Source organism: Bradyrhizobium sp. LLZ17, from assembly GCF_041200145.1.
Classification (GTDB): Bacteria; Pseudomonadota; Alphaproteobacteria; order Rhizobiales; family Xanthobacteraceae; genus Bradyrhizobium.
In genome coordinates, this window is sequence record NZ_CP165734.1 from 230,686 (window position 1) to 285,416 (window position 54,731).

The 54,731-nt window shown below is 64.0% G+C and carries 53 protein-coding genes and 11 pseudogenes (2 of these 64 only partly in view); 35 read left to right on the forward strand and 29 right to left on the reverse strand.

Going from position 1 to position 54,731, the window contains the following annotated elements:
• On the reverse strand, positions 1–969 hold the 5' portion of the coding sequence (locus AB8Z38_RS01010) for a flagellar basal body P-ring protein FlgI (protein ID WP_369722658.1). It extends 156 nt beyond the left edge of the window; 969 of the gene's 1,125 nt are visible here — the first part of the coding sequence; it begins with the start codon at positions 967–969; its stop codon lies beyond the left edge, outside the window.
• Positions 970–1,238: 269 nt separating this feature from the next.
• On the opposite strand from AB8Z38_RS01010, the gene AB8Z38_RS01015 reads away from it, so the two are divergent.
• On the forward strand, positions 1,239–1,652 hold the full coding sequence (locus AB8Z38_RS01015; RefSeq protein ID WP_369722659.1) for a flagellar assembly protein FliX: 414 nt from the start codon (positions 1,239–1,241) through the stop codon (positions 1,650–1,652).
• Positions 1,653–1,688: 36 nt separating this feature from the next.
• Here the strand turns inward: AB8Z38_RS01015 and AB8Z38_RS01020 are convergent.
• Positions 1,689–2,061: pseudogene (locus AB8Z38_RS01020) on the reverse strand (winged helix-turn-helix transcriptional regulator).
• A 134-nt stretch (positions 2,062–2,195) separates the two neighbouring features.
• Here AB8Z38_RS01020 and AB8Z38_RS01025 point away from each other — a divergent pair.
• From AB8Z38_RS01025 to AB8Z38_RS01035, 3 genes and pseudogenes are all read left to right on the forward strand, one after another.
• Positions 2,196–2,807, forward strand: a complete 612-nt coding sequence (locus tag AB8Z38_RS01025) for an NAD(P)-dependent oxidoreductase (protein ID WP_369722660.1) — start codon at positions 2,196–2,198, stop codon at positions 2,805–2,807.
• A 224-nt stretch (positions 2,808–3,031) separates the two neighbouring features.
• Positions 3,032–3,397, forward strand: a complete 366-nt coding sequence (gene dksA, locus AB8Z38_RS01030) for an RNA polymerase-binding protein DksA (RefSeq protein WP_008554760.1) — start codon at positions 3,032–3,034, stop codon at positions 3,395–3,397.
• A 535-nt stretch (positions 3,398–3,932) separates the two neighbouring features.
• Positions 3,933–4,711, forward strand: a pseudogene (locus AB8Z38_RS01035) (2-keto-4-pentenoate hydratase).
• Between the two features lie 222 nt (positions 4,712–4,933).
• Here the strand turns inward: AB8Z38_RS01035 and flgH are convergent.
• The 4 genes and pseudogenes from flgH to flgF form a co-directional block, all read right to left on the reverse strand.
• Entirely contained in the window at positions 4,934–5,701 is a 768-nt protein-coding gene (flgH, locus tag AB8Z38_RS01040; RefSeq protein WP_369722663.1) for a flagellar basal body L-ring protein FlgH, read from the reverse strand.
• A 3-nt stretch (positions 5,702–5,704) separates the two neighbouring features.
• Entirely contained in the window at positions 5,705–6,829 is a 1,125-nt protein-coding gene (gene flgA, locus AB8Z38_RS01045; protein WP_369722664.1) for a flagellar basal body P-ring formation chaperone FlgA, read from the reverse strand.
• Between the two features lie 7 nt (positions 6,830–6,836).
• Entirely contained in the window at positions 6,837–7,625 is a 789-nt protein-coding gene (gene flgG / locus AB8Z38_RS01050) for a flagellar basal-body rod protein FlgG (protein WP_369722665.1), read from the reverse strand.
• A 16-nt stretch (positions 7,626–7,641) separates the two neighbouring features.
• Positions 7,642–8,402: pseudogene (flgF, locus tag AB8Z38_RS01055) on the reverse strand (flagellar basal-body rod protein FlgF).
• 383 nt (positions 8,403–8,785) lie between these two features.
• Here flgF and fliL point away from each other — a divergent pair.
• The 5 genes and pseudogenes from fliL (at position 8,786) to AB8Z38_RS01080 (ending at position 15,610) form a co-directional block, all read left to right on the forward strand.
• Positions 8,786–9,286, forward strand: coding sequence for a flagellar basal body-associated protein FliL (fliL, locus tag AB8Z38_RS01060; protein ID WP_369722666.1), 501 nt, complete (start codon positions 8,786–8,788; stop codon positions 9,284–9,286).
• A 19-nt stretch (positions 9,287–9,305) separates the two neighbouring features.
• The gene (fliM, locus tag AB8Z38_RS01065) at positions 9,306–10,508 is read left to right on the forward strand and encodes a flagellar motor switch protein FliM (protein WP_369722667.1); all 1,203 of its coding nucleotides are present in this window, start codon (positions 9,306–9,308) and stop codon (positions 10,506–10,508) included.
• Positions 10,505–10,951, forward strand: a complete 447-nt coding sequence (locus AB8Z38_RS01070; protein ID WP_369722668.1) for a DUF6468 domain-containing protein — start codon at positions 10,505–10,507, stop codon at positions 10,949–10,951. Before fliM ends, AB8Z38_RS01070 begins: the two co-directional genes overlap by 4 nt.
• Before the next feature lie 9 nt (positions 10,952–10,960).
• Positions 10,961–11,719 carry a MotE family protein gene (locus AB8Z38_RS01075; RefSeq protein ID WP_369722669.1) on the forward strand — a complete coding sequence of 253 codons (759 nt, stop codon included), beginning with the start codon at positions 10,961–10,963 and terminating at the stop codon, positions 11,717–11,719.
• Positions 11,720–11,822: 103 nt separating this feature from the next.
• Positions 11,823–15,610: pseudogene (locus AB8Z38_RS01080) on the forward strand (tetratricopeptide repeat protein).
• 208 nt (positions 15,611–15,818) lie between these two features.
• Here the strand turns inward: AB8Z38_RS01080 and fliP are convergent.
• On the reverse strand, positions 15,819–16,574 hold the full coding sequence (gene fliP, locus AB8Z38_RS01085) for a flagellar type III secretion system pore protein FliP (RefSeq protein ID WP_369722670.1): 756 nt from the start codon (positions 16,572–16,574) through the stop codon (positions 15,819–15,821).
• The gene (locus AB8Z38_RS01090) at positions 16,571–17,533 is read right to left on the reverse strand and encodes a flagellar biosynthetic protein FliO (protein WP_369722671.1); all 963 of its coding nucleotides are present in this window, start codon (positions 17,531–17,533) and stop codon (positions 16,571–16,573) included. Before AB8Z38_RS01090 ends, fliP begins: the two co-directional genes overlap by 4 nt.
• A 348-nt stretch (positions 17,534–17,881) precedes the next feature.
• On the opposite strand from AB8Z38_RS01090, the gene flgB reads away from it, so the two are divergent.
• From flgB to AB8Z38_RS01135, 9 genes are all read left to right on the forward strand, one after another.
• Entirely contained in the window at positions 17,882–18,286 is a 405-nt protein-coding gene (gene flgB / locus AB8Z38_RS01095; RefSeq protein ID WP_369722672.1) for a flagellar basal body rod protein FlgB, read from the forward strand.
• An 18-nt stretch (positions 18,287–18,304) separates the two neighbouring features.
• A complete protein-coding gene (gene flgC / locus AB8Z38_RS01100) occupies positions 18,305–18,730 on the forward strand; it encodes a flagellar basal body rod protein FlgC (RefSeq protein WP_369722674.1) in 426 nt (141 codons plus the stop codon).
• A gap of 17 nt (positions 18,731–18,747) precedes the next feature.
• Positions 18,748–19,056 carry a flagellar hook-basal body complex protein FliE gene (gene fliE / locus AB8Z38_RS01105; RefSeq protein WP_369722676.1) on the forward strand — a complete coding sequence of 103 codons (309 nt, stop codon included), beginning with the start codon at positions 18,748–18,750 and terminating at the stop codon, positions 19,054–19,056.
• Positions 19,057–19,201: 145 nt separating this feature from the next.
• Entirely contained in the window at positions 19,202–19,465 is a 264-nt protein-coding gene (fliQ, locus tag AB8Z38_RS01110) for a flagellar biosynthesis protein FliQ (RefSeq protein WP_369722677.1), read from the forward strand.
• 17 nt (positions 19,466–19,482) lie between these two features.
• Complete coding sequence (gene fliR, locus AB8Z38_RS01115) at positions 19,483–20,253, forward strand: flagellar biosynthetic protein FliR (protein ID WP_369722678.1); 771 nt, start codon at positions 19,483–19,485, stop codon at positions 20,251–20,253.
• Positions 20,254–20,263: 10 nt separating this feature from the next.
• Positions 20,264–21,343 carry a flagellar biosynthesis protein FlhB gene (flhB, locus tag AB8Z38_RS01120; protein WP_369722679.1) on the forward strand — a complete coding sequence of 360 codons (1,080 nt, stop codon included), beginning with the start codon at positions 20,264–20,266 and terminating at the stop codon, positions 21,341–21,343.
• Between the two features lie 152 nt (positions 21,344–21,495).
• Entirely contained in the window at positions 21,496–24,069 is a 2,574-nt protein-coding gene (gene cckA, locus AB8Z38_RS01125; protein WP_369722680.1) for a cell cycle histidine kinase CckA, read from the forward strand.
• A gap of 354 nt (positions 24,070–24,423) precedes the next feature.
• Positions 24,424–25,416, forward strand: a complete 993-nt coding sequence (locus tag AB8Z38_RS01130; protein ID WP_369722681.1) for a Tim44 domain-containing protein — start codon at positions 24,424–24,426, stop codon at positions 25,414–25,416.
• 234 nt (positions 25,417–25,650) lie between these two features.
• Positions 25,651–26,358 carry a glutathione S-transferase gene (locus AB8Z38_RS01135; protein WP_369722682.1) on the forward strand — a complete coding sequence of 236 codons (708 nt, stop codon included), beginning with the start codon at positions 25,651–25,653 and terminating at the stop codon, positions 26,356–26,358.
• A gap of 113 nt (positions 26,359–26,471) precedes the next feature.
• On the opposite strand, the gene AB8Z38_RS01140 is transcribed toward AB8Z38_RS01135, so the two are convergent.
• Complete coding sequence (locus AB8Z38_RS01140) at positions 26,472–26,645, reverse strand: hypothetical protein (RefSeq protein WP_369722683.1); 174 nt, start codon at positions 26,643–26,645, stop codon at positions 26,472–26,474.
• A gap of 291 nt (positions 26,646–26,936) precedes the next feature.
• Positions 26,937–27,416: a hypothetical protein gene (locus AB8Z38_RS01145; RefSeq protein WP_369722684.1), complete on the reverse strand. Its 480-nt coding sequence runs from the start codon at positions 27,414–27,416 to the stop codon at positions 26,937–26,939.
• Positions 27,417–27,660: 244 nt separating this feature from the next.
• Here AB8Z38_RS01145 and AB8Z38_RS01150 point away from each other — a divergent pair.
• A pseudogene (locus AB8Z38_RS01150) lies at positions 27,661–29,317 on the forward strand (fumarate hydratase).
• Between the two features lie 169 nt (positions 29,318–29,486).
• On the opposite strand, the gene AB8Z38_RS01155 reads toward AB8Z38_RS01150, so the two are convergent.
• The 5 genes from AB8Z38_RS01155 to AB8Z38_RS01175 form a co-directional block, all read right to left on the reverse strand.
• A complete protein-coding gene (locus AB8Z38_RS01155; protein ID WP_369722685.1) occupies positions 29,487–29,783 on the reverse strand; it encodes a hypothetical protein in 297 nt (98 codons plus the stop codon).
• A gap of 105 nt (positions 29,784–29,888) precedes the next feature.
• Positions 29,889–30,443, reverse strand: coding sequence for an inner membrane-spanning protein YciB (locus AB8Z38_RS01160; protein WP_369722687.1), 555 nt, complete (start codon positions 30,441–30,443; stop codon positions 29,889–29,891).
• A gap of 13 nt (positions 30,444–30,456) precedes the next feature.
• Positions 30,457–31,032, reverse strand: coding sequence for a hypothetical protein (locus AB8Z38_RS01165; RefSeq protein ID WP_369722688.1), 576 nt, complete (start codon positions 31,030–31,032; stop codon positions 30,457–30,459).
• A 76-nt stretch (positions 31,033–31,108) separates the two neighbouring features.
• A complete protein-coding gene (locus AB8Z38_RS01170) occupies positions 31,109–31,591 on the reverse strand; it encodes an MAPEG family protein (protein ID WP_369722689.1) in 483 nt (160 codons plus the stop codon).
• Between the two features lie 78 nt (positions 31,592–31,669).
• Positions 31,670–33,067: a carotenoid oxygenase family protein gene (locus AB8Z38_RS01175; RefSeq protein ID WP_369722690.1), complete on the reverse strand. Its 1,398-nt coding sequence runs from the start codon at positions 33,065–33,067 to the stop codon at positions 31,670–31,672.
• A 105-nt stretch (positions 33,068–33,172) separates the two neighbouring features.
• On the opposite strand from AB8Z38_RS01175, the gene AB8Z38_RS01180 reads away from it, so the two are divergent.
• Positions 33,173–33,898 carry a TetR/AcrR family transcriptional regulator gene (locus tag AB8Z38_RS01180; RefSeq protein ID WP_369722691.1) on the forward strand — a complete coding sequence of 242 codons (726 nt, stop codon included), beginning with the start codon at positions 33,173–33,175 and terminating at the stop codon, positions 33,896–33,898.
• Between the two features lie 269 nt (positions 33,899–34,167).
• A pseudogene (locus AB8Z38_RS01185) lies at positions 34,168–34,733 on the forward strand (SET domain-containing protein).
• A 127-nt stretch (positions 34,734–34,860) separates the two neighbouring features.
• On the opposite strand, the gene AB8Z38_RS01190 reads toward AB8Z38_RS01185, so the two are convergent.
• Together AB8Z38_RS01190 and AB8Z38_RS01195 are read right to left on the reverse strand one after the other, a co-directional pair.
• Complete coding sequence (locus tag AB8Z38_RS01190) at positions 34,861–35,259, reverse strand: hypothetical protein (RefSeq protein ID WP_369722692.1); 399 nt, start codon at positions 35,257–35,259, stop codon at positions 34,861–34,863.
• Positions 35,252–35,521, reverse strand: a complete 270-nt coding sequence (locus AB8Z38_RS01195) for a hypothetical protein (RefSeq protein WP_369722693.1) — start codon at positions 35,519–35,521, stop codon at positions 35,252–35,254. Before AB8Z38_RS01195 ends, AB8Z38_RS01190 begins: the two co-directional genes overlap by 8 nt.
• 100 nt (positions 35,522–35,621) lie before the next feature.
• On the opposite strand from AB8Z38_RS01195, the gene AB8Z38_RS01200 reads away from it, so the two are divergent.
• Positions 35,622–36,443, forward strand: a complete 822-nt coding sequence (locus tag AB8Z38_RS01200; protein WP_369722694.1) for a helix-turn-helix domain-containing protein — start codon at positions 35,622–35,624, stop codon at positions 36,441–36,443.
• Between the two features lie 82 nt (positions 36,444–36,525).
• Positions 36,526–37,191 (forward strand): DsbA family oxidoreductase, encoded by a 666-nt coding sequence (locus AB8Z38_RS01205; protein WP_369726715.1) that lies wholly within the window; start codon positions 36,526–36,528, stop codon positions 37,189–37,191.
• Here AB8Z38_RS01205 and AB8Z38_RS01210 read toward each other — a convergent pair.
• Positions 37,169–38,366 (reverse strand): annotated as a pseudogene (locus AB8Z38_RS01210) (GNAT family N-acetyltransferase). The gene AB8Z38_RS01205 and the pseudogene AB8Z38_RS01210 overlap by 23 nt on opposite strands.
• Positions 38,367–38,544: 178 nt before the next feature.
• On the opposite strand from AB8Z38_RS01210, the gene AB8Z38_RS01215 reads away from it, so the two are divergent.
• Together AB8Z38_RS01215 and AB8Z38_RS01220 are read left to right on the forward strand one after the other, a co-directional pair.
• Positions 38,545–38,973: a YeeE/YedE family protein gene (locus tag AB8Z38_RS01215; protein ID WP_369722695.1), complete on the forward strand. Its 429-nt coding sequence runs from the start codon at positions 38,545–38,547 to the stop codon at positions 38,971–38,973.
• Between the two features lie 5 nt (positions 38,974–38,978).
• Positions 38,979–39,447, forward strand: a pseudogene (locus AB8Z38_RS01220) (DUF6691 family protein).
• Between the two features lie 52 nt (positions 39,448–39,499).
• Here the strand turns inward: AB8Z38_RS01220 and AB8Z38_RS01225 are convergent.
• Together AB8Z38_RS01225 and AB8Z38_RS01230 are read right to left on the reverse strand one after the other, a co-directional pair.
• A pseudogene (locus tag AB8Z38_RS01225) lies at positions 39,500–39,830 on the reverse strand (hypothetical protein).
• Between the two features lie 109 nt (positions 39,831–39,939).
• The gene (locus AB8Z38_RS01230; protein WP_369722696.1) at positions 39,940–40,344 is read right to left on the reverse strand and encodes a hypothetical protein; all 405 of its coding nucleotides are present in this window, start codon (positions 40,342–40,344) and stop codon (positions 39,940–39,942) included.
• Between the two features lie 153 nt (positions 40,345–40,497).
• Here AB8Z38_RS01230 and AB8Z38_RS01235 point away from each other — a divergent pair, with 153 nt between their 5' ends.
• Together AB8Z38_RS01235 and AB8Z38_RS01240 are read left to right on the forward strand one after the other, a co-directional pair.
• Entirely contained in the window at positions 40,498–40,728 is a 231-nt protein-coding gene (locus AB8Z38_RS01235; protein ID WP_369722697.1) for a hypothetical protein, read from the forward strand.
• A gap of 19 nt (positions 40,729–40,747) precedes the next feature.
• A complete protein-coding gene (locus AB8Z38_RS01240; protein WP_369722698.1) occupies positions 40,748–42,847 on the forward strand; it encodes a pyrroloquinoline quinone-dependent dehydrogenase in 2,100 nt (699 codons plus the stop codon).
• On the opposite strand, the gene AB8Z38_RS01245 is transcribed toward AB8Z38_RS01240, so the two are convergent.
• Positions 42,831–43,073 carry a PilZ domain-containing protein gene (locus AB8Z38_RS01245; RefSeq protein ID WP_369722700.1) on the reverse strand — a complete coding sequence of 81 codons (243 nt, stop codon included), beginning with the start codon at positions 43,071–43,073 and terminating at the stop codon, positions 42,831–42,833. The genes AB8Z38_RS01240 and AB8Z38_RS01245 overlap by 17 nt on opposite strands.
• A 184-nt stretch (positions 43,074–43,257) precedes the next feature.
• On the opposite strand from AB8Z38_RS01245, the gene AB8Z38_RS01250 reads away from it, so the two are divergent.
• Positions 43,258–43,551 carry an HdeA/HdeB family chaperone gene (locus AB8Z38_RS01250; RefSeq protein ID WP_369722701.1) on the forward strand — a complete coding sequence of 98 codons (294 nt, stop codon included), beginning with the start codon at positions 43,258–43,260 and terminating at the stop codon, positions 43,549–43,551.
• A gap of 107 nt (positions 43,552–43,658) precedes the next feature.
• Here AB8Z38_RS01250 and AB8Z38_RS01255 read toward each other — a convergent pair.
• Positions 43,659–44,124: pseudogene (locus AB8Z38_RS01255) on the reverse strand (PaaI family thioesterase).
• Here AB8Z38_RS01255 and AB8Z38_RS01260 point away from each other — a divergent pair.
• From AB8Z38_RS01260 to AB8Z38_RS01270, 3 genes are all read left to right on the forward strand, one after another.
• Complete coding sequence (locus tag AB8Z38_RS01260; RefSeq protein ID WP_369726809.1) at positions 44,011–44,394, forward strand: hypothetical protein; 384 nt, start codon at positions 44,011–44,013, stop codon at positions 44,392–44,394. The pseudogene AB8Z38_RS01255 and the gene AB8Z38_RS01260 sit on opposite strands and share 114 nt — an antisense overlap.
• 45 nt (positions 44,395–44,439) lie before the next feature.
• Entirely contained in the window at positions 44,440–44,739 is a 300-nt protein-coding gene (locus AB8Z38_RS01265) for a hypothetical protein (protein ID WP_369722702.1), read from the forward strand.
• Positions 44,740–44,839: 100 nt separating this feature from the next.
• On the forward strand, positions 44,840–45,094 hold the full coding sequence (locus AB8Z38_RS01270) for a hypothetical protein (protein WP_369722703.1): 255 nt from the start codon (positions 44,840–44,842) through the stop codon (positions 45,092–45,094).
• A gap of 11 nt (positions 45,095–45,105) precedes the next feature.
• Here AB8Z38_RS01270 and AB8Z38_RS01275 read toward each other — a convergent pair whose 3' ends face one another.
• The 4 genes from AB8Z38_RS01275 to AB8Z38_RS01290 all read right to left on the reverse strand — a co-directional run bounded on the left by AB8Z38_RS01275 (position 45,106) and on the right by AB8Z38_RS01290 (position 47,178).
• Positions 45,106–45,339 carry a hypothetical protein gene (locus tag AB8Z38_RS01275; RefSeq protein ID WP_369722704.1) on the reverse strand — a complete coding sequence of 78 codons (234 nt, stop codon included), beginning with the start codon at positions 45,337–45,339 and terminating at the stop codon, positions 45,106–45,108.
• A 168-nt stretch (positions 45,340–45,507) separates the two neighbouring features.
• The gene (locus tag AB8Z38_RS01280; protein WP_369726716.1) at positions 45,508–45,696 is read right to left on the reverse strand and encodes a hypothetical protein; all 189 of its coding nucleotides are present in this window, start codon (positions 45,694–45,696) and stop codon (positions 45,508–45,510) included.
• Between the two features lie 993 nt (positions 45,697–46,689).
• Entirely contained in the window at positions 46,690–46,944 is a 255-nt protein-coding gene (locus AB8Z38_RS01285) for a hypothetical protein (RefSeq protein ID WP_369722705.1), read from the reverse strand.
• Between the two features lie 9 nt (positions 46,945–46,953).
• Positions 46,954–47,178: a hypothetical protein gene (locus AB8Z38_RS01290; protein WP_369722706.1), complete on the reverse strand. Its 225-nt coding sequence runs from the start codon at positions 47,176–47,178 to the stop codon at positions 46,954–46,956.
• A gap of 348 nt (positions 47,179–47,526) precedes the next feature.
• Between AB8Z38_RS01290 and AB8Z38_RS01295 the strand changes: the two genes are divergently transcribed.
• From AB8Z38_RS01295 to AB8Z38_RS01310, 4 genes are all read left to right on the forward strand, one after another.
• Positions 47,527–47,697 (forward strand): hypothetical protein, encoded by a 171-nt coding sequence (locus AB8Z38_RS01295; RefSeq protein ID WP_369722707.1) that lies wholly within the window; start codon positions 47,527–47,529, stop codon positions 47,695–47,697.
• 330 nt (positions 47,698–48,027) lie between these two features.
• Positions 48,028–49,116, forward strand: coding sequence for a recombinase RecA (gene recA / locus AB8Z38_RS01300; protein ID WP_369722708.1), 1,089 nt, complete (start codon positions 48,028–48,030; stop codon positions 49,114–49,116).
• Positions 49,117–49,301: 185 nt separating this feature from the next.
• Positions 49,302–49,670, forward strand: a complete 369-nt coding sequence (locus tag AB8Z38_RS01305; protein ID WP_369722709.1) for a hypothetical protein — start codon at positions 49,302–49,304, stop codon at positions 49,668–49,670.
• 90 nt (positions 49,671–49,760) lie between these two features.
• Complete coding sequence (locus AB8Z38_RS01310) at positions 49,761–50,432, forward strand: hypothetical protein (protein WP_369722710.1); 672 nt, start codon at positions 49,761–49,763, stop codon at positions 50,430–50,432.
• A 195-nt stretch (positions 50,433–50,627) separates the two neighbouring features.
• Here the strand turns inward: AB8Z38_RS01310 and gcvP are convergent.
• The 3 genes and pseudogenes from gcvP to gcvT form a co-directional block, all read right to left on the reverse strand.
• Positions 50,628–53,508 (reverse strand): annotated as a pseudogene (gene gcvP / locus AB8Z38_RS01315) (aminomethyl-transferring glycine dehydrogenase).
• Between the two features lie 180 nt (positions 53,509–53,688).
• Positions 53,689–54,057, reverse strand: coding sequence for a glycine cleavage system protein GcvH (gcvH, locus tag AB8Z38_RS01320; protein WP_369722711.1), 369 nt, complete (start codon positions 54,055–54,057; stop codon positions 53,689–53,691).
• An 11-nt stretch (positions 54,058–54,068) separates the two neighbouring features.
• Positions 54,069–54,731 carry the 3' portion of a glycine cleavage system aminomethyltransferase GcvT gene (gcvT, locus tag AB8Z38_RS01325; protein ID WP_369726717.1) on the reverse strand. 411 nt of this gene lie beyond the right edge of the window, so only the last 663 of its 1,074 coding nucleotides appear in the window; the start codon falls outside the window, past its right edge; the stop codon is at positions 54,069–54,071.

A 54,731-nucleotide genomic window follows, 5' to 3' on the forward strand; every position in this document is an offset into this window, starting at 1 on the left:
CTCGGTCACGCCCACGCTGGAGCGCGGGGTGACCACGGTCCGTCCCCGCGACAGCGGATTGGGCTGGCTCACCTGCGGGCTCTCGGAAATCGTCACCGTGAGATTGCCCTGGGCGACCGCGACGGTGGCGACGCGGACGTCGCGGCCCATCACGATAATGCCGGAACGCTCGTCGATGACGATCTTGGCGGCGAGATCAGGATCGACTTGGAGCTGCTCGATCTCGGTGAGGAAGGCGACCACATTGCCCTTGAACTCCGGCGGAACCGACAGCTGTACCGTGGAGGGATCGATCGGCTCGGCGCTCTTGACGCCGAGATAGTCGTTGATCGCGGCCGCGATGCGCTTGGCGGTGGTGAAGTCGGCATTGCGCAATGCGAGCCGCACGTTCGGCAGGCGATTGAGCGCGAACTCGATCTCGCGCTCGATGATGGCGCCGTTGGCGATGCGCCCGACCGTCGGCACGCCGCGCACGATCTTGGCCGCTTCGCCTTCGGCCTGGAAGCCGGAGATCGCCAGCGAGCCTTGTGCCACCGCGTAGACGTTGCCGTCGGCGCCGAGCAGGGGAGTGACCAGCAGGGTGCCGCCGCGCAGATCCTTGGCATCGCCGAGCGCGGACACCGTAACGTCCATGCGTGTGCCCTGGGTGGAGAACGCCGGCAGGTTGCCGGTCACCATTACGGCGGCGACGTTGCCGGTGCGGATGGTGGCGCCGCGGATATTGACGCCCATGCGCTCGAGCATCGCTTGCAGCGACTGCTTGGTGAAGGGGATGTTGTTGAGGGTGTCGCCCGTGCCATTGAGGCCGACGACGAGGCCGTAGCCGATCAGCTGGTTCTGCCGCACGCCTTCGATATTGGCGAGATCCTTGATGCGCGAGGTCGCACTTGCGGACGCGACCGAGAGCGTCAGCGCTGACAGCGCGGCGCAGGCCACTCCCAAAATCCTCAACCAACGAACGCCTGGCATCCTCTGCTCCCCGAGGCTCCTCAAATCTCGGACCGTCTCGACACTCCCATGACGAGCTGGTCCGACGCTTTCCTTGCGAGCGCTGTGCCAACGCGGGGCAGTGGGGTTAGGCGGTTGATCAGGTTGAATAAATCTATTTCGATCGGTGCCAAGATGCGTTCGCCCTGAGGAGCGAAACTGCCGCCTCTCGGCAGATTTTGCCGGGCTGTTTACGCCTCGTTAACCATAAAACGGCGAAGGTGACGGTATCGATCACCCGGATTGCTTCGATGCGCATCTACGGACCGAACGGCACCACGCTTGGAGCGCCGGCCAACCAGGCCAGACGGACGAGCTCCGGCACGTTCGTGTTGCCCGAGACGTCCTCGGCACAGGAGACGCGGGCGGCAGCAGCGCCGAAGGCGGCCGCGAACATCGACGCGCTGCTCGCCCTGCAAGGCATCGAGGAAGATCCGGTCGAGCGCCGCAAGCGCTCGGTGACCCGCGGCAAGACCGCGCTCGACGTCCTCGACGATCTCAAGATGGGACTTTTGTCCGGCAATCTCGACGCATCCACAGTCACGCGGTTGCGGGATGCCGCGGCGAATCTGAAATCGTCATCCGGCGATCCCGGCCTCGATTCCGTCCTCTCCGAGATCGAGTTGCGCGTCGAGGTCGAACTCGCCAAGGCCGGCCAGGCCTGATCGTCATCCGATCCGTGCAGCGCGCGCGGAGCTGCCTTACGCCGCTTCTTCCTTCTGCTGCGAGATCGTAGCGGCGCTGGGCGGCGAGCACGTCTTTCAGATTCTGCTCGGCCCAATCGCGCAGCGGATCGACGGCGCTGGCGAGCGTCACCCCGAGCTGGGTGATGGAATATTCCACCGTCACCGGCACGGTCGCGATGGCGTGGCGCTTGATCAGGCCGTCGCGTTCGAGCGACTTGAGAACCTGGCTCAGCATCTTCTGCGAGATACCTTCAATCGTGCGGCGCAACTGATTGAACCGCATTGACTCCTCGCGCAACAGCAACAGGATCAGCACCGCCCATTTATCCCCGACGCGATCGAGGATCTGGCGCGTTGGACACTCTGCTGCATAGACGTTGGGTTTCATCTCCGCTCCTCCTGCTCCGTACCGCTTGCCGGTTACTCCCGCGTAATCAGGTAAACACAAAGTGCTCTCTTAACACCAGCATTCTTTGAGATATCTAGTAACTGATAGTTACTTTAGAAGCAAAGGAGCCTTCCATGAAAATCGCAGTTGCCGGTGCGTCGGGCCGGGCCGGGTCGGAGATCACCAAGGAACTGGCCCGTCGCGGCCATAGCGTCACCGCCATCGCCCGGAACCCCGAGAAGGTCGCAGGCCTGCCGAACGTCACGCCGACCAAGGGCGACGTGCTCGATCAGACAGGCCTCACGAAGCTATGGGCCGGGCACGATGTCGCAGTGAGTTCCGTGCACTTTCTGGCCAGCGACGCGCACAAGCTAATTGGAGCCGCCAGGGCCTCCGGAGTTGGACGTTATCTCGTCGTCGGTGGGGCCGGCAGCTTGGAGGTCGCCCCCGGCGTGAAGCTGGTCACAACCCCCGGTTTTCCGGCCCAATACAAGGCCGAGGCCGAGGCGGGCTCTGCGTTTCTCGACCTGCTGCGGCAGGAAAAGGACCTGAACTGGACCTTCATCTCGCCATCGGCGCTGTTCGTCGAGGGCGAACGGACTGGCAAGTTCCGGCTCGGGACCGACCAGCTTCTCGCAGATGCGAGCGGGAAGAGCTGGGTCAGCTTCGCCGACTACGCCATTGCAGTGGCCGACGAAATCGAGCGGCCGGCTCATCCGAGGCAGCGTTTCACGGTAGGCTACTGAGTTTTGCGAGTTCTTGGCCGCCCCCGGGGTCTGCCGGATAAACCTTCCGGTGCAAGGGTTTGGGGGCGGTAACCCAGCGATTAAGGAAATATTGTCTGTCACGGGAGGTCGCTATATAAGCCCCGGCTCAACGGACTTCGTTCCGTTCACGAGTCGTTGCTTCAGAAGATGGGCTGCCCTTGGAAAAGTTGAAAAACTACCGACCGACCGAAAAAGAGCCTTTCATGAACGACCGGCAGAAGGAGTACTTCCGTTTGAAGCTCCTCGCCTGGAAGGATGAGATCCTCAAAGAGTCCAAGCTCACCCTGCAAGCCTTGCAGGAGGAGAACGTGAACCACCCCGATCTCGCCGATCGGGCATCGTCCGAAACCGACCGCGCCATCGAACTCCGCGCCCGCGACCGCCAGCGCAAGTTGATCGCCAAGATCGACGCCGCGCTCCAGCGCATCGAGGACAACACCTACGGCTATTGCGAGGATACCGGCGAGCCGATCTCGTTGAAGCGGCTCGAGGCCCGGCCCATCGCGACGCTCTCGGTGGAAGCGCAGGAGCGCCACGAGAAACGCGAGAAGGTCTATCGCGACGAATAGAGGCCGAGCCGCAGCGATGCGGCTCTTTGTTTTTGGGCTCAAGGCGCCGCTTCGCGCCGTGCTCCGCATGTTGCCTGCCGCGTGCAGCGGCGCGCGTCAGCTCACGCGTGCAATCGCGAAATGTGAATCGGGATCAATAACATGGAGTCTATTCCTCCGAGCTCACGTGAGTTCACATGAGAAACAGCCTTCACTTCGGGTGGGGAAGGTTTTGCGAGTCGCATCAACGAGATCGACTCTGCTGTTGAAGCGCTGATCGAGCAGCATCAAGCATCGCTGCAATCACGCCTCTCGCGTCACCTGCAAGGCTGCAAGCTGCGCGCCTCCATAAAGCTTCGACCAGCTCAACATTTCCTTAAACGCCGGCGTCTGCGTTTGCGGGCGATTGTTGCGCGGGAGACGAGAGACGAGCGCGGCATCGGGGTCTCCGGCTTGCCTGGTGAAGACGCAAGGCCATCCGCGGCCCGCGCTTGTCAGGCCTGGGCGGGGATGCTCCACTGTCGCGCATGATCGCGTAGCGTGGGAGGCGGCGCCGATGGACAAAATTCTCGCAGCCGCAAAGGCGATCGCGCTGGCGCGGCGGAACCATGCGCCGCTTGCGGCGCTGGAGGTTCCGCCAGCCGACGAGGCGGAAGGCTACCAGGTCCAGCGCGCGCTGCACGATCTCCTGCTGCCGTATGTCGGGCCACTGGTCGGCTACAAGATCGGCTGCACCAGCCAGGTGATGCAGGACTATATCGGAATCCCGCATCCCTGCGGCGGCGGCGTGTTCCAGAAGGGTGTTCACGACAGCGGCGTGGAGCTCACGGCTGCCGACTATGTCCGCGTCGGCGTCGAATGCGAGATCGCGGTCCGGCTGAAGCGCGACCTCGCCGCCGGCGAGGCGCCGTTCACGGCTGAATGGGTCGGCGAAGCCGTCGAGGCCTATCAGCCCGCGATCGAGATCGTCGACGACCGCTACGTGAAATGGGAGATGATGGGCGCGCCGACACTGATCGCGGATGATTTCTTCGCCGCCGGCTGCGTGCTCGGTCCCTCGATCCCGCGCTCGGCGGTGCCGGACCTGAAGGCCGTTAAAGGCCGCGCCATCGTCAATGGTGAAGAGGTGAGCCAGGGCACCGGTGCGGACGTGCTCGGCCATCCCCACAACGCACTCGCCTGGCTCGCCAACCATCTCGCCGCCGAGGGCAAGGGCCTGCACGCGGGCCAACTCGTGCTGACCGGGGTCTGGTCAAGACGTTGTGGCTGAAGGCCGGCGACAAGGTGCGGATGGAACTCGATGGGCTGGGGACGGTCGAGGCGGAGTTCACCTGACCTGCCCCGCCGTCATTGCGAGGAGCCCTTGCGACGAAGCAAATCCAGAGTCTTTCCGCGGATGCAGTCTGGATTGCTTCGCGACGCTCGCAATGACGGAGGTTGTGCCGCACCATGGTAAGAAACATGCGGCCTCCGGCAGGGGAGCTACCGGAGGCCGCGTCGTACATCGTCGCTCGCGCCTAGGTTCGCGAACACGATGTGGGAGCTCTTGCAGAAAGGCTAGAAGGGCAGCAGCACGTCCATGACTTGCTGGCCGTAGCGCGGCTGCTGCACGTCCATGATCTGGCCGCGGCCGCCGTAGGCGATGCGGGCCTGCGCGATCTTGGTGGAATCGATGGTGTTGTCGCTCTGGATGTCCTCGGGGCGGACGATGCCGGCGACGATGAGCTCGCGGATCTCGTAATTGACGCGGATCTCCTGCTTGCCTTCGACCACGAGATTGCCGTTCGGCAGCACCTGGGTCACGACCGCGGCGACGTTGGTCTGCAAGGCTTCCTTGCGATCGACGCTTCCCTTGCCCTCGCTCGACGCGGTCGAGTCGGCGGTGAGGATACGGCCGGGCAGGACCTTCTGCGCCTGCGCTCCCAACGTCTTGGCACCGATGAAGTCGGTAATCCCGGAATCTTCCTTGTTGGTACGGCTGCGCTGGGTGTCGTTCTCGATATTGGCCTTGTCGGTGATGTTCACGGCTACCGTCAGGAGGTCGCCGACCTGATGGGCGCGCTGGTCCTTGAAGAAGGCGCGGCTGCCGTTGCGCCACAGCGAGTTCGGATTGTAGGAGGCGACTTCCGGCTTCGGCATCGGCATTTGTACCGGCTTGTAACCGGGTTGCGTCGTCGGATTGTCGATGGCCGACAATTTTGGCTGCTCGCCGATCTGCGACAGGCGATCGATCGAGGAGCAGCCGCTCGCCAGCGCGCAAGTGGCCAGCAACAGACCGGAGAGCGCGACGCGACGAAGACGGGAAGCCGAACTGAAAGCGGACATGACTTACTCTGACTTTGCTTGAGCTTGCAGGAACTGGGCTGGCGGAATCTGGGCTTGCGAAACCTTGGTCGGCGACACCGCTGCTGGGGCCGCCGGTACCGGCGTCTCCCGCTGCAGCGACGAGGTCTGGTCGGCCGGCTCGACGGCAGGCGCCGTCGGTGTGGCCTGGCTCGCGCCTTGCACCGTGACCTGGCCGCGGCCGGTGACAGTTCCGGTCAGCGTGCGCTTGGTCTGGACATTGAGCACGCTGATGGTGTCGCCTTCGGCGCCGCTCTCGGCGGCCTTGCCGCGCGTGGTGAGATAGAGGCCGGGCACCCGGTAGATGATGGTGACGCTCTGGTCGCGCTGCACGAATTCGGGTTTGGCGATGTCGGCGACGCGGATCGGCATGCCCGCCCGCATCGGCCGGCGAAGTTGCATGCCGACCGCGCGCTCGCGCGTGGCGGGCTCGCCGGTTACTTCGGCCCGGGGCCTGCGCTCCTGCGCGACGTCGGAGGATTTCAGCATCTCGGTGCGTTCAATGTCGCGCGTCAGGACGGCGACCTCGACAGTCTCGATCGCGGTGCCGGCGAAGCGCAGCTTGGTCGGTACCGGATTGTTGTCGTTATTGATCTCGAAGGTGATATCGAAACGGCCGCTGCGGGCGTCATAGCGGGTCGCGACCGGCTGGAGCGCGCCGGTGTTGGCGGCATCGAGCCGCATGTCCGAGATGCCACGGTCAAAGGTGACGCTGATATTCGCGGCCTCGCCGAGGCCGAAACGGCGCTCGAGCGCGGTGGCGACCGCGTTTTCCAGGTCCTTGCTGGCGAGCGTTCGGGCGAGCCGGGTGACCGACACCTCCTTGATGTCGCCGGTCATCACGCCGATCACCTGTTTTCCGCGCAACACCGAGAGCACCTGGGCGACCGGCAGCGCGCCGGTGGTGCCGAGATCGGGCGAGCGGTAGACCGGGATCAGCGCAGCCGAGCCGGCATTGTCGATCAGATCGCCGACCCGCACCACGTCGGAGGTGACGGTGACGCTGGCGCGCAGCATCGGCGCGGCGATGCCGTCGTCGGCGGCCTGCGCCGGCAGCGCCAGCGCGAGCAGGGCGGAGATGGTGGCGAGCGTGGTGCGGAGCGTCATCATCATCACCTCAGCGGAACAGCGCCGTGGTCGATTGCATCATCTGGTCGGCGGCGCTGATCACCTTGGCGTTCATCTCGTAGGCGCGCTGGGCCGCGATCAGGTCGCTCATTTCCGAGACGACGTCGACATTGGCCTGCTCGAGGCTGCCCTGCGTGATCTTGCCGTAGCCTTCCGAGTTCGCAGTGCCATCCTGCGGCGGACCGGAGGAGGGCGTCTCGGTGAACTGATTGCTGCCGACGGGCTGGAGGCCGGCCTTGTTGATGAAGCGGGTGAGGCCGATCTGGCCCTGGACGGCCGAGGTCGACGAACCCGGCAGCGTGACCGAAACCTGGCCCTGCTCGTTCACCGTGAGGCCGGAGGCGTTGTTCGGGATCGTGATGGTCGGTTGAACCGGGTTGCCCTGGGCGGTTACGACGCGGCCCTGATTGTCCATCTGAAAGGTGCCGTCGCGGGTGTACTGGAAGGTGCCGTCCGGCATCAGGATCTTGAAGAAGCCTTCGCCTGAGATCGCGAGGTCGAGATCGTTGCCGGTCTGCGACAGCGTGCCCTGCGTCATGCTGCGCGGCGTGCCGACGGTCTTGACGCCGCCGCCGATATCGACGCCGACCGGCACGATGGTGCCCTGGTCCGAAGCCTGCGCGCCGACGCGGCGGACGTGCTCGTAGATCAGGTCCTGGAACGCCGCCGTCTGCTTCTTGAAGCCGGTGGTGCGGAGGTTGGCGATGTTGTTGGAGATCACCTGAACGTTGAGTTCCTGTGCCGCCATTCCGGTCGCTGCGGTGTGAAGCGCCTGCATATCAGTTCTCCCTCAATCAGGCCGGAACGTCGGCGAGTTTTTCGATTGCCGATTTGTGGAGGTCGCTTTGCTGCTGGAGCAGGTTGGCGACGGCGGTATAGCTGCGCATCACCTCGACCATGTGGCTCATCTCGCCGACCGAATTCACGTTCGACTTCTCGATGTAGCCCTGTTGCACGATGGATTTGGTGTCGGCCTGCTGGTTGGCGGAGCCGACGTCGTAGAGATTGGCGCCGAGCTTGGTCAGCTTGGCCGGATCATCGAACGACACCATGCGGACCTTGCCGCGGATCGGATCGGTTTTTGCGGAGCCTTCGAGCACCGTGACGGTACCGTCGGGGGCGATGTTGATGTCATGGTCGGTCGGCTGGAAGGTGATCGGACCGGCAGTGCCGAGCACGAGGTTGCCGTCGAGGTGACCAACTGGCCGGTGTTGTTGAGCGAGAATTTGCCGTCGCGGGTGTAACGCTCGCCGCCATTGGCCTGCACCGCGAAAAAGGCGTTGCCGTTGATCGCCATGTCGAGCGGATTGTTGGTCGGCTCCATCGGCCCGGGGCCGACATCGCGGTAGGTGCCGCGGTCCTGCACGTAGGACACCCGGCGGTCGGAGCTGATGAAATTGTCCTCGTGCGCGTTCGAGTTCAGAAACTCCTCGAACAGCGAATGGTCGGCCTTGAAGCCGTTGGTGTTAACGTTGGCGACGTTGTTGGCGATGACATCCATCTGCCGCTCCAACGTCATCTGCCGTGACAGGCCGATCAGAAGCGCGTTCTGCATCGGAAATCTCCCCTGAGTGAGATCTGCCAGCTCGCTCTCCCAAGCGCCTTGGCGGACCTCGTGAACGAGACCATCCGGTTCTCCCAAACCAGCGGTCTCGGTCCTCTCTCAGCGAAAGCCGTGCCAACACGTAAAACCACGCCATTACAACGGCTTGACTATTTTTCAGAGTCGTTTGGCGGGGGCAGAAAGGTTCTGTTAGTCATGTTTGCCCGGCAGATTTTTCCTAGTGCCGGCTCAATCGAAAGGTTCCGTTAACCATTATTACCGTAGCGTTTGCATGTAAGAGGAGCGCTTTGCGCTGGGGCATTTGTATCGCGTTATTGTCTGCCAGGAGGCTTCGCTCTTTCGACCCTTTTTGAGATGAGCGAGCACTACCGACCATGGCAGAGAATGAAGCGGAAGGCGGGGCAGCCGCTGATGGCGCGGAAGCCGCTCCGCCGAAGAACAAGCTCAAGCTCATCATCATGGCCGTGGGCTTGCTCGCCGTCCTCGGTGGCGGCGCCGCGACCTGGTTCTTCTTCTTCCGCCACGGCGACGATGAACACCATGCCGACGCCGCGCCCCCGCCGAAGCCGCCGGCCTTCATCGACGTGCCTGACATGATGGTCAACCTCGCCGGCGCGCCCGGCGAGCGCGTGCAATATCTGAAACTGAAGATCGTGCTGGAGCTGAAGGAAGAGAAGCAGATCGAGGCGATCAAGCCGACGATGCCGCGCATCACCGACATCTTCCAGACCTATGTGCGCGAGCTGCGCTCCTCCGACCTCAACGGCTCCGCCGGCATCTTTCGCCTCAAGGAAGAGCTGACCAAGCGCGTCAACGCGGCGGTCGCGCCGGTCCAGGTCAGCGCGGTGCTGTTCAAGGAAGTCGTGATCCAGTGAGCATGGTGGGCTAGGGATCATGGCAGGCAACGACCAACCGGACCAGGATGCAATTGCCGCCCAATGGGAGGCCTCGCTCGATTCCGAGGACCCCGCGGAGGCCGCAAAGGCTGCTGCCGAAAACGAACTATCCGAGACCATGGCCCTGCAATGGGCGGCCATGGTCGAGGACGGCAGCCGCGATCTCGGTAACGGCAAGAACTCCGGCGAGCGGGTGCTGTCGCAGGAGGAGATCGACAATCTCCTCGGCTTCACCGTCGGCGACGTCACGCTCGACGACCATTCCGGCATTCGCGCGATCATCGATTCGGCGATGGTCTCCTACGAGCGTCTGCCGATGCTCGAAATCGTCTTCGACCGCCTGGTGCGGTTGCTGACGACAAGCTTGCGCAACTTCACCTCCGATAACGTCGAAGTCTCGCTCGACCGCATCACCTCGGTGCGCTTCGGCGACTACATGAACTCGATCCCGCTGCCCGCCGTGCTCTCGGTGTTCAAGGCCGAGGAGTGGGACAATTTCGGCATGGCGACGGTCGATTCCAGCCTGATCTATTCGATCATTGACGTGCTGCTCGGTGGTCGCCGCGGCTCGAGCCAGCTTCGCATCGAGGGACGGCCCTACACCACCATCGAGACCGAGCTGGTCAAGCGGTTGGTCGAGGTGGTCCTGACCGATGCGGAGCAGGCATTCCGGCCGCTGTCGCCGGTGACTTTCACGATCGACCGGCTCGAGACCAATCCGCGTTTCGCTGCGATCAGCCGTCCCGCCAACGCCGCCATCCTGGTGCGTCTGCGCATCGACATGGAAGATCGCGGCGGCAACATCGAGCTGTTGCTGCCTTATGCGACGATCGAGCCGATCCGGGGCGTCCTGCTCCAGATGTTCATGGGCGAAAAATTCGGCCGCGACCCGATCTGGGAAGGCCATTTCGCCACCGAGATCGCCCAGGCCGAGATCGCGGTCGATGCCGTGCTCTACGAGGCCGACATTCCGCTCAAGCAGCTGATGCGGCTGAAGGTCGGCGACACGCTGCCGCTGGACATCCGCGCGGATGCCAACGTCACTGTGCGTTGCGGCGACGTCATGATCACCGAAGGACGCATGGGCCGGGTCGGCGATCGCGTCGCGATCCGCGTGACGAAACCCTTGCGCAAGCCAAGTACGACACTTGCGATGTTCGAGAAGGTGGACGAACAGAACAAGCTGATGGAGGCCCCATGAACCACTCTCTAGGAATGGCGATCGAGACGCTGGTGGCCATCCTGCTGATGCTCACGATCGGCTACTGTATCCTGCTCAACAAGCGGCTGACGCGGCTGAAGGCGGACGAGCATTCGCTGAAGGCGGTGATCGGCGAGCTGATCACCGCGACCGAGATCGCCGAGCGCGCGATCGGCGGGCTGAAGCTGGCGGTACGCGACGTCAACGAGAATCTCGGCAGCCAGCTTGCTGCCGCCACGCAGATGTCCGAGCAGCTCTACAAGCAGCTCGGCGAAGCCGACAACGTGGTTCGCCGCCTCTCCAAGATCGCGATCGCCGCGCGCCCTGTGACGAATCCGGAAATCGCGGCCGCACCCGCAGCCAAGCCATCCGCGGCGAAGGCGGTCGCGGCGGCGGCCGAAGCCTTCTCCGAGCGCCGAAGGTCCAACGGTCTTGCCGCATAAAGTCGGGATATGAAGTCCTTTCGTAACATCCGAGTCATTCCGGTCGTCCTGGTTGCGGTCGCGGGTCTCGCCACGCTGAAGATCGCGGGCCTGGTGATCAATGGCGGCTATGTCTTCGACTACCAGCCGAACAATGTGAAGAAGTCCTGGGCACAGGAAAATCTGAACTTCCCGACCGGGCGGGAGGATCCTGATATCACCGGCTCGACCCATGGCGCGCCGGAGGCACCGAAGGCATCCGCCCCCGAATCCAAGCCCGAGGGCACCATGGTCAAGGTCGAGGAAACCCAGCCGCAGATTTCGGCTTCCGAACGCGCGATCCTGGAACGGTTGCAGTCGCGCCGCCAGGAGATCGAAGCCCGCCAGCGCGAGATCGACATCCGCGAGAGCCTGCTGAAGTCGGCCGAGAAGCGCATCGAAAACAAGGCCGAGGAGATCAAGGCGGTGGAATCGCGGATCTCCGCTACGCAGGCCGAGCAGAAGGCAGCCGAGGCCCAGCGCATGAAGGGCCTCATCACCACCTATGAGGGCATGAAGCCCAAGGATGCCGCGCGGGTGTTCGATCGGCTCGAAATGGGCGTGCTGATCGAGATCGCCAGCCAGATCGCGCCGCGAAAGATGTCCGACATCCTGGGTCTGATGTCGCCCGAGGCGGCCGAGCGGCTGACAGTCGAGATGGCGCGCCGTGCAAACGGCGGCGGGGATCAGTCCGCCTCGGCCGGCGAACTCCCGAAGATCGAGGGCAAGCCGACCCAAAAGCCAAATTGAGGGCTCATACTTAAGAAGTCCTTAATTGGCAAAATCTACAGTCGACGGTACGGGCCGGCGCCAGTGCCGGCATGGACCGCCGAACCGGAAGAAAATGCCGCCAATGGCGCGAGAGGCTGCCGCTGGATTGTTGTCGCGAGCCCGCGCCCTGGCGCTGGGGCTGGCGCGTCATGTCCGCAGCGTACCGGCGCTGGCGGCCTGCCTCCTGATCGGCGTTGGTGCCGCCCGCGCGGCCGATCCGATCCGGGGCGAGGCGAGTTTTTCGGCCAGCGGCGGCTTTGCCCGTCTCGTCATCAAGCTCGGTGAGGACGTTCCCTCCGAGGTGACGACCGCCGGCTCCATCCTCATCATCCGTTTCGATCGGCCTGTCGACGTTCCCGTCGATCGCGTGCCGGAAGGCGGGCCCGATTACGTCAACTCCGCCCGGCGCGATCCGGATGGCGGCGCGATCCGGCTGTCGCTGGCGCGGCGCGTCACCGTCAACACCATGAATGCCGGCGAGCGCACCTTCGTCGACCTGCTGCCGGAGGGCTGGAAGGGGCCGCCGCCGAGCCTGCCGATGGACGTGGTGAAAGAGCTGGCCGAGCGCGCCCGCGTCGCCGAGCGTGCGCTGCGCGCCCAGCGCGCCGCCGCCGAGAGCAAAAAGCGTCCGCAGATCCGCGTGCGCGCCTCGGTGCAGCCGACCTTCGTGCGCTTCGTGTTCGAGATGCCTGACGGCGTCGGCGTTTCCTCCGTGCTCAACGAGCAGAAGCTCACGCTCGCCTTCAACGCCAATCTCAGTTTCGACCTTGCGGATGCGGTCGTCGCCGCGCCCCCCAATGTCGCCTCGATCAAGCAGAAGGCCGATATCGACCAGACCAGCGTCGAGATGGCGTTGATCGGCGACTCAGACGTGCACTCGTTCCGCGACGAGAAGAATTACGTCGTCGACATCTCCTTCCAACCCGACAAGGGCAAGCTTGCCGCCACGCCTGAGGCCGCGATTGCGCAGGCCAAGTCTGGCGGTCACGGACCGGCACCGGTCGCGGAAAAGCCGACGGCCGGCAAGCCGAAGGACGCGCACGGCGAGATCACGCCGCCGACGTCGGAAACGATCGCGCGCGAAGCCAGGATCGATGTCAAGCCCGAGGCGAAGCCGGAAGCTGCCGCAGCAGCGCCGCTTCCCGAAGCGCCGAAATCTGGGCCGGCACCCGCCGCACCTGCGACCGAAGCCGCGCACGCTGCGGAAGCGCCCAAGCCCGCGCCGCCGGCAATGGAAGCGGCTGCACCTGTCGCTCCCGCCAAGCCGGCCATGCCCGCGCTGGCCGAAGGGCCCAAGGAGGCCGTGAGGGACGCCGCGAGGAGCCGGTCAAGGAAGAGCCCAAGGAGGCTGTCAAGGAAACCAGGGAAATCATCAGGGAAGCTCCCAAGGCTGCACCTGCCGAGGCTCAAGCCGCGCCAGCGCCTGCTGCGGCGAGCGTCGATGCGCGCCGCGACAGCGACGGCCTGCGCGTGACGTTCCCGCTCCAGGTCGCCACGCCTGCGGCGGCGTTCCGCCGCGGTGACACCGTGTGGCTGGTGTTCGACTCGCAGAAGCCGATCGACGTCGAGGCGATCCGCGCCAGAGGCGGCGCGATGATCGGCGAAGTCAGCCGCATGCCGCTCGACAAGGGGCAGGCGGTACGCATCCGTCTCACCCGTCCGCTGGTCTATTCGCTGACGAGCGAGGAGGTCGGCAAGGAGACCAACTGGCTGCTCACGCTGGCCGACAAGATCCAGGCGACGCCGCTGCCGCTAATGATGTCGCGCAACATCACCGATCCAGCGCTCGCCAATATCGCGATCCCCTTTGCCAATCCGGGCCTCCTGCACAAGCTCACCGATCCCGACGCCGGCGACACGCTCTACGTCGTCACGGGACCGCGCCCGGTGCGCGGCTTCATCAAGCGGCAGGATCTCGTCGACCTCTCGCTGCTGGAATCTGCGCACGGCATCGCGATCCGGCCGAATTCCGACGAGATCGGCGTCGAGGTCGGATCCGACAAGGTCATTCTCGGCAAGAAGGGCGGCCTGACGCTGTCGCCGGTCGACGTCTCCGCCGAGCGGGCGCCGACCGCGGTGCGGCCGGTCTTCAATCCGGATGGCTGGCGCAAGGGCCAGTCGGAAGACTTCTGGACCCGTCAGAGCGAGCTGATCACGGCGATTTCGGCCGTCGAGCCAGCGCAGCGCTCGCTGCCGCGGCTCGATCTTGCGCAGTTCTATATGTCGCGCGCGATGTATCAAGAAGCCAAGGCCGTGAGCGAAGTGATGCTGGGCGATCCCCTCAACAAGGAGGAGAGCGGCGCACTGATCATGCATGCGATCGCGAGTATCCTCGTCGGCCGGCCGGCGCAGGGCCTGAAGGATCTCGCCAATCCCGTGATCGGCAACAGCCACGATTCCCAGCTCTGGAAGGCGCTCGCCTATGCGCGCCAGGGCAAATGGGCGGACGCGCGCGAAAAGTTCAAGAACGTCGAGTTCGCCATCGCTTCCTTGCCGCTCGACATCCAGCGCATCGTGACGATGGACGCGATGCGCGCCTCGCTCGAGGTGAAGGACTATGCAGGCGCCTCCAAGCGGCGCGGCGAGATCGAGGTGGTCGGCGTACCGCCTGAAGCCGCGCCCGGCTTTGCAGTGCTGCGTGGCCGATTGGCCGAGGCGCTCGGCCACGACAAGGACGCGCTCGACGACTATAACTTCGCGGTCGCCTCGAAGGACCGGCCGGCGGCGGCTGAAGCCAAGCAGCTCGAAATCGCGCTACGGCAGAAGCGCGACGAGATCAGCAAGGAAGATGCCCTGCGCGAGCTCGAGACGCTGTCGATGACCTGGCGCGGCGATTCGATCGAGGTCAAGACGCTCCAGATGCTGTCGCAGATGTACTCGGAGAACGGGCGTTACCGCGATGCGCTCACGGCTGCGCGCACTGCGACCAAGCTGCAGCCGAACGCCGACGCCTCGCGTCAGGCGCAGGACCTCGCCTCGGATCTGTTCACGCAGATCTTCCTGGGGCCGAAGGGCGACGAGCTGCCGCCGGTCGAGGCGCTCGGAATGTTCTACGAATTCCGCGAGCTGACGCCGATCGGCCGCCGCGGCGACGAGCTGATCCGCCGTCTTGCCGATCGCCTCGCCTCGATCGATCTGCTCGACCAGGCTGCCGAGCTGCTGCAATATCAGGTCGACCACCGCCTCGAAGGCGCCGCGCGCGCGCAGGTCGCCGCGCGGCTTTCCATGATCTACCTCGCTAACCGCAAGCCGGACATGGCGATCACGGCGCTGCGCGCGAGCCGCATCAGCGATCTCTCCGGCGAATTGCGACAGCAGCGCCTGCTGCTGGAAGCACGCGCGCAGAGCGACGTTGGCCGCCACGATCTTGCGCTCGATATCGTTTCCAATGTCTCGGGCCGCGAGGTGCTACGGCTGCGATCCGACATCTTCTGGGCGGCGCGACGCTGGCGCGAATCCGCCGAGCAGATCGAGCTCTATTACGGCGAGCGCTTTCGCGATTTCAAGCCGCTGAACGCGGTGGAGAAGAGCGATATCATCCGTGCCGCCGTTGGTTACGCGCTCGCCGACGACGCGATCGGGCTGTCGCGCTTCCGGGAGAAATACGCACCCTTGATGAGCGAGAGCGCCGACCGGCTCGCCTTCGACATCGCGAGCAAGCCGGCAGGCGCCTCCAGCGCCGAATTCGCCGACATCGCCAAGCTTGCGGCAAGTGTCGACACGCTCGACGGCTTCCTGCGCGAAATGAAGCAACGCTTCCCCGACGCGACCGCCCGCACACCGGCCGCCCCGCAGGCGAAGGACGAGACCGACCACACCGGCTCGCTGCCCACGATTCCCGTCGTGCGGCAGATCAAGATGACGCGATAGGATCTCTGTCGCCGCGCGAAGCGCGGCCCGAGACAGCTCCATTCGCCATCATTGTGAGCGTAGCGAAGCAATCCAGAATCTTTCGGCGGAGGGATTCTGGATTGCTTCGTCGCAAGGGCTCCTCGCATGACGGGGAGGGGGCGGGGCTACTTCGGACGTAGAGGGGACGCGCTGCCGCATAGTGCATTTCGCTGACCCTCGTCGGTCTCTATCCCCCGTAACTCTGCACCAGACTTCCCGCGACCAGCGACCAGCCGTCGACCAGCACGAAGAAGATCAGCTTGAACGGCAGCGAGATCGTTGCGGGCGGGAGCATCATCATGCCCATCGACATCAGCACCGATGCGACGACGAGGTCGATGATCAGGAACGGGAGGAACAGCAGGAAGCCGATCTCGAAGGCACGCTTCAATTCGGAGATCATGAAGGCGGGGACAAGGATGCGCAGCGCGAGTTCGTCGGGCGTAGCCGGCGGCGGCTCGCCGGAGAGATCCAGGAACAGTTTCAGGTCCTTCTCGCGCACGTTCTTCTGCATGAAGCCGCGCAAGGGCACCGAGGCGCGCTGGAGCGCGTCTTCGACACTGATCTGGTTGGCGACGAGCGGGCGGATACCGTCGTCGTAGGATTTTTGCAAAACGGGTCCCATCACGAAGAAGGTGAGAAACATCGCAAGCGCGAGGATCACCGAGTTGGGCGGGGCAGTCGCCGTGCCCATCGCGGTGCGCAACAGCGACAGCACGACAACGATGCGCGTGAACGACGTCATCATGATCAGGATCGACGGCGCGATCGACAGCACCGTGAGCAGCGCGATGAGCTGAATCGCGCGCTCGGTGACGCCGCCGCCGCCCTGGCTCCCGAGATTGATGCTGATGTCCTGCGCATGCGCAGGGCCTGCGAGCGAAGCCGCGGCGATCAGGACAGAAAAAAGGAAAACTCTACGCGGGAGGGTCAGCAGCCTCACGAAGACGGCTTCGGACGGCCGAGCAGCGAGGCCATCTCGTCTTCGAGATTCTCGAAGCTGGTCTTCTCCGGAGCCGGCCTGACCGGCGGGGGCGGCGGCGGCTCGTTGCGTGCCGCGCGCGGCGGAGCTGCCGGCGGCTCCGGCGCAACCGGAGGCGCGACGGTCTCGCCGGCCGGACGGCGCAAGGCGGCCTCGAGGCGCTGGGCCATTTCAGCGAGATTTTGTTCGGCGCTCGACGGCGCGGCAGCAACCGGCGGCACGGGCGGAGCCTGCGGCACCGGCGGCGGTGGCGCGGCGGCGCGCTCGGCACGCAGCGGAGGCGCCTTCGCCGGATCGCTCTGACGCGGCGGGCGCGGCATCAATGGCGGTTCGTTGCGGGCAACGCGCGGCGGCACCGGCTCCGGACGCAGTTCGCGTTCGGGCCGCGGGGCGATCGGCTCAGGCGCAAAGCCCGCCAAGGGATCTCCGCGATCGCCGCGGCGCTCGGCCAGGGCAGGCGCGGGCCGGCGGACTTCGTCGGCGAAGGAGGGGCGCGCGGGCCGCGGCGGCGGCTCCGGCATTTGCGGCTCGGGATGGTCGAGCACTTCGGGCCGCGGTGCTTCGTCAGCCCACCCGCTGGTGTCGGGCATCGGGGCGAGGCGCGGCGGCTCGGCCGCATTGGAGCGCTGCGGAAGCTGGTCGCGGCCAGGCGCGGCGCGCACGATGTTCGGCTCGACGACGATGTCGGTGGGGCCGCCGATCATCAGCAGATGCTCGACATTGTCGCGCCGGACCAGCACCAGGCGCCGGCGGCCATCGACCGCGGCCGCGTCGATCACGGCGAGCCGGGGCATCCTGCCGCGCTGGGTGTTGGCGCCGAGCCGGGTGGTCGCGAATCGGCGGACCAGCCACGCGGCGACGCCGATCAACGCCAGAACGACGATGAACGCGACGATGAAAGTGATAGGGCTACCGTTCATACCTGTCCCCGGTAAATGGCGCTTCTCTCGTGCCTATGATCGGATGCGCCGACCACCGGCGTGCGATGCCCCAAAAACTGCGATCTGTTAACGTCCCGCGGCAAGTTTTGCCGTCCCCGACCCTTAATAACCCATGAATCGCCCGATCCAAAACGACTTCTTGCCCGTGTACACGCCGCCAAGCGGTTGGGTTAACGCCGCTTTTGGAATGCGGGAATCATGCGGCGAAATGATGTCCCAAACGGAAACATCGATCCACCGCAGCTTTAACCACCTGTTAACCATATACGCGGCAAATTCTGCCTAGCTTCGGACCATGGGTCCTGCGAGGCGGAAGGAGCCGCAACGATGTCGATCAACGATCTTCCGGTGCTGTCGGCGCTTCGCACCAAGATGCAGTGGCACCAGGAACGCCAGCGCGTCCTGTCCGAGAACGTCTCAAATTCCGACACCCCCAATTTCAGGCCGCGCGAACTGGTCGAACCGAAATTCGACAAGACCGGCGCCGCCGCGGGCTCGATGGGGCCGCTGGCCATGGCCGTTACCAGCGCGTCCCACATGACGCCGTCCGGCGCGGCCTCAATCTTCGACCAGAACAGGAATGCGGGCTTCGAGACCCGCCCTGCGGGCAACGCCGTCAATCTCGAAGAAGAGATGATGAAGTCCGCCAGCAACCAGATGGACTATGCCGCGGTGACCTCGCTCTATTCGAAGAGCCTGCATCTTCTCAAGACGGCGATCGGCAAGGGCTAGGATTAAAGGAGCCGTATCATGGCGAATGACAGCAGCGACTTTGCCCGTTCGATGGCGATCGCAACCTCCGGGTTGCGGGCGCAGGCCGGGCGGATGCGGGTGATCTCGGAAAACATCGCAAATGCGGATTCGACGTCGCAGTCCGCCGGCGGCGATCCCTACCGGCGCAAGGTGCCGACGTTCTCCTCGGCGCTGGACCGCACGCTCGATGCCCAGGTCGTCACGCTGGGCAAGATCAAGCCCGACCAGTCCAACTTCCGCGTCAAATACGAGCCGAGCAATCCAGCGGCGGATGCCAGCGGCAACGTCAAATATCCCAACGTGAATTCGGTGGTCGAGATGACCGACATGCGCGATGCGCAGCGGTCCTACGAGGCCAATGTCAACATCATCAGTGCGACGCGCCGGATGATCCAGCGCACGCTCGACATCCTCAAATCCTGAACGGGAAACCTTGAGCCATGGCAACACCCTCAATCGCCGCCAATGCTTATGCCAGTCTTGCCCGCGTGCTGGAAAACAGCGGCGCTGGCAAGGGCAGCGAGGCAAACGGCCAATCCTTTGCTTCGCTGCTGAAAGACGCCGTCGGCAGCGTCATGGAATCCGGCCGCAAATCGGATGCGCAGACGGTGGCGATGGCCGCCGGCAAGGCCAACGTGATGGACGTGGTGACGGCGGTCGCCGACACCGACGTCGCGGTGTCCACGCTGGTCTCGGTCCGCGACCGCGTGATCGCGGCCTACGAAGACATCATGAAGATGCCGATCTGAATGGGGTTGTCATTCCGGGGCGCGACGAAGTCGCGAGCCCGGAATCCATGGTGCCACCGACGCTGAGGCCGGATGGATTCCGGGCTCTCGCTTCGCGAGCCCCGGAATGACGAAGTAACGAAGTAACCGAGAGCGAGAAATCAACATGACCGGACCTGAAACCCTCGACGTCGCGCGTGATGCGATCTGGACCATCGTGATCGTGTCATCGCCGCTGATGCTGGTGGGGCTTGTGGTCGGTGTGGTGGTGTCGCTCTTCCAGGCGCTGACGCAGATCCAGGAACAGACGCTGATCTACGTGCCGAAGATCTTGGCCATCTTCGCCACGATGCTGCTGGCGCTGCCCTTCATGGCGGACGCACTCCATTCCCACATGCTGCGGATCTCGTCGCGAATCGTCGGCGGCTGAGGCACAATGCGGGCGTCATGCGCATCGACGTCTCGCTGCTGCCGGCGCTTGCCGCAGCCTTCATGCTCGCCTTCGCCCGGGTCGGTGCGATGGTGATGCTGCTGCCGGGGCTCGGCGAGACCAACATCCCGACGCGGGTCAAGCTGTCGATCGCGCTTCTGCTCACGCTGGTGATCCTGCCGCTGCATCGCAATGCCTACCATGTCGATATGGGCTCGCTCGCGCCACTTCTGGTGCTGATGCTGCATGAGATCGTGATCGGCATCGTGCTGGGTGCGACGGCGCGCGTGACCCTCTCGGCGTTGCAGGTCGCGGGCGCCGTGATCGCGCAGCAAATGGGACTGGGCTTCGTCACCTCGGTCGATCCGACCCAGGGGCAGCAGGGTGTGCTGGTCGGCAATTTCCTGACCATGCTCGGGGTCACGCTGCTGTTTGCCACCGACAGCCATCATCTGGTGATCGCGGCGCTGAACGACAGCTATGCGATCTTCGCACCGGGCGAGACCGTGTCGAGCGGCGACGTTGCTTCGCTTGCCACAAGGGCGTTCTCCGCAGCGTTCCTGCTCGGCCTGCAGCTCTCCGGGCCGTTCCTGGTGTTCGGCCTGGTGTTCAATATCGGACTCGGCGTGCTGGCGCGGCTGATGCCGCAGATGCAGGTCTATTTCGTCGGCGTGCCGCTGTCGATCTTCGTGGGCTTCCTGGTGCTGGCCATGGTGCTCACGGCGATGATGGGCACTTACCTCGATTACTTCATCGGTGTCATGCACCAGATGATGCCGCTCAAGTAAGGAGTGATCGATGGCGGATGACAGCGATCCAGAGAGTCAAACAGAAGACCCGACGCAAAAACGTCTTGAAGAGGCGCTCGAGCGTGGCGACGTCGCCAAAAGCCAGGAGATCAACACCTGGTTCATGATCGCGGGCGGCACTCTCGTGGTTTCGACCTTCTCGGGCTCGGTCGGCAGCGGGCTGGTGACGCCGATGCGCAACCTGCTCGCCAATTCCTGGATGATCAAGACCGACCCCGGGAACCTGCTCGTGCTGGTGCAGCAGATCGAAGGCGCGGTGCTGGCGGCCGTCGGCATTCCCCTGCTGATGCTGGTGCTGGCGGCCATCGCCGGCAATATGCTCCAGCACCGGCTGGTATGGTCGGCCGAATCGCTCAAGCCCAAATTCAGCAAGCTCTCGCCCGCCGCCGGCTTCAAGCGCATCTTCGGCAAGCAGGCAGCCGCGAACTTCCTCAAGGGGATTGGCAAGCTGATCGCGGTTGGCGTCGTCATGACCACGATCCTGTGGCCGGAGCGGCACCGCATGGAGGCGATGGTCAAGCTCGATCCGTCCGGCATGCTGGGCGCCACCACGGGCATGACCATCCACATGCTCGGCGCGGTGGTCGCGGCGCTCGCGATCGTCGCCATTGCCGACTATTTCTTCCAGTACCGGAGCTGGTTCCAGCGGCAGAAAATGTCGCTCCAGGAGATCAAGGACGAGTTCAAGCAGTCCGAAGGCGATCCGCACATCAAGGGCAAGATCAGGCAATTGCGGCAGCAGCGCTCCAAGAAGCGCATGATGGCAGCGGTTCCAAAAGCTTCGGTGATCATCACCAACCCGACCCACTATTCGGTGGCGCTGTCCTATGAACGCGGCATGTCGGCGCCGATCTGCGTCGCCAAGGGCGTCGACAATATCGCCTTCAAGATCAGGGAGGTCGCGCGCGAGCACGACATTCCGATCGTCGAGAACGTTCCGCTGGCTCGTGCGCTCTACGCCACCGTCGAAATCGACCAGGAAATCCCGATGGAGCACTACCACGCAGTCGCCGAAGTCATCGGTTACGTCATGCGGATGAAGCGCGGATTTAGTGCCGCACGGCAATAACCCCCGAAAAGTACCGGAAATGGCCGTAAACTGGGAATCAGCGTACCTTTCCCCTATGGCGCCCTTGCGCCTGCGGGTCCGATTCAGGCAGGGAGGACCCCACGTGCCCCGAAGCGCGTTGATTCTCTGCCGACAGGCTGCACCAGCGTGAAATGACTGCCGAGACCGACCACGACCTGTCCCGCGAGCCCGTTGCGGCGCATGAGCCGTCGCCGCGCTCGGGCAGCATTGCGCTGGTGCTGCTGGTCGCCACCGGCCTGGTCGCGGTCGCCATCGGGCTGATGACGCTCGGGCGCGCGCAGGCGCAGCCCTATATTCTCGGCATCCTCGCCGTGCTGGCGATGATCGGCCTGTTCAACCTGTTCGCCTTCGCCGCCGGCATCATTCGCTTTGTCGACCGCAATCTCGACGATCCCGTGATGGGGCGCATCGCCGATCACGCCTTCGACGGCCTCGCGGTTACCGATCCGCGCGGCCATGTGGTCTATTCCAATGCGGCCTATCTGACCCTGACCGGCGCCTCCGGTCCGCAAGACGTGCGGCCGGTCGAGCGCGTCTTCATCGGCAATCCTGATGTCTCCGAAGCGGTGTTCCGTCTGCTCAAGGCGGCGCGCGAAGGTAAGCGGCAGCAGGAAGAGGTACGCATTTCCGGCCACGACGGCAGCCAGGGCCGCTGGCTGCGGATGCGCGTGCGCCCGCTCGGCACCGGCAAGCGCGAAGCCAAATATGCGGTGTGGTCGATCGCCGACATCACCCGCGACCGCGAACGCCAGGAGGACGTGTTCCAGGAGCTCCAGCACGCGATCGAATATCTCGACCACGCGCCTTGTGGGTTCTTCTCGGTCAATCCCGCCGGCGAGCTCGCCTATGTCAACGCCACGCTGGCGAACTGGCTCGACTACGACCTCGCCGAGATTGGTTCCGGCGGCCTCAAGCTCGCCGACATCGTCTCCGGCGACGGTGCCTCGCTGCTCAGCTCGATCGTGGCGGTGCCTGGCGAGGTGAAGACGGAAATCTTCGACATCGACCTGCGCATGCGCACCGGCAAGACCATGCCGGTGCGGCTTTATCACAAGCTCGCTTTCGGCGCCGACGGCGCGCCCGGCCCGTCGCGCACGCTGGTCATCAGCCGTGCCCGCGACGAACGCAGCGATCCCGACCGCGCCGCCGAAGTGCGCTTCATGCGCTTCTTCGATCATACCCCGATGGCGATTGCCACCGTCGACCGCGCCGGCAACGTCGTGCGCGCCAATGCCCGCTACGCCAAGCTAGGTCAAGCCCTCGGCCTCGACAGCGCCAGCAAGTCGATCTTTCGCGCGGTCAATTCGCGCGACCGGCACCTGCTGATCGCGGCCATCAACCAGGCTGCCGAAAACCAGGCCGACATCGCACCGGTCGAGGTGGCGCTGGAAGGCACCAAGGAGCGCTGGGGACAGTTCTTCGTGACGCCGGTCGACGGCGGCGAAAACGACGCGGAAGCTGCGATCGTCCACATGCTCGAGACCACCGAGCGGCGTGCGCTGGAGAACCAGATCAACCAGTCGCAAAAGATGGAGACGGTCGGCCAGCTCGCCGGCGGCATCGCGCACGATTTCAACAATGTGCTGTCCGCCATCATGATGGCCAATGACTTCTTGCTGAACGCGCACAAGCCGACCGATCCGTCGTTCCAGGACATCATGCAGATCAAGCAGAACGCGACGCGCGCCGCGACCCTGGTGCGGCAGCTGCTCGCGTTCTCGCGGCGACAGACGCTGCGGCCGCAGGTGCTCGATCTCGGCGACGCGCTGTCCGATCTCACCATGCTGCTGCGCCGGCTGATCGGCGAGAAGGTCAAGCTCGACCTGATCCACGGCCGCGATCTCTGGCCGGTGAAGGTCGACGTCTCCCAGTTCGAGCAGGTGATCGTCAATCTCGCGGTCAATGCGCGCGACGCGATGCCGGACGGCGGCAAGCTGATCATCCGCACCGCCAATGTCGGCAGCGCGGACGCGGGCAAGCTCGCCTACAAGGGCATGCCGGCGGCGGACTATGTGCGGATCGAGGTCGCCGATACCGGCACCGGTATCCCTGCCGACATCCGCGACAAGATCTTTGAGCCGTTCTTCTCGACCAAGGAAGTCGGCAAGGGCACCGGGCTTGGGCTTTCGACCGTCTACGGCATCGTCAAGCAGACCGGCGGCTTCATCTATGTCGACTCCCAGCCGGGGCAGGGCACCTCGTTCCATATCTTCCTGCCGCGCCATCATGCCGAGCCGGACCTCCAGCTCGAGCCGCCTGCGGCGGTGACCGTTGGCGCCGCGAAGGAAGCTGCATCTGCAGCGGAAGCCAAGCCGCGCACCGATCTCACCGGACAGGGCACCATCCTCCTGGTTGAGGACGAAGAGGGCCTGCGCGCGCTGAACGCGCGTGGCCTGCGCTCGCGCGGCTACACCGTGGTCGAGGCCGAGAACGGCGTCGAGGCCATGGAGGTTTTGGCCGAGCAGAGCGGCGGGATCGACCTCGTCGTCTCCGATGTCGTCATGCCCGAGATGGACGGCCCGAGCTTGCTCAAGGCGATGCGCGAGAAGAATCCCGACATCAAGTTCATCTTCGTCTCCGGCTACGCCGAAGACGCCTTCGAGAAGAGCCTGCCCGAGGGCCAGCAGTTCGACTTCCTGCCAAAACCGTTTACGCTCAGCCAGCTCGTGGCGGCGGTGAAGGAGACGATGGCGAAGCAGGGGTGAGTTGGCGTTAAACGAGGGACGCGCAACAATCTCCGCCGTCGTCCTGGCGAAAGCCAGGACCCATACCGCGTGATCTATCGAGTGGGCACGCTGCCAGTCCCGAATGCCCAATCGTCGCCAAATTGCTTCCTGGGGTAATGGGTCCTGGCTTTCGCCAGGACGACATTGGGGAGGGAGCGGAATTCCCGTCGTAAACCCGCCGGTAACCCGCAACCACGGTTCCGCCGTGCGTTGCCGCCAAACCCCCGCGGTATAACGATTTTTACCACTTCCCCGCGACTGAGGGCCGCAGCCACGGGTTCCGAAACCGGCTTCACTTTTTGCGAAGTCTACCCATCTTAGGCGCACGTCCCCATGCCGGGGATTTGGGAAACGCACATGAATTTCTCGCAATGGTCCCGCACTCTCGTGAAGACGATTGCCGTCGTGTTGGCGCTAGCGCTGCCGACCGCGCTGGCGATCTCGTCCGCTGACGCCCGCGTCGGCGGCGGCTTCTCGTCCGGTTCGCGCGGTTCGCGGACCTTCTCGGCCCCGCCGTCGACCACGACCGCGCCGGGCTCCACCTCGCAATTCAATCGCACCTTCACCCAGCCGGGCGCTGGCATGAATTCGGCTGCCTCGGCTCCTGCGCGTGGCGGCCTGTTCGGTCGTGGCGGCGGGTTCCTGGGCGGTCTCGCGGCCGGCTTCCTCGGCGCAGGTCTTCTCGGCATGCTGTTCGGTGGCGGCCTGTTCGGTGGCCTCGGCGGCCTGTCGTCGATCCTGGGCCTTATCATCCAGATCGTGCTCGTCGTGTTCGTGGTGCGGTTGGCAATGTCCTGGTGGCAGCGCCGCAACGCGCCGCAGGCGGCCTACGCCGGTGCTGATTCCGGCGGTGGTCCGGGAGCGCAGACGAGCTACCGCAGCGGGCTTGGCGGCGGCTTCGGCTTCGGCGCCAACAATGCGCCGCTCGAAATCCGCCCCGACGACTACGAGGCGTTCGAGCGCCTGCTCGGCGATATCCAGACCGCCTGGTCCAACGAGGACGTTGCAAAACTGCACACCCTCGCGACGCCGGAAATGGTCTCGTATTTCGAGAAGGATCTGGCAGAGAACCGCGCGCGCAACGTCGTCAACAAGACGTCCAACGTCAAGCTGTTGCAGGGTGACCTGGCGGAGGCCTGGCGCGAGGGAGACACCGAATACGCGACGGTGGCGATGCGCTTCGCGCTCACCGACAAGACGGTCGACCGCGGCACCGGCGCCATCGTCGCCGGCGGCGAGCAGCCGGGCGAGGTCACCGAAGTCTGGACGTTTGCCCGTCGCCTGGGCAGCGCCTGGGAATTGTCGGCGATCCAGCAGACCAACTGATCGCTGGCGACAGCAGAATCCAAGGCGTCGTGCTCCGGCACGGCGCCTTTCGTCGTTTGGAGACGCGTGGTTGCGAGCGCAGCGAGGCAATCCAGAGTCTTTCGGCGGTGGGATTCTGGATTGCTTCGGTTGCGCTCGCAATGACGTGTGGTGACAGCGTTCCGACTCGCCGTAAGGGAACTTGCGGCGACGTGCTAGGCTTATCCTGAGGCACTCTCCCTTGGGGATTCCGTGATGAAATACGAGCTCTATTACTGGCCCGAGATCCAGGGCCGCGGCGAATATGTGCGGCTGGCGCTGGAGGAGGCAGGTGCGGCCTATGTCGATGTCGCGCGCGGTCCGCGCGGCACGGCTGCGATGATGAAGATGATGGATCCGCACAAGGGCACGCCACCGTTTGCGCCGCCATTCCTGAAGGCCGGCAAGCTCGTCATCGGCCAGACTGCGAACATCCTGCTCTATCTCGGCGCGCGCCATGGGCTTGCGCCCACGACGGAAGCTGGACGACTCTGGGTGCACCAGCTCCAGCTCACGATCACGGACTTCGTGGTCGAGATCCACGATACCCATCATCCGCTCGGACCTTCGCTCTATTACGAAGACCAGAAGCCACCGGCGAAGAAGCGTACGGCCGATTTCTGGAGAGCGCGCGTGCCGAAATATCTCGGCTATTTCGAAGAGCTTCTCGACGAGAATGGCGGCAACTACCTCACCGGCCGCAGGCTGAGCTATATCGATCTCTCGTTGTTCCAGGTCGTCGACGGCCTGCGCTACGCCTTTCCGAAACGCATGAACGCGTTCGAGGACGAAATCCCCGGTCTCGTCGGCCTGCACGACCGCGTCGCGGCGCGACCGAACATCAAGGCCTATCTCGAAAGCGAGCGCCGCATTCCCTACAACGAGCAGGGCATCTTCCGCCGCTATCGCGAGCTCGATAATTAGCCGGTCCGGACCGAGGCTGGCGGCGGATTGCCCGCGCTGTCGGGCAAAGTTGTGAGCGGACACGCGAAAGGCCCGATCAACCGGATCGGGCGATCCACCGTCGGCGAACCCGATCAGGCGAGCTGATCGATCCGCGTGCCCTGGCCCGGCGGCAGCGGCGCGGGCGGCGTCGGCTGATAGGTCGGGTCGTTGTCCTTGGCCTTGACCTGCTCGTCCTGCTGCTTGGTCGTGTCATAGCTCGGGACTACGATCGTCACAGGGGGCGGCGCAACGCTTGAAACGCTCATCCACAAATCCTCACAGATTGAACAATTGACCCTGCCCTGCGAGCGACGAAGCTTCCGTCAAGCCAATCGTTAAAATGCGAGGGATCCGTGCGTGGTGAGGCGCTGTTCTCGCGCCTCTATTGGCGATGTCCGCGAGACGATGAACCTCCCCTCGTCATTGCGAGCGCAGCGAAGCAATCCAGTATCCCTCCGCAGAGATAGTCTGGATTGCTTCGCTGCACTCGCAATGACGGAGTGTGTGGTCAGCGACGTCGCGATATGCGCGTGCCGCTTCCGCGGCGAGAGCGCAGCCTACTCGTCCTTCGGCCGCGTGATCGCGATCGATGCCTCGGTCTTGGTGCGCGTGCATTCCATGTTGAGGCGCTTGTAGCGCATCGAGACCTTGTCGCCGCGCAGCAGGCCCATGCGCTTCAGGCAGCGCGTCGCGCCGGTCGTGGCATCGTCCTTTGGCAGGGTGAAGGTGATGGCTGCGGCGGAGGCGACAAGATCAAAAAATTTCTGGGTCGGCTTGCGGTCGCCCTTGGCATAGAGCTCGTTGGAATAGTTTTGTCCCTGGGCGCGGCAGCCGAGCGAAAGCTCCTTCGCGGCCGGGTGGGTGAGATAGATGATGTTGGCGGCCTTGAAGTTGACCTTCAGCCCATCGATGCCGCCCGCCAGCTGCTTGGCGATGTCATCGCACTGGTCCGCGCGCGCAGGCGCGGCCAGGGTGACAAGGCCGGTGATTGCGGCGGCGACAAGCATCGCGCCGCGGACGTCCAATTTGAAAGTCATGGTGAGAAGCCCCTTGGGACGCGCATTCAAGCGTCGGCGAGCGCGAAGCGCAAGGGGTGCAACCGAGCTGTACAAACCGGGATCATGACCCCGCCGTCAGCCCAGGCGATCGGGGAAATCACCGCCGTGGCGCCGAATCGGGATGCCCCAACCGCACCGGAGCGGCTTCCCTTTACGACAAAAATGCTTAGAACGCTTCCATGCCAGGGGCCGCGCGAGGGCTCCAAAACCCGAGATATCCTCCATGAACGCTCCCACCGCTTTTCCCGATCCGTCAAAGTCCGTTCCGCCGTACAAGCACACCCCGCTGTTCCCGCTGGGCAAGGACGAGACGCCCTACAAGAAGATCACGGCCGAGGGCGTCCGGGTGGAGAAGGTTTTGGGGAAGGACATGCTGGTGGTGTCGCGCGAAGCGCTGCGGGCGTTGTCGGAAGCGGCTTTCGGCGACATCAACCACTATCTGCGGCCGGGCCATCTGAAGCAACTCCGCGCGATCCTGGAGGACGGCGAGGCCAGCCCCAACGACAAGTTCGTCGCCTTGGACTTTTTGAAGAACGCCAATATCGCGGCCGGCGGTGTGCTGCCGATGTGCCAGGATACCGGCACGGCGATCATCATGGGCAAGAAGGGCTGCAACGTCATCACCGACGGTGACGACGAGGCGGCGCTGTCGGAAGGAGCGCGCGATGCTTACCTGCGCCGTAATCTGCGCTACTCGCAGGTCGCGCCGCTGTCGATGTATGAGGAGAAGAACACCGCCAACAACATGCCGGCGCAGTGCGAGATCTATGCCGAAGGTGATGACGCCTACAAGTTCATGTTCATGGCCAAGGGCGGTGGCTCCGCCAACAAGAGCTTTCTGTTTCAGGCAACGCCCTCGGTGCTGACGAAGGACCGGCTACTCGCCTTCCTCAAAGAAAAGATACTCACTCTGGGCACCGCAGCGTGCCCGCCCTATCACCTCGCCATCGTGATCGGCGGCACCTCGGCCGAGCTCTGCATGAAGACGGTGAAGCTCGCCTCGGCGCGCTATCTCGATGCGCTGCCGACCCACGGCTCGCCGGACGGTAACGCCTTCCGCGACGTCGAGATGGAGCAGGAAATCCACAAGATGACGCAGTCGCTTGGTGTTGGCGCGCAGTTCGGCGGAAAATATTTCTGCCACGACGTGCGCGTGATCCGCATGCCGCGCCATGGCGCCTCGCTGCCGATCGGGTTGGGGGTGTCCTGCTCGGCTGATCGCCAGGTGCTCGGCAAGATCACAAAGGACGGCGTCTATCTCGAGGAGCTCGAGCACAATCCGGCGCAGTATCTGCCGCAGGTCGAGGAGTCGCTCGGCGGCGAGGTCGTCAAGATCGACCTCAACCAGCCGATGGAGGACATCCTGGCGACGTTCTCGAAATACCCGACCAAGACCCGTGTCTCGATGACCGGCACCATGATCGTCGCGCGCGATTCCGCGCACGCGAAAGCTGCGCGAGCGGCTGGAGAAGGGCGAACCGCTGCCGGATTATTTCAAGAACCATCCGGTCTATTACGCCGGCCCGGCCAAGACGCCCGAGGGCTATGCTTCCGGCGCGTTCGGCCCGACCACGGCCGGCCGCATGGATTCCTTTGTCGACCAGTTCCAGGCCGCCGGCGGCTCGATGGTGATGGTCGCCAAGGGCAACCGCGCTCCGGCCGTGCGCGAGGCCTGCAAGAAGTATGGCGGGTTCTATCTCGGCTCGATCGGGGGCGCGGCGGCAAACCTTGCCGAACACTGCATCAAGAAGGTCGAAGTGCTCGAATATCCCGAACTCGGCATGGAAGCGATCTGGCGGATCGAAGTCGTCGACTTCCCGGCCTTCATCATCATCGACGACAAGGGCAACGACTTCTTCAAGGAGTTGAATCTGGGCTGAGGAGGCGTGCTCGCTTCGGAGCAGAGGCTGACGTCTTTACGGTCCATCATTGCGAACGAAGCGAAGCAATCCATCGTTCTTTGCACGAAGAAGAGTCTGGATTGCTTCGTCGCAACAGCTCCTCGCAAAGACGCGTGGAGGCTCCGGCGTGTTCGTCGGTAGAGCCGAATTAAGCCTTCGTCCCCTTGAACGGAAAACTGCCCATCGGGCCGATGCCCATCTCGCCGCTCATGCTGTCGCCGGAGACCTTTCCGATGAACTCGAGCGTCAACGGCATCGGATTGGTGATGGAAACTTTCCAGTTGACGGCGTCGCCGCTGATGGTGCCGTCGAAAATCTCGGTGGTTTGGCCTTCCGCGCCCTGCGTGCCCGTCAGCGTTCCGCCGGAGCTCAGCAGGGTCAGCGTCGCCTGGCGCTCGCCCATCGGCGTCGTCATGGTCAGATTCCAGTTGCCGTCTACGGCCATTCCCGTCTCCCGAACGATCCCGGCGGGCCGCGACGATCCGCAGCCAGTCCTGGACCGAGCGTATAGCGCAACTGCTGGCGGCTGACCAATGTCGCGTGGACGCCATCAGGCGCGGGCGGCAGCCCGCCGGCGGCTGGTGACGATGAGCCGGAACACAACATACTGCACGGCGAAGGCCAGGATCTTGGCGCCGCCGGCGACCACCGAGATGTAGAACGCCCACAGCTTCAGATCGCCGGTGGATGCGACCGCGATCGTCCCGGCGCCGATCACGAACATCAGCGCCGCCCAGGCATAGCCGGCGCCAATCACATATTCCGGCACGGTCTCCGCGACCATCGGCGGCATGTAGCGCAACATCCAGCCGCGTTTGAGCATGATAACTCCAATCGCGAAATGTGCGATCGAGGGCTTCGCCAGCATGAAGCGGGGATCATTCGTCAGCAGCGTTATCGTGCCCAGCACGACCACGAGCGCCAGGCTCGCATAGGTCATGTAGCTGAGCTGCCGCCCCCTGACGCGGGCATAGATCACCTGCGCGATCGCACCGGCAATCGCCACCGACGTCGCCAGGATGACGTTGTCGGTGATGAGATAGATCGCTAAAAAGATGATGGCCGAAAGGAAGTCGGAGGCGAGGCGAGCGAATACGTCCTTCATCGTCGATCCTGTCTTACGGGGTGTTCGGCAGTACGGCGGCCGGCGCACCGTACTTGATCTGGCGATATTCGGGATACCATTTTGTGAAGTAGATCGCGCTGTTGCGGGCGGCGAAGGCGACCGCAAGGCCCGACCAGACTGGCAGGCCCGGGAAGTAGAGCAGCACGATGTTGGCCGCCATCATCAACAAGGCGGCCGCGGTCCCTGCGGCGGTGATCATGTAGTTGGCGGTGAGAAAGCCCGGCATTGCCGCGGTCTCGGCGGGAACGGACTCGATCGCATATTGCAGCGTGAAGGGACGACGAACCAGGATCGAGCCGAGCGAGATCACGAAGATACCGATATCGACCGACAGCTTGACGCCGAGCGTGCCGAGCTTCGGATCGAACAGCGCGAGGGTGAGGCCGATTGCGGCGAACAGGACCGCCGAGCCCGCAGCCAGGATCTTCACCGAGCGACCGCGCGCAACATCGATCGCGATCGTGACAAGGCAGAGCGCGGACGCCGCAAACACGCTGATCGTGGCCGACGTCACCAGCATCAGGAGGGTGTAGACGCCATAGGGGGCAAGGATCAGGAAAATCGTCATGGGCCGCCTCGGTCGAGCCAATCTTTACGATGTCAAGATTGATAGTTCGGCACCGGCGCCGGGTCAAGCAAAATCTTTACAGTGTCAAAATTACGTGAATGACTCGTAAAAACTCAATCGTCGCAATGGCTTGATCGGAGAGCTCATCGGCGACTGCGATCCAGTTCAGCCGCGACAGGATGGTCAGCGCGCTGGCGATCAAGAGGCCGATGCTCAGCGCGATGCCGCCGCCGCGGCAGATCAGAAATCGGAGCGAGCCCGGCGTTGCGTACATGCCGAGCGGATGCAGCAGCCGCGACAGCAGAAGCAGGCCCATCAGCACGTGAATGCGCAAAGCTGATGCGCCGGACATTTCGAGTAGCGCCACCGTCAGCGCGATAATGGGAACATATTCCATGAAGTTGCCATGGGCGCGGATTGCGCTGCGCAGGTCGCCATTGCCGCCGTCGTCGAACGCGGTTTTGCTGTTCCGTCGCAGCCGGACGACTTGCAGCCCCAGCGCGGCGTAAATCAGCGCGAGGATCGCGAGATAGTTCGCCGTGATGGTGGGGACTTGCATGCGAGGCGTCCTCTATCCGTCACTCCGGGGCGCGCATCATAGCTCACGCTTCGCGCGCCCCGGAACGACCAGGGGGAGCTACTGCGCCCGCACCCAATTGCCGTGAAAGCCGTCCGGCACGCGATGGCCGAGCTGCACCAGCGCGACCGGGCCGGCCTCGATGTCGGTGGCGGTGAACACGGCGAGGTCGCTGCGGTTTTCATCCGTGCGCCAGACCACCGCGAGCAGCCAGCCGTCGCCTTCCGCCGCGTCTTTCGACCGCTCGACGAACACCGGCTCGGAAATGGTGTCGCCGGACGGCAGCAGATAAAGGCCGAGCCGTTTGCCATTGCCGTCGACGTGGGCGATGCCGGACAGCGCGCCGATTACCGGCAGTTTTGGATTGGAGCAGGCGTACCAGCCGTGCCGGCTCTTCAACCCCGCACGGCGATCGTCGACACGCGGGAATTCGCCGGTGAGATCATCCAGATAAGCCTGCTGGAAGCGGTCGGTATTCCCGGCAAGATCGAAAGTCCAGCGGCAATGGCGCGCAAAGGATTTTTTGGAATCGGTCGGCCGCCCGTCTGCACGCGGAAACAGCGGTGCCTCCTCGAACTGCATGACGTCGGCGACAATGCGGTTGCCGTCCTCCCATGCATTCATGACGTGAAGGACGTAGCAGGTCTCGGCGCGGAACCAGACGATGTCCTTGCTCGATCCCTTGCGCTTCATCACGCCGACATAGGCGCCCTTGTCTGGCTCCCAGGCATAGGGCGGCCGTCCGCTGGTCGCGCGCTCCATGCTGCCGGTGAGGGGCAGGACCGGAAACAGCACGTGGTTCTCCGTGACGATGAAGTCGTGCACCATGCTGGCATAGGGCGCCTCGAAGCGCTCGAAGCGCGTCACGTTGCCGGACGCATCGATTGATCCGTAGGAGAGGGCGGGCGTCAGCGGCCCCGCGGCATTGTAGCCGAAGAACACCAGCTCGCCGGTGGTCGGATCGATCTTCGGGTGCGCGGTGAAGGCGCCGGCGAGGCGGCCCTGATAATTGTGATAGCCGCGCGTCGCCAGCGTGCCCGGCTCGATCTCGGTCGGCAGATGTGCCTCTTCGAGCGCGAGCAGCTTGCCGGCATGGAAGATGATGTTGGTGTTGGCGGCGCCGCCGTCGGTCAGGTTTGCCGGCGCATCCGGCAGCTTGCGGCCGAAGCCTGCGAACAGCGCGCGGCCCGCGTCATGCTCGGCCAGCCATTTCGGCGTGCGGACCCAGCGATTGCGGTAGCTGGCGCGGCCGTTCTCGAGGTGAAAAGCATGCAGCATGCCGTCGCCGACAAACCAGTGCGCGCCGGGGGAGTCGAACTGCGGGTTGGGACCGTTGCGATACAGCGTGCCGTTCAGTTCGCGTGGCAATTCGCCGATAACCTTGAGGACGGGCGCGTCGGCCTCGAATGGAATCGGCCCGCGGTTGCTGCGGTGTTCGGCGATAGCATCCTGCTGCACGGCGTATCTCCCTTATCTTTACATCGTAAAGATTGGATAGTGACGTTTGCAGTGTTCGTCAAGCGAAATCTTTACACTGTCAATATTGCGTCATATAGCTTGCCCATGGCCAAGACCGACACCAAGACCCACACCAAGAGCGAAACAGCGCGCAGCCGGCGTGCCCCCAGAGGAACATCGTCGGCGTCGCGCCCGGCGAGCGCGAAAGGCGACACGCCCTATCACCACGGAGCGCTGCGCGAGGCGCTGCTGCAGGCGGCCGAACGGGTTCTGGAGCGCGACGGGCTCGCAGGCCTGACGCTGCGCGCGGTGGCGCGCGAGGCGGGGGTGTCGCATGCCGCGCCCACCCATCATTTCGGCGACCTCACCGGGCTCGTCAGCGAGCTCGCGGCGATCGGCTTCCGCCAGTTCAACGCGGCAATGGCGTCAGCCTGCGACGCCGCCACCTCGCCGCTGGAGCGGGCGTTGGCGCGGCCGAAGGCCTATGTCGCCTACGCCCAGGCCCATCCCGGCATGTACGGGCTGATGTTCCGCACCGAACGCCTCGACTATTCCAGACCCTCGCTGCACGAGGCGGCGGAATCCTCCTTCGCCGGCCTAGCCAATGCCATCGGCGCGATGCGGCATGAGCCGATCAGCGGCGACGCGCTGACCATCGAGCAGGGCGCCGCGATCGCGCGGGCCTGGTCAATGGTACATGGCTTCACCATGCTGCTGCTCGACGGGCGGCTCCAGGACATCCTGGAGCGGCTGCCGCCGGGCACCACGGCCGAGCAGCTGCTGGAAGCAATTCTGAAGTCCACGGTAGCGGGGAAGCTGCCCGCATCCTGATCGAACGGAAAGGACGATAACTTCTGCCATGCGTTGAGTGTTCGATGGTAGTTGGCGCGCCCAACGATTGGGCATCGGCGGAAGATCAAGACCAGGGGTGCGCGCGATGATGCGGAACCCGCAGCCTCAAGCATCCTCCAAGCATATCTTCACTGTGGGCAAGGCTCAAACGTACCCCGGACAGACCTGACAGCGACGCGGAATCGTTCTAGAAGAGTGGCTTCGCTTGGGCTTATCCAGCCTGGTTCGCGTCCTCGTTTCTCTTGATCATGCCAGCCATATCGTCGAACAAACCCTATCGCGTCGGCCGCTCCAAGACCGGGCTTGGCCTCTTCGCCACCAAACCGATCAAGAAGGGAACCCGGATCATCCGTTATTTCGGACCGATCCTGGATTCGCGCATTCCCGCGCACGACGATATCGAGAACAAATATCTGTTCGAGCTCAACGGACGCTGGACCATCGACGGCTCGGTACGCAAGAACCTTGCCCGTTACATCAACCATTCCTGCCGGCCCAATGCCGAATCCGATGTCCGCCCGCGCGAGCGCAAGGTGTTCATCCGGGCCATCAGGAACATCGAGCCGGGCGATGAAATCAACTACGACTACGGCACCGATTATTTCAAAGCCTATTTGAAGCCGATCGGCTGCAAGTGCGATCTTGCGAGAAGAAGCGCAAGAAGCTGCGCGCCGAGGCGCGGGTCGAGCGCGCCAAGGTGAAGGCGCGCGCGGAGCGCAGGGCCGAGAAGGCCAGTGCGAAAAGCACCTCGGCGACAAAGAAGAAGCTGAACGGCAAGCACTTCGCCGGCAAGGTCGGACGCGCCAAGGCGTAGCCTCGACCTCGCTGTCATGCCCCGCGCGGACGGGGCATGCAGTACACTGCGGCTTTCGCATATGACGACCGTCTTTGAAGTGCTCGGTCGCCCGCTCGACCGGGCGACCACTGCATTTGTAACGGTGTCAGGCCGCTACGGCGTCGCCACTCCTCCGCAAGCCCAGATATTGCAGCTCCGCAAACACGCCGGTCGCGATCGCCTGGGCCACCACCATGATCTCGCCAAGCAAGTTCGGCGATACCGCGCCGGAGAACAGCAGTGCAACACTGCCGACCGTCCAGGCCGCGTTGCCGATCACGACCAGCAGCACGAGCGGCTTCGGCACAGAGCCGCGCGAGGCGAGCCAGCCGACCAGTGCGGTGTAGGCGATCAGAAACACGCCGGTCTCGCGCAGCAGCGCCTCAGGCAGGTTGAACAGCGTTGCGAACGCGCCCGCACCAAGAGTGAAGCCTAGCGCGGCGACGCCGCTGAAGATTGCGTCGGCGAGCAGCGCGCGGCGCAGGAAGGTGGATGCGTCAATCATCGTCGGTCTCCATGGTTGGCTTGGGGTGAACTCGGCCCGGTCCACGCCACCAGGCGCGGAGCAGGCGGACGGGGCGGAACGGAGAGAGGCTCTTGCCGACGCTGTGCTCGAACGCGGTGACCTGCGCGACGACATAGGCGCCGGTCGAATGCAGCAGCGGCTCCGGCATGTTGAGGCTGCGGGCGAGCATCCGGGTTGCCAAATTCATGGCCCAGGGTGCGACGTGGTCGGCGAGAATCCGGTAGAGCAGCAGCGCGATCATGGTCATCTCCTGTCGCACCAAGAATGCGTCGCGGCAGGACGTAATTCGATTACCTCGGGGGTAATGGAAGGGCTCAAATCCGCATGCTAGGTTTTCGATCATGAACGCACATGCATCCACGGCACGCGCCGAAAGCAGCCAGCCGATCCATATCGGCGACCATTTGCGCGAGTGGCGGCAGCGCCGCCGCATGAGTCAGCTCGACCTTGCGGGCGAGGCCGAAATCTCCGCACGCCATTTGAGCTTCGTCGAGACGGGCCGCGCCGCGCCATCGCGCGACATGGTGCTGCGGCTCGCCGAGCGTCTCGAGGTGCCCTTGCGCGAACGCAACGTGCTGCTGGTCTCAGCCGGCTATGCGCCAGCCTTTCCGCAGCGTCCGCTGGAGGATCCCGCCTTGAAATCCGCTCGCCAGGCGATCGACCTTGTCCTCAAGGCGCACGAGCCCAATCCGGCGCTGGCCTATGACCGGCACTGGAATCTGGTGTCCGCCAACCGCATGGTGGCGCCGCTGCTCGAGGGCATTCCGCAGCGGCTGCTCGAGCAGCCCTTGAACGTGCTGCGGCTTGCGTTTCACCCCGAAGCGCTGGCGCCGCGCACGGTCAACGTCGCGGAGTGGTGCGGGCATCTGCTTGAGCGACTGCACCGGCAATGCGAGGCGACCGCCGATCCGGAGCTGATCAAGCTTTACAACGACCTGAAGAGCTACCCGATCCCAGCACGATCGGCGCCGTTGTCGAGCGACAATGTCGCGATCCCCTTCAAGCTGCGCCATGACGGAAGGATACTGAGTTTCTTCTCCACCACCATGGTGTTCGGCACGCCGGTCGACATCACCCTGTCGGAGCTGGCGCTGGAGACGTTCTTTCCGGCCGACGAGCGCACCGCCGAATGGCTGAAGCAGACGGCCTCGAATATGGCCTAGCGCTCTTGCCCCAGGCCCCGCTCGGCTTATCTTCGGACCAAACCGCAAGTGCCCGAAGGAGGCGCCCATGAGTTCGTCTGATATGAGCCCACTGAAACCGCTCCAGATCGATGTTGTCTCCGATGTGGTGTGCCCCTGGTGCTATATCGGCAAGCATCGTATCGAGAGCGCGCTTGCGCTCGTGCCCGACGTACCCGTCAAGCTGCAATTCCGCCCCTTCTTCCTCAATCCCTGGGTGCCGCGCGAGGGCATCAGCCGCGAGGCATATCTCACCCAGAAGTTCGGCTCGGTCGAGGCCTATAAGGGCATCGCGGGGCGCGTCGTCGCAGCCGCAAGCGAGGAGGGCCTCACCTACCGGCCGGATCTGGTGCAGCGTCAGCCCAACACGATCGACTGCCACCGCTTGATCCTCTGGGCCGAGGCGGCCGGTAAGGCGCCCGAGATGAAGCAGCGCTTGATGGAGCTCTATTTCCGCGACGGCGGCGATCTGACCGATCTGAGCGTGCTGGTGCAGGCTGCCGCCGATGTCGGCCTCGACGCCGACCACGTGCGCCGGCGCCTCGCCAGCGATGAGGACGTCGCGCGCGTCTCGGCCGATGCGCAGGAGGCCGCCGAAAAGGGCATCTCCGGCGTGCCGACCTACGTGTTTGCGCAGAAATACGCCGTCTCCGGCGCGCAGGACCCAAACATGCTGGCACGGGCCATCCGCGAGGTCTCGGCGGAAATCAACGCGCAGGCGGCGGAGTAATCTTCTCTGATTTGCGCAGCAGGTGAATCGCGCGCCGCGCCGCCGCGCGTGCGGTCTCTCGCGCAGCGAGAGCTCCGCGGATCAGCGCCATAACGGGGTCTTTGCGCCGCAGCGGAATCAGCACGTCGCCGACCGCGAAACGGGCGCGCCAGATCGGGTTGATCATCGGGTGGTCGGCGCTCGCGGTGGAATCTGCGCTGGTGATCGAGGGGTCAGCGCAGAGGTGCCGCGTCAGTTCGAGCGTGAGCTGCACGCCCGGCGAATATTTTGCGAAGCGCTCGTCGATGCCGAGCTTGAAGAAGAAGGCGCGATCCTGGTGCCGCAACACGATGCCGGCGGCGATCGGCAACGTGCCGGCGCGGAGCGTGATGATCTCGCATTGCGCGGTCTCTGCGAGCGTCGGCACGGCGCGGCGGATGAAGGTCGCATCGCCTGCGTCCTGGACCAGCGCGGTACCACGTATCCCCTTCCAGCCGCTGGCCTCGAGCTGCAGAAATGTTTCGAGCGCTGGCCTGACCTCATCCGGCCTGCGCGCGACCTCGAACAGGACAGGGCCGTGCTCTTCGAGACGACGGCGCTGCCGGCGCAGCTCTTTGAGCTTTTTCGCGCCGAGCGCCTCCTGCAACCGCTTCTCGCCATCCTGCGTCGCGTCCAGGCTGGCGCGGAAGTAGGAGCCGAGCACGCGCGGCTTCAGGCCGGTGCGGCCGAGGACATCTTTGAGCGATGCCATCGCCGCGCCATCGAGCGCAATGTCGCGCAGGATCAGCGCATGCGCGCCGGCCTCGCGCGCCTGTTGCAGCAGCCGGGTTGCGGACTCGATCGCGGCGTCGCGATCGATCAAGGGGCTGCACAATGTGCCATAGGGATGTGCGCTCACCAGCGCGGGCAGGGGGATGTTGCAGGCGCGCCACAGCGAGATCACCGGAATCAATCCGATCAGCCGGCTCGAACATCCGTGGAACGCGCGCAGCGCCTGCGCATCCGTGCGGCCGAGTGCGGTCGCACTGACCGCAAGCTCCCAGCCGGGCAGGTAATAACCGTTCGGCTCGATGGCCCGCTGCGCAAGCGCGCCATTGGCCAGGGTCGATCGCAGTGAGTGGGACGAGCGCGCGCGACGTCGCGGCATCCTCTGCCGATGCCGGATCGATCGCAACCTGGTGCGCGATGTCGTTCACGTCCCGTCGTCCCCGCTCGCGCGGCCGAAGCCGGCGTTACGCGGTCATGCATAGCGCAAAGTTTGGAAAATCCCGTTGGGACGCCGCTTCAATTCGGGTGATATTGTTAACGCCTCATTGAGCATTCCGGACGCTGGGCCGGATGCTTTGATGCAAGCTCTCGATCCGGAGGATCACGATGATCGCCACGCCTTTCACACCGATTGCCTCGCTCCTGGGAGGGGCGCTGATCGGGCTTTCAGCTGTGCTCCTGATGTGGGTGACGGGACGGATCGCCGGCATCAGCGGCATCGCGGCACGACTGTTTCCACCCTACGAGGATCACGAATTTTTAGGCCGGCTCGCCTTTGTCATGGGCCTCATTGGTGCGCCCGTGCTGGTGCGGCTCGCCACCGGCAGTCTGCCCGCGCAGACGATTGCGGCGGGAACGCCAGTGCTCATCATCGCCGGATTGCTCACCGGCTTCGGCACCGTATGGGGGAGCGGCTGCACATCCGGCCACGGCGTTTGCGGGCTGGCGCGGTTTTCGGTGCGCTCGCTGGTTGCGACCATCACCTTCATGGCGGCGGCCGTCGCCACCGTCTTTGTAATGCGGCACTGGAGCTGACGGCGATGAGCATCCTCGTTCAATTCGTGATCGGCCTGATCTTCGGCCTCGGCCTCATCGCCTCCGGCATGTCGAATCCAGCAAAGGTACTGAATTTTTTGGACGTCGGCGGCATACCCGCAGGAACGTGGGATGCGAGCCTCGCTTTCGTGATGGCGGGCGCAATAGCCGTGACCTTCATCGGCTTCAACCGCGTCCTGAAACTCACGCGCCCGGTTTTCGCAGAAAGCTTCTACGTGCCAAGGCGCAATGACATCGATGCAAGAATTGTCGTCGGTTCCGCCATCTTCGGCATCGGCTGGGGGGTTGGCGGGCTTCTGTCCCGGGCCGGCGCTGACTGCGCTCGGATTTGGCTCTGCTTCGGCATTCATCTTTGTCGCCGCCATGTGCGCCGGCATGGTGCTCGCCCGCTTCATCGCTCAATTGCCGTTGTCGACGCCCATCGTCACGCCGGCCGATGCGCTCGAAACATGACGCGGACAAGACCGGACGAATTGTCTCGGCCGGTCCCGCCTACGATGTCTTATCAATAGCGGTCGTCGCCGACACCGACGCCCACGCTGACGCCGGGCGTGCGAATGCCGACGCCGGCACGCGGGCCGTCATCCCAGTCGCGATATGTGCGGCGCTCGTAGTAGCGCTCGCGCGGCATCCTCGCGTAGGTCACGCACGATCACACGCGCGCCACCATGGGTCCGGTAGCAATTGCCGACGTCATCGCAGACCAGCCGGACCTCCTGAATGAGATCGGGGCTGGTGTATTCGCTGGTGGTGTAGAGATCGGCGGCCTTGGCGCCCCCAATCGCGGCCAGGGCGCCGACGCCGGCCACCAGGGTAATCGCGAGTGTCCTCATCATCTGCTCCTCCGAAACTGCCCTCGGCGGTAACAAGAAAGCGAGCCGGTGATCGTTCCGGCGGAACTGCATGTTTTTCCCAGGCCGCATCTTGCGTCGGCATCATCCGTTGCTAGATCGGTTCGTAAATTTCCGACCCGCAGATGTCGTCAGCTTCGGCGCGCCGCCGATCGACGACCTTTCCCTCGGCGATTGTCACGATGTAGGTCTGGAGGCCGAGCGCCGAGCCGGTCGCGGAGGTCAGTTGCGCGCGGACGCAGGCTGTCCAGCCAGGTCCACGCACCTCGTGACGGGGCGGGGCGACGTGTACCTCGCGCGGATAGGACGTGTTGAGGAAGACCACGTCGATCTGCTCGCGGACCACGCGCTTGACATCGGGGGGCGGTTCGGGAGGCGGCTGCTCGGCCTCCTTGATGCGCATGAATTCGGGCACGGGCGCGCGACTGTCGGCAAAGCCGCAAGCACCGAGCGTGAGCGCGCCAACCAGCAGCGCCATATGAGCAACAATCCGCAACATCCGTGAAGTTCCCCCCGCGGGCCAACAGATAGGCGCGAATACGACCGGGCGAAGTCCTGGCTGATCAACATTTGCTGAAGCGGTGGAAGCTGCGGCATTTGCTATTACGGGATTGCAGGCTAGTTTGTACCTCGGACGAGGGGGATTGCGCCAATGAGGATTTTGGTCACGGCAGCCGCGGTGTTGGCGCTGACGGCGGCCTCGGCGCAGGCCCAGATGGGCGGCGGCAGGCGCGGGCCCAACGAGGGACCGAAGACGGACAACAAGCCCAAGGTCGACGAAAAGGCCTACAAGGCCGCGCTCGAGCGCATTCCCGAATCCAAGGAGAAGTATGATCCCTGGAGCGGGGCCCGCCCAAGCGACCCCGCTAAGAAGTCGAAATAAGCAAAGCGGGAGACCGGCGTTGCTGACCCGCCTGCGACATCTGGTCGGCGTTGTCGCGCTCCTGCTGCTGGCGGCGCGACCCTGCTTCGCCTGGGAGAGTTGGGGCGGCGATCCCGGCGGTTCGCGCTTCTCGCCATTGCGAGAGATCACGCCTGACAATGTCGGCAATCTGATTCGGGCCTTCGAATTTCACACCGGCGATCTGGCGGCGCGTCCGCCCGAGGTGATGCGGCGCACCAAGTTCGAGGCGACGCCGCTGTTCGTCGAGGACAGCCTGATCCTCTGTTCACCTTTCAACGAAGTGATCGCGCTCGATCCCGGCACGGGCGCGCAAAAGTGGCGATACGATCCGAAGATCGCCACCGATCAGCGTCCGGCCAATCGCTATGTCTGCCGCGGCGTCACCTACTGGGTCGATGACAAGGCGCCTCTGGATGCCGCCTGTCGATCGCGCATCTTCATGGGTACGAACGATGTCCGCCTGATCGCGCTTGATGCGAAGACCGGAATCCCCTGTGCCGGGTTCGGCAATGGCGGTGAAGTCAGGCTCGAGATCGGCATGCCGCTGGAATGGCCTGGCGAATTCCAGATCACCTCGCCGCCGGCGGTGGGCCGTGGCGTGATCGTGGTTGGCTCCTCGATCGGCGACAATCGTCGCGTCGATGCGCCAAGCGGCGTGGTGCGCGCGTTCGATGCGCGCAGCGGTCAGCCGCGCTGGACTTTCGAGCCGCTCAAGCGCGACGGCATCGAAGCGGGCCACGCCAATGTCTGGGCGGCGATGTCGATTGACGAAGCGCGCGGACTTGTGTTCCTGCCGACGTCCTCGCCATCGCCGGATTTTTGGGGCGGAAAACGACCCGGCAACAACGAGCACGCGAATTCCGTGGTGGCGCTGCGCATCGAGACGGGCGAGCTCGCATGGGCGTTCCAGACCGTCCATCACGACGTCTGGGACTACGATCTGCCGGCGCAGCCGACGCTCGCGCGCATCGACACCGGCGAAGGCCAGCGCGATGTCGTGATCCAGCCCACCAAGCAGGGGTTTGTCTTCGTGCTCGATCGCGACACCGGCAAGCCGCTGTGGCCGGTCGAGGAGCGCGCGGTGCCGCAAGGCGGGGCGGAAGGCGAAAAACTATCGCCGACGCAACCGTTCCCGACCCACGTGCCGGCGCTGACCTCGCAGACGATCTCGACCGACGATGCGCTCTCGTTCCCGCCTGGCCTGCGCAGTTCGTCCTGCGAACAGCAGTTCGCACAGGCCCGCAACGAGGGGCTGTTCACACCGCCCTCGACGCAAGGCACGCTGGAGTTTCCGTTCACCGGCGGCGGCGTGAACTGGGGCAGTGCGGCATTCGATCCGGTCAACCAGATCCTCTACGTCAACACCAGCCGTGCCGCGCATCTGATCAAGCTGATCCCGCGCGCGGATGCGGCGGGCTTCAATCCGCCGCCGGGCCATGATTTCGGTCGGCAGCAGGGCGCGCCGTTCGCGATGTCGCGTTCGGTCGTAACGTCGCGGCTCGGGATGATCTGTGTAAAGCCGCCCTGGGGCGAGATGGTCGCCGTCGACCTCAAGGCTGGCAAAACGCTCTGGCGATCCGCCGTCGGAACCACCGAGGATCTGGCGCCGCTCGGGATGCCCTTGCCGTGGGGCACTCCGCTTCTGAGCGGCGTCGCCATTACCGGAGGCGGCCTGGTCTTCACCGGCGCGATGGACGCGTACTTGCGCGCTTTCGATGCGCGAAGCGGCAGAGAGCTGTGGCAGGGCCGCTTGCCGGTGCCCGGCGTCGCCAATCCGATGACCTATCTCTGGAAGGGCGAGCAGTATGTGGCGATCGGCGCCGGCGGCCATTCCGAAGCCGGCACCTCGATCGGCGACAGCGTCGTTGCGTTCCGGCTGGCGCGGCCGGGCGAGGGGCCGTCGTTGTGGTCGCGCACGATCGATCGTCCCGGTGGACGATTTTTTGCGGGGTTGTCAGCGCTTGCGCTCGCGATCATCGCGCTGGTCATCGCGGGCCTGCGCTGGCGTCGCCAGCGTCGTATCAGGCGGGATGAAGCTTGCGCCGCGCATGTGATGCGAACGTTCGTTCACATCACGGATGTCACTGCACGAAGGTGAGGCCGAGGCGCTTGTCGCTCCGCCAGATCGTGCGGCAATTTCGCACGAAATTGTCGCGCGAGATCGACAGCGTGAAGGATTGCGGCAGTATGGCGAGGCCGTCGAGATCAACCGCGGCGCCGCCGGCCGACATATTACGCACCGTGCACGCGATGCCGCCGCCTTGAAAGGTGATCCTTCCACCCTTGAAAACACGGTAGCGCTGCGCTGCACGCTTTTCGGTCATTCGCGTTAATCCATAACGACGAATGTAAATTAGTGTATAGAAATTACGTTGAACTAAACTCAATACTGGCGCTACTTGCAGAGCTCTTCAGACTGCGTTTACCACGTTGAAGCGGAGAATTCCTCCGTCGACTTTCCCCAAGAGGCTTTCCTTTATGGCGTTACGCGCCCCATGGAGATTACTGATGAAGACCACATTTTCGATCTTGTTCGTCGCAGCCCTCTCGCTGTCGTCCGTTCCCGCTCACGCCACCAAGCTCGACCTCTCGACCATGAGCTGCAAGCAGTTCCTCGAGAGCGGCGACGACACCATCAAGCTGGTGCTGACCTGGATGGACGGCTGGTACAAGGGGGACGAGGACAACGCCATCATCGATACCGACGTGTTCGTCGACAACGCCAAGAAGTTCGGCACCTATTGCGGAAAGAATCCGACGGTGAGCATCGTCACCGCGGCGGACGAAGTGCTCGGCAAGTAAGGCTTGAAAAGCAACGCCTGAGCGCGCTAGCGCTTCGGGTTGCCTGCGTGATCTGCATTGAGAGCCGCGGCGCATTTGGCTTGCACTGCGGCTCTCGTCGTTTCGGATCATCCGGGCAGCATCGCGAACGCGCTCGACACCATCGCCACCTGCTTGTTGTCGCTGGCGGAAAGCAGGGTGACGCGGCCAAAACTCATGGTGCGTCCGAGCCGCACGACGCGGGCATCCGCCAGCACGTCCGATGACGAAACCGCGCGCATGAAAATGCGTGGTCTGGTCCACCGTCGTCATCGGACGATAGCCGCGGTTGGCGGCCAGGTTCGCGATCACCATCGCGGTGTCGGCAAGCGCCATCAGCGCCTGGCCGCATACCACGCCGCCGTGCCGGCACAGCCGTTCCGAAAACGCCATGCGTAACAACGCGCCCGGCTGCCAGTCCGTCGCGCCCGGCGGCGGGACGTGATCGATGCTTTCGACGGAGGGATCGAGATCCTGGACCCAGGGCGCAAAGACCTCACCGAGGATGCGTCTGGCGTCGGCGATGCCGAACTCTGCTACTGGCTGCGATGGCACAATGGCGGTTTCCTCGCGTGTTGCCGGATGTTTCGGCCATTCTGCCCGCTTTGGCGTGGCAAAGTCACCCGGTTCTGCGTCGGCTTGAAAATGCCCGACTTCGCCCGCTATGATGGCAAGCTTGGGAGCGGGTGGATGATGTTGCGTCGATGTGTGCTCGTGTTTTGCCTAGCGGCGCAGGGTCTGGCGCTGAATGGGTGTACCAGGTGCGGGCCGATCTGGGATGACTGGCTGCATTCGCCGAAATCGTGCAGATCGGATCGGCTCTAGCGGCCGTGAGGCTCCACCCCCCCATCGATGATCAAGGAGTAGATGATGAAGCTTTTCCGTATGGCGGCAGTGTTGCTGGCTGTGCTGGCGGGACCGGCCTATGCGCAGGAAATGCCCCATATTAATTTGATGCAGGATGGCCCGGCCAAGACCCCGGAGGAAGAGGCCGCGCAGGCCGAACGCGACAAGGCTTACAAGGAAACGCTGAAGAAGATTCCGGACGCCAAATCGTCCAACGATCCCTGGGGCGGCATGCGCTCCGACCCTCCGAAGCAGGCGGCAGCGCCGAAAGCGTCCGCGACCAGCGCGCCCAAGAAGACCAAGGCCGGCACCGCGGCCAATTGACCGCAGCCGCGGTCGGGACCGCTGACGTCTCCGGCGGGACTCCCCTTCGCCCGGCCCGCAACCTACATTCGCAACAAGTGTTGCGTCGAGGAGGCAGGATATGGCGGATCGTCCGCGGGATCTCGCCGAGCGGATGGCGCGCCGGCACAAGGCGGCTACAAAACCGGGCGACCGGGCGGGCGACGGCTATCTGCGTGAGAGCTTCACCTTGCCGCGCGCCGCCGCGCGGGCAAGAGCGCAGGCCTTCTTCGCCCGCTATCCCAAAGCCGGCTATATGAGCGAAGTCGAGACCTGGCGCGAATTGCCGGGCGGCGACATCGAATTCACCATGCGGCGGCTGCCCAGCGCCGACTAGCGCCGGTCGGCCTAGTCGAGGGATTCGGCGACGATGCGGATGCGGAACACCGGCTCCTTGGCTTCGTCGAGCAGTTCCATGTGCCATTCCGAGTTTTCCTGGAGCTTGCGGGAGATGCCCGCGGCCATGTCGGCGCAGACGGCGGTCATTTCCTTCCAGGCCGAGGCGCGATCGGCGAACTCAGTCGCATGCTCGGCGCAGCCGGAATAGTGGCCGTTCCGGATTCGAAAGAAATAGAGTGCCATGGCTGGTACCGATCGCATATGGCCGCGCCCCGAGCCCATATGGGCGTCCCAGTGCAATCCCAAACCGCGGGCAGATCAATTCCGGTCGTCTACGGAATACGCCTTGCGGGGGCGCCGCGGCCCGGTTGCCCGCGCCCGTAGCGGTCCAGCCGATTCCGGCCGTCTTGCTCAGGCCGTTTTGCGCGCGAGGGCCTTCAGCTCGCGATCGATACGCAGTTGCACGCGACGGATCGCCAGGAGTTCGATCTTCGTCTCGGTCCTCCCCGTTTTGGTCTGGTCGCCAATCCGGAATTGCCACTGCCAGACCCCTGGAATGGCTGTCCTTGCAATCGTGAACTCTACTCCCCTGCGATTCATGGTCACCTCCACGATCTGACTTTCCATGACTGCTAACATGTCGGGAATCCCGATATTCCGCTGACGCGCAAAAATTTCCCGGTAAGTCATGGATACTTCACGGAAAATCCTGAAAGCGCGCGCGGTTCGAAACAAGCGAAATCAAATTCCGAAAGGCGACGCTGCCGCACCCACGGAACGGACACCGCAGCTGCCCTTTCGGTCAGGAACTCCGTTCATGGCCGGAGAACCACGGATGATTTCGCGGTTCCAATACGGGACCGCGGCCATTCGATGGAAATGCCGGTCTCCGAGCTTTTCCACCTTTGCGTGCGCTGCTACTATGCCCGTGACGTGTGGAGGCCGCGCCGGCGATCGCGCGGAAGGGGAAGACGTGAACTGGCTAAGACATCTCGCCGTGCGCTGGGGCGCACGAAATTTCTCGTTGGTCTGTCCGCACTGCCGGCGGCCCGCCTCCTCCCTTGCGTTCAAGCGTGGGCGCTTCATGCTCGGTGACGAAAATCTCGTGTGCGAGCGGTGCGGCGAGACCGGCCTTGTCACCTTGTGGCGTTTCGAGGGATTGTCGGGCCAATCCGGTTGCACTGATGCGCGCCAAGGCGGGACGCTGGCGAATTCCCCGCACGGATTGCACGCAGGCGAAGCGCGGGACGAAGAAGCGTTCGAACTCGCCACGACACATGCCACGAAAAGAGCCCCGCCTGGGCAGAGCCAAGCGGGGCGACAGGTTATTGGAGGCTGAGGTGCTGGGCTGCAACACCATAGCCAAGCGACCCTAGCCCGCTCAGCTTACGGCAGCCTGACAAGCGGGACGAATGGGATCCGAAACTGCCGGCGCATAGGTTGCCGTGCTGAGAGAGGCTCTCGCATCCCAATTCAGACATCCGATCGCACAACTTAGGACACAACCGTTGGCGACACTTTGAACGCACGGCAAAGCCATGGGGGAAACGTGGCGGGCCGATAGCGGGGTGCATCATGGACAGGGTAGAGCGGTCATTCGCCGCCGCGACGGCGGCTGGATTTGTGGTGTTGATCATCGGCATCGTGCTGCTGGCGCTGATGTAGGGCGCGGGCGGGGAGGCCGCTGATGAAAATCGCGAAAACAACCCCATGCAAAGTAGAATCGGGGTTGGCTCGGTCATCGTTCAAGCCGCAATTGAGGTGGTATTCTACCTTCATTGCAATCGATCCGCCCGTGGTGGCTTTTTTCGCGATTGATTGAGCTTGGGGATGAAAGAGGCCGCCCATGAGGCGGCCTTACTTCGGGATGCCGAATTCCTTAGCGGCTACCTTGGCAATTTCATTGGGATCGTGAGTGCCAAGTGCGTCAATCTCGATGATCTTGCGGGCGACGATCTCGCAGAGCGGGTCGTCGCGATCCACGAGGCTCAGGCTGCGCAACGTGAATGCAAATGCCCGATTCAGCCGTTCGAGTTGTTCCGGCTCGATCTTGCCTTCCCTGAAAAGCCGATTGATCGGCATGGCCCCTGCACCCGTGCACGCGGCACTGCGTACTTGGGGAACCTATCCTGAAATGAGGCCACTGCAAAATTCAAACTAGGTCACTAGGGTTAAAACGGCCAGCGCCGGATTTGGGTACTGGCCTGTTTCCGAGCGCAGTGGCCTGGTTTGGTTTTGGGGGTGGCCTATTTTGCGAGGTATCAAAACGCAAAGCCCTGCCGCGAGGTGGGGCTTTGTTGTCTTCGCACCCGAGCAGCGGCGCTGGGTTCTTGTGTGATGGCCGTCACTGCGGCGCACGAGCGGACGGAATATTGCTGCGACCACGGCTGCAAGAGATTGGCTCTGCAGCCCAACCAGAGAGAGTAGAACATGGATAAGCAGCAGCGCGATGTTACCGAGCTTGAATTGACGCTTGAAGACCTGAACGAAGTGAACGGCGGCGTTCGAAATAATCAGACCGAAGCCTGGGCCGCCTTTGCAGGGGGGATCCTTAAAGGTTTTATTGAGGCTGGTGGCCACCCGTCCTGCCAGTTCGGTTAGTGATCACAAAAAGAGGCCGCCTCAGTTGGCGGCCTCATTCATTTGAACACGTCGTTCTCTTCGTCGTCCTGATCGGAAGAATCTCTTTGTCGAGTTCAAGATTCTTAATCAGCTGCTCGATGCTGCTTCGCAGTTAACGGGTTCTTAACGGAGCTGTTCCGGGGAGTGGCCTGTTTCGCATTTGCGAGTGGCCCATTTCGGCGCGCGCCAAAATCCGGAAAAGAACATATTGCGAACCAAGAACAAATAGGGTACATTGCTTTTATCGACGAGCTGCCTCGCCAATCGTTTGTCCCTCAGCCGAATCCTCGCCATAAGGAGCACGACCCGATGTCCACCACTGCCCTGCGTATCGTCGAAGGATCTTCCATGGACAAGAGTAAAGCTCTCGCCGCCGCGCTCTCCCAGATCGAGCGCCAGTTCGGCAAGGGCTCGGTGATGAAGCTCGGCAAGAACGACCGTTCGATGGATGTCGAGTCGATTTCCTCGGGCTCGCTGGGGCTCGATATTGCGCTTGGGATCGGCGGACTGCCGAAGGGGCGTGTCGTCGAGATTTATGGGCCGGAATCCTCGGGCAAGACCACGCTGGCGCTGCATACGGTGGCGGAAGGGCAGAAGAAGGGTGGCATCTGCGCCTTCATCGATGCCGAGCACGCGCTCGACCCGGTCTACGCGCGCAAGCTGGGCGTCAATATCGACGAGCTTCTGATTTCGCAGCCCGACACCGGCGAGCAGGCGCTGGAAATCTGCGACACGCTGGTTCGCTCCGGCGCGGTCGATGTGCTGGTGATCGATTCGGTCGCGGCCCTGGTGCCGAAGGCCGAGCTCGAGGGCGAGATGGGCGATGCGCTGCCGGGCCTCCAGGCGCGGCTGATGAGCCAGGCGCTGCGCAAGCTGACCGCCTCGATCAACAAGTCCAACACCATGGTCATCTTCATCAACCAGATCCGGATGAAGATCGGCGTGATGTACGGCTCGCCGGAAACCACCACCGGCGGCAATGCGCTGAAATTCTACGCCTCGATCCGTCTCGACATCCGCCGCATCGGCGCGATCAAGGAGCGTGACGAGGTGGTCGGCAACACCACGCGCGTGAAGGTGGTGAAGAACAAGCTGGCGCCGCCGTTCAAGCAAGTCGAATTCGACATCATGTACGGCGAGGGCGTCTCCAAGATGGGCGAGATCCTCGATCTCGGCGTCAAGGCCGGCATCGTCGAGAAGTCCGGCGCCTGGTTCTCCTACGATAGTCAGCGCCTCGGTCAGGGCCGCGAGAACTCGAAAGCGTTCCTCAAGGCCAACCCCGACATCACCGCCAAGATCGAGACCGCGATCCGCCAGAACTCCGGCCTCATCGCCGAGCAGATTCTCGCCGGCAGCCCCGAGCGCGACGCCGATGGCGAGGAGCCGGCGGACGAGTAAAGCCTAAACACGAAGAGTGTTTCGCGAGGAGCGGGCGCTGAGGACGTTGAGTTGCCGACGTCGTCAGTGCCCGTTTCGTTTTGGCGGCTGGACCCAAATACATTCTCAGGCTGCATTGTGATGGTGGCCAAGTCTAGGCTTGGCTGATGCTTGCTAGCGCCGGTTCGTAGTCAAGGGAGCAGCCTATGCTTGTTGTTCAAACGCGGCACGCCAAAGCGCACGCGCAAATATTCGATCCTGATGGGGATCGTTCTATTGGGAATTGGTTCGATAGCCGGGATCGGCGTACTTCTCACACTGCGCTGGGATTCCCTCCCGAAGAAAAAGTAGAATCAATCGGGAAGAAAGTAGGACCGATCAGGGAGAGGGGCATGTCCCATTTGATTCTGACGACAAATGACCTTGCACCACTTCAATTGCAGCCGACGCGTTTGGCGAACGTTGTCCTTGGATTCTCTGTTCGCTTCGTCATGGACCGGCTGCCGTCCGAGGAACAGCTCATGATGGGGCTGGAGCCGCGATCGGCAAAGTACGGCAATGTCGGCGATCACTAGCTCGACGACGCTCGGCGGTGCTGGCTGAAAGATTTCGGTACACGGGATAGTGGCCTTTTCGGGCTCTGCGAAAAATTCGATTCGATTGCATTGTGGATCGATCCTCAGCCCAACGATCAACTCGTGCTTGTCTGGTTGCTCAACCTCCTTCGCCCGCACAAGGAAATCACGACGAAGCTCAGCCTGGTGCACACGGATGACGTCGTCGCGAATTATCGTGCGGAATCGTTGGCGAAATGGAAGCTGCCGGTGTTCAAAGTCACGGACGATCACGTGGCGCTGGCGAGTCGCGCCTGGAACGCCTGGCGTGCCCCGACACCTCAGTCCTGTTTCGATCTGCTGATGGAGGATTTGACGATGCTGCCGCGATTGCGGTCGGCTCTTATCGCCCTGTTCGAGGAGATGCCTGACGTATCAACAGGTCTTGGCGCGAGCGAAATGGCGATGCTCGGCTCCATCCAAGACGGGTGCACCGATCCTCAAGTGGCGCGGATGGCGGCGCGGCACCAAGAGGTCTTTGATGAGCGCGAGGCCGGCGAATTGCTGGACGATTTGGCACAGTGTCCAGCGCCGCTGATTTTCGGGCTGGGCGAGGCGCCGTTCGAAAAGGATGAAGTCGCTCGTCATCATCGCTACAGGAAGAGTCAGGTTGGTTTGACTGAGCTGGGGCGAGCGGTTGTCGCCGGCGAGGACGATTTCTGCCGCCACAACCTGATCGACCGCTGGTGGGGCGGCACGCACCTGACCAATGGACGGCTCTGACGCTGGGACCGCGAAGGCCGTTCGCTGGTTGCGCCGTAGATACGCATCAGAACTGTAGGGTTGGCAAAGGCGCGCTCTTCGCGCGCCGTGCCCACCATCTTTCCGCGAGTGTTGCAGCAATGGTGAGCACGCGTTCGCTCTTCGAGCTACGGCGGACAAGCCGCTTTGCCCACCCTACGAAACCTTCGTCTGGTCCTACTCCGCTGCCTCCGCATAATCGCTCACCGGTGGGCACGAGCACACCAGATTGCGGTCGCCGTAGACGTTGTCGACGCGGCCGACCGGGCTCCAGTATTTGTCGGTGCGCGAACTCCCCGCGGGGAAGCAGCCCTCAGCGCGGGTGTAGGCGCGGGCCCAGCTGTCGTCGGCGATGTCGTGCACCGTGTGCGGGGCGTGACGCAGCGGCGATGCTTCGATCTTGAAGCGGCCGGCCTCGACCTCGGCGATCTCCTTCCGGATCGCGATCATGGCGTCGCAGAAACGATCCAGTTCCGCTTTGGACTCCGATTCGGTCGGCTCGATCATCAACGTGCCCGGCACCGGAAAGCTCATGGTGGGCGCGTGGAAGCCGTAGTCGATCAGGCGCTTTGCGATGTCGTCGACGGTGACGCCGGACGTCGTCTTGAGCGCGCGGGGATCGACGATGCATTCATGCGCGACGCGGCCCGTTTCGTTCTTGTAGAGCACCGGGAAGTGCGCATCGAGACGCGCGGCGATGTAGTTGGCGTTGAGGATCGCGATCTCGGTCGCGCGCTTCAAGCCGTCGCCGCCCATCATCAAGATGTAGATGTAGGATATGGTGAGGATCGAAGCCGAGCCGAACGGCGCGGCCGAGACCGGGCCGACTGCCGCATCCGCTTTCGCCAAGCGATGGCGATTTTCGGGGTGTCCGGGCAGGAACGGCGCGAGATGCGCCTTCACGCCGATCGGACCCATGCCCGGGCCGCCGCCGCCATGCGGGATGCAGAAGGTCTTGTGCAGGTTGAGATGGCTGACATCGGCGCCGTAATCGCCGGGCCTGGACAGGCCGACCTGCGCGTTGAGGTTGGCGCCGTCGAGATAGACCTGACCGCCATGGCCATGGACGATCTCGCAGATCTCGCGAATGTGCTCCTCGAACACGCCATGGGTCGAGGGATAGGTGATCATGACCGCGGCGAGATCGGTCGAATGCTTCTCCGCCTTCGCCCTGAGATCATTGACGTCGACGTCGCCGTTCTTTTCGCAGGCGACCACCACCACGTCCATGCCGACCATCGCGGCCGAGGCCGGATTGGTGCCGTGGGCCGAGGAGGGGATCAGGCAGATCTTGCGATGCGCCTCGCCGCGCGCGGCATGATAGCCGCGAATGGCCAGAAGCCCGGCATACTCGCCTTGCGCGCCTGAATTCGGCTGGAGCGAGATCGCGTGATAACCGGTGATGTCGCACAGCCATTTTTCCAGCCGCGCGAACAACGCATGATAGCCGCGTGCCTGCTCGTGCGGCGCGAACGGATGCAGCGAGCCGAATTCCGGCCAAGTCAGCGGCATCATCTCGGTGGTCGCGTTCAGCTTCATGGTGCAGGATCCCAGCGGAATCATCGCGCGATCGAGTGCGAGATCGCGGTCGCTGAGTTTGCGCATGTAGCGCAGCATCTCGGTCTCCGAGCGATGCGCGTGGAACACCGGATGGGTGAGGAAGGAGGTACCGCGCTTCAGCGTCTCCGGCAGCGCCTCGCGCGTGGTGGCGTCGATCTCGGCGTAAGCGAGCGTACCGCCGAAGGCGCGCCAGACCGCTTCGACCGTCGCCGGCGTCGTGGTCTCGTCGAGCGCAATGCGCAATGTGCCATCGCCGAGACCGAGATTGATCTTCTCGGCGGCCGCGCGCGCGACAATCTCGTCACGCTTGCCGCCGGCGTCGACCGTCACGGTGTCAAAGAAGCTATCGGACTGTAGCGCGAAGCCGAGCTTGCGCAGGCCGGCCGCGAGCACGGCCGTGCGGCGATGGGTATTGCGCGCGATCTGCGAGAGGCCTTCGGGCCCGTGATAGACCGCGTACATCGAGGCGATCGCTGCGAGCAGCACCTGCGCGGTGCAGATGTTGGAGGTCGCCTTCTCGCGGCGGATGTGCTGCTCGCGGGTCTGGAGCGCGAGGCGATAGGCCGGCATCCCGCGCGAATCCACGGAGAGGCCGACGATGCGGCCCGGCAGCGAGCGCTTCAGCGCATCGCGGACCGCCATATAGGCCGCGTGCGGCCCGCCATAGCCCATTGGCACGCCAAAGCGTTGCGCCGAGCCGATCGCGATGTCGGCCCCGAGCTCGCCGGGCGAGGCGAGCAGTGTCAGCGCCAGCAGGTCGGCGGCAATGATCGCGAGCGCGCCCTTGGCGTGCAATGTCGCGATCGCGGGCCTGGAGATCGCGCACGGCGCCCGACGAGCCCGGATATTGCAGCAGCGCACCCAGCACGTCGGTCTTGTCGAGATCGGTGAGGGGATCGCCGACGATCAGGGACCACCCCAGGGGCTCCGCGCGGGTGCGCATCACCGCGAGCGTCTGCGGATGCACGTCCTTGTCGACGAAGAAGGCTTTCGCTTCGACCCGCGAATGCCGCTCCGCGAGGGCCATGGCCTCTGCCGCGGCGGTCGCCTCGTCGAGCAGCGAGGCGTTGGCGACGTCGAGCCCGGTGAGGTCGCAGATCATGGTCTGGAAGTTGAGCAGCGCCTCCAGCCGGCCCTGGCTGATCTCGGGCTGATAGGGCGTGTACGCCGTGTACCAGGCCGGATTTTCCAGGACGTTGCGCTGGATCACCGCGGGCAAAATCGTGCCGGAATAGCCTTGGCCGATCAGCGAGGTGAAGACCTGATTGTCGCGCGCTAGCTCGGCCATGTGCGCAATTGCCTCGGTCTCGCTCAAGGGCTTGCCGAGATCGAGCGGCGCGGCCTGCCGAATCGAGGCCGGCAGCGTTTCCGCCATCAGCGCGTCGACGCTTTTGGCGCCGACCGTCTCCAGCATCGCGGCGACGTCGCGCGCCGACGGACCGATATGGCGGCGAACGAAACTGGCGGTGTCGCCGTTGGATTTGCGGTGCGCGGTCATCATGGGTCCTCGCTTTAGATCATCTGTCGCCGTCATGCCGCGCCTTGTGCGTACTTGCGCACTGGAGCGGGGCATCCAGTACACGCAGGCGCTTCGGCTAGGGCCGATGGGCCGCGGCGTACTGGATCGCCCGCCTGCGCGGGCGATGACACCGAATATGAGGTCAGAGTTCGCTTCATCTCACGCCGTGTGCGCCTTGTAGGCGGCTTCATCCATGAGGCCGCCGAGCTCGCTCTTGTCGGCAATCTTGATCTTGAAGAACCACGCCTTGCCTTGCGCGTCCGTGTTCACTAGCGCCGGCTCGCTCGCGAGCTCGGGGTTGGTCTCGAGCACCTCGCCGGTCACAGGCGCGTAGACGTCGGACGCGGCCTTGACCGATTCCACCACGGCGGCGGCTTCCGCCTTCTTCAGCGTGCGGCCGATCTTGGGCAACTCGACGAACACGACGTCGCCGAGCTGCGACTGCGCGTAGTCGGTGATCCCGACGGTGGCGACATCGCCCTCGATGGCCAGCCATTCATGGTCGGAGGTGTACAGCATCGCGGTCATTGTCTCAGTCCTCAGCGTTTGTAGGTGTTTTTCACGAAGGGCATGGCGGCGACGGTGAGCGGCAGGCGCTGGCCGCGCACCTCGGCGAACAGTTTGGTGTCGAGCGCCCTCAGGCTTGCGGGCACATAGCCCATCGCCACCGGCGCGTTCAGGCTCGGGCCGAAACCGCCCGACGTGACCTTTCCGATCGGCTCGCTTGATGTCGCATCTGCAAACAGCAGCGCGCCCTCGCGCACGGGCGCGCGGCCTTCGGTGCGCAGGCCGACGCGGCGGCGGCTCGCGCCCTGGTCGAAATGCGCGAGAATCTTTTCCGCACCGGGAAAGCCGCCGGCGCGGGCGCCGCCGCTGCGGCGGCTCTTCTGCACCGACCATTCCAGCGCGGCCTCGACCGGCGTGGTCGTGATGTCGATGTCGTGGCCGTAAAGGCAGAGCCCGGCCTCGAGCCGCAGGCTGTCTCGTGCGCCCAGCCCGATCGGCAGCACGTCGGGATTGTCGAGCAGCGTCTTGGCGAGGCGCTCGGCGTCGGCTGCGGGAACCGAAATTTCAAAACCGTCCTCGCCGGTGTAGCCGGAGCGCGACACGAAACAGTCGATGCCGGCAACCTTGTGCGGCCCGGCATCCATGAACTTCATGCCGGGCGCATCTGCACACAATTTCGCCAGCGCCGATTCCGC

Coding starts and splice junctions, on each gene's coding strand:
- AB8Z38_RS01140 (WP_369722683.1), bottom strand. CDS start 26,645: ATGAGCGTTTCAAGCGTTGCGCCGCCCCCTGTGACGATCGTAGTCCCG.
- AB8Z38_RS01090 (WP_369722671.1), bottom strand. CDS start 17,533: ATGAACGGTAGCCCTATCACTTTCATCGTCGCGTTCATCGTCGTTCTG.
- AB8Z38_RS01155 (WP_369722685.1), bottom strand. CDS start 29,783: ATGGCCGTAGACGGCAACTGGAATCTGACCATGACGACGCCGATGGGC.
- AB8Z38_RS01215 (WP_369722695.1), top strand. CDS start 38,545: ATGATCGCCACGCCTTTCACACCGATTGCCTCGCTCCTGGGAGGGGCG.
- AB8Z38_RS01190 (WP_369722692.1), bottom strand. CDS start 35,259: ATGATTGACGCATCCACCTTCCTGCGCCGCGCGCTGCTCGCCGACGCA.
- AB8Z38_RS01275 (WP_369722704.1), bottom strand. CDS start 45,339: ATGGCACTCTATTTCTTTCGAATCCGGAACGGCCACTATTCCGGCTGC.
- AB8Z38_RS01075 (WP_369722669.1), top strand. CDS start 10,961: ATGAAGTCCTTTCGTAACATCCGAGTCATTCCGGTCGTCCTGGTTGCG.
- gcvH (WP_369722711.1), bottom strand. CDS start 54,057: ATGACCGCGATGCTGTACACCTCCGACCATGAATGGCTGGCCATCGAG.
- AB8Z38_RS01200 (WP_369722694.1), top strand. CDS start 35,622: ATGAACGCACATGCATCCACGGCACGCGCCGAAAGCAGCCAGCCGATC.
- flgA (WP_369722664.1), bottom strand. CDS start 6,829: ATGATGACGCTCCGCACCACGCTCGCCACCATCTCCGCCCTGCTCGCG.
- flhB (WP_369722679.1), top strand. CDS start 20,264: ATGGCGGATGACAGCGATCCAGAGAGTCAAACAGAAGACCCGACGCAA.
- AB8Z38_RS01025 (WP_369722660.1), top strand. CDS start 2,196: ATGAAAATCGCAGTTGCCGGTGCGTCGGGCCGGGCCGGGTCGGAGATC.
- fliR (WP_369722678.1), top strand. CDS start 19,483: ATGCGCATCGACGTCTCGCTGCTGCCGGCGCTTGCCGCAGCCTTCATG.
- AB8Z38_RS01195 (WP_369722693.1), bottom strand. CDS start 35,521: ATGATCGCGCTGCTGCTCTACCGGATTCTCGCCGACCACGTCGCACCC.
- AB8Z38_RS01265 (WP_369722702.1), top strand. CDS start 44,440: ATGAAGCTTTTCCGTATGGCGGCAGTGTTGCTGGCTGTGCTGGCGGGA.
- AB8Z38_RS01135 (WP_369722682.1), top strand. CDS start 25,651: ATGAAATACGAGCTCTATTACTGGCCCGAGATCCAGGGCCGCGGCGAA.
- AB8Z38_RS01285 (WP_369722705.1), bottom strand. CDS start 46,944: ATGGGCGGCCTCTTTCATCCCCAAGCTCAATCAATCGCGAAAAAAGCC.
- AB8Z38_RS01295 (WP_369722707.1), top strand. CDS start 47,527: ATGGATAAGCAGCAGCGCGATGTTACCGAGCTTGAATTGACGCTTGAA.
- AB8Z38_RS01015 (WP_369722659.1), top strand. CDS start 1,239: ATGCGCATCTACGGACCGAACGGCACCACGCTTGGAGCGCCGGCCAAC.
- AB8Z38_RS01205 (WP_369726715.1), top strand. CDS start 36,526: ATGAGCCCACTGAAACCGCTCCAGATCGATGTTGTCTCCGATGTGGTG.
- fliL (WP_369722666.1), top strand. CDS start 8,786: ATGGCAGAGAATGAAGCGGAAGGCGGGGCAGCCGCTGATGGCGCGGAA.
- AB8Z38_RS01070 (WP_369722668.1), top strand. CDS start 10,505: ATGAACCACTCTCTAGGAATGGCGATCGAGACGCTGGTGGCCATCCTG.
- flgH (WP_369722663.1), bottom strand. CDS start 5,701: ATGTCCGCTTTCAGTTCGGCTTCCCGTCTTCGTCGCGTCGCGCTCTCC.
- AB8Z38_RS01160 (WP_369722687.1), bottom strand. CDS start 30,443: ATGAAGGACGTATTCGCTCGCCTCGCCTCCGACTTCCTTTCGGCCATC.
- fliQ (WP_369722677.1), top strand. CDS start 19,202: ATGACCGGACCTGAAACCCTCGACGTCGCGCGTGATGCGATCTGGACC.
- AB8Z38_RS01170 (WP_369722689.1), bottom strand. CDS start 31,591: ATGCAAGTCCCCACCATCACGGCGAACTATCTCGCGATCCTCGCGCTG.
- AB8Z38_RS01235 (WP_369722697.1), top strand. CDS start 40,498: ATGAGGATTTTGGTCACGGCAGCCGCGGTGTTGGCGCTGACGGCGGCC.
- AB8Z38_RS01180 (WP_369722691.1), top strand. CDS start 33,173: ATGGCCAAGACCGACACCAAGACCCACACCAAGAGCGAAACAGCGCGC.
- AB8Z38_RS01305 (WP_369722709.1), top strand. CDS start 49,302: ATGCTTGTTGTTCAAACGCGGCACGCCAAAGCGCACGCGCAAATATTC.
- AB8Z38_RS01250 (WP_369722701.1), top strand. CDS start 43,258: ATGAAGACCACATTTTCGATCTTGTTCGTCGCAGCCCTCTCGCTGTCG.
- fliM (WP_369722667.1), top strand. CDS start 9,306: ATGGCAGGCAACGACCAACCGGACCAGGATGCAATTGCCGCCCAATGG.
- cckA (WP_369722680.1), top strand. CDS start 21,496: ATGACTGCCGAGACCGACCACGACCTGTCCCGCGAGCCCGTTGCGGCG.
- flgG (WP_369722665.1), bottom strand. CDS start 7,625: ATGCAGGCGCTTCACACCGCAGCGACCGGAATGGCGGCACAGGAACTC.
- fliE (WP_369722676.1), top strand. CDS start 18,748: ATGGCAACACCCTCAATCGCCGCCAATGCTTATGCCAGTCTTGCCCGC.
- flgB (WP_369722672.1), top strand. CDS start 17,882: ATGTCGATCAACGATCTTCCGGTGCTGTCGGCGCTTCGCACCAAGATG.
- AB8Z38_RS01230 (WP_369722696.1), bottom strand. CDS start 40,344: ATGTTGCGGATTGTTGCTCATATGGCGCTGCTGGTTGGCGCGCTCACG.
- recA (WP_369722708.1), top strand. CDS start 48,028: ATGTCCACCACTGCCCTGCGTATCGTCGAAGGATCTTCCATGGACAAG.
- AB8Z38_RS01165 (WP_369722688.1), bottom strand. CDS start 31,032: ATGACGATTTTCCTGATCCTTGCCCCCTATGGCGTCTACACCCTCCTG.
- AB8Z38_RS01280 (WP_369726716.1), bottom strand. CDS start 45,696: ATGAATCGCAGGGGAGTAGAGTTCACGATTGCAAGGACAGCCATTCCA.
- AB8Z38_RS01145 (WP_369722684.1), bottom strand. CDS start 27,416: ATGACTTTCAAATTGGACGTCCGCGGCGCGATGCTTGTCGCCGCCGCA.
- flgC (WP_369722674.1), top strand. CDS start 18,305: ATGGCGAATGACAGCAGCGACTTTGCCCGTTCGATGGCGATCGCAACC.
- AB8Z38_RS01245 (WP_369722700.1), bottom strand. CDS start 43,073: ATGACCGAAAAGCGTGCAGCGCAGCGCTACCGTGTTTTCAAGGGTGGA.
- AB8Z38_RS01290 (WP_369722706.1), bottom strand. CDS start 47,178: ATGCCGATCAATCGGCTTTTCAGGGAAGGCAAGATCGAGCCGGAACAA.
- AB8Z38_RS01270 (WP_369722703.1), top strand. CDS start 44,840: ATGGCGGATCGTCCGCGGGATCTCGCCGAGCGGATGGCGCGCCGGCAC.
- dksA (WP_008554760.1), top strand. CDS start 3,032: ATGAACGACCGGCAGAAGGAGTACTTCCGTTTGAAGCTCCTCGCCTGG.
- AB8Z38_RS01130 (WP_369722681.1), top strand. CDS start 24,424: ATGCCGGGGATTTGGGAAACGCACATGAATTTCTCGCAATGGTCCCGC.